This is a genomic window from Sneathiella sp. (assembly GCF_041689005.1).
Lineage (GTDB): Bacteria > Pseudomonadota > Alphaproteobacteria > Sneathiellales > Sneathiellaceae > Sneathiella.
In genome coordinates, this window is sequence record NZ_JBDNHC010000047.1 from 1 (window position 1) to 52409 (window position 52409).

Genomic DNA, 52409 nt, shown 5'->3' on the forward strand with positions numbered 1-52409 from the left:
AAGATACCCGCTGCAACAAAAAGTCGTCATTCAACAACCTCCGCCGCCCAGGCATCCCTTCTCATCATATCCACAATGTTAATTAAAAACCTTCGCCCAGAATTTCGGGACAAAAAAACGCCGCCGAATTCGTCCTGACCTCTTTCAGGCACGTCCGACTGCGTCGTTGCCCATCTTATATAGATATGCGGGCAACGCAGTCAACAGGTAATTTTACTAAAAAGGCGAAGGAATATTATACACTTTAACGTCACCTTAATACAACTCTTTTCTAATGAAGCTCTGCGATCCGGAGCCGGGCTCAGGGGCTGATACGCTCCCTCTGGCAAAAGACACATTATTCACAAATAAAGACGCCGCGCGCCTTTACAGCCGATAGGGAGTTATAGCTATATACCTTCTGGGACAAAAGCAGATTAAACAGGATAAGGCACGGGGTGAAGCAGTTATGTCGCGACCAAAAATAGGTCTTGCACTTGGCAGCGGGATCGCCCGCGGCTGGGCACATATCGGCGTTATTCGTCGACTGGAAAAGGAAGGCATCAAGCCCGATTACGTCACGGGCACTTCCATAGGCGCCCTGATCGGCGGCATGTACCTTGCGGGTAAGCTCGATGACCTCGAGGACTGGGCGCGCGATATCGGCAAGTCAGGACTATTTCGGCTTCTGGACATCCGCTTGTCTGGCGGCGGGTTGATTTCCGGAAACAAAATGCTCAAGCTTTTGGAAAGCACCATCGGCGATATCAATATTGAAGATCTACCGGTGCCGTATGCGGCCATAACGACGGAACTCGGTACCGGTCATGAGATCTGGATCCGCGAGGGAAACCTGGCGCAGGCAATTTCTGCATCTTACGCACTTCCCGGCTTGTTTTCGCCGCAGAAAATTGACGACAGGTGGTTGATAGATGGCGCCCTTACCAACCCGGTGCCGGTGTCGGTCTGCCGGGCGCTCGGTGCCAGGTTGGTCATCGCCGTGAATTTGAATGCGGATGTTTTCGGCATGGCAACTATTGACGACGCGAACAGCGAGTTGATGATAGATGAAAATGGTAAAAAGAAAAATATCTTTCATGCCCGCTCCCCGGTTAACCTTATGAAGCATCGCTTTTTCGACAAAACGGGCACCGAGCCGAGCATTTTCGGCGTGATGATGTCCTCGCTGAATATCGTTCAGGATCGCCTAAGCAGATCGCGCCTAGCCGGGGATCCACCCGACATCACGATCGCCCCGGTCCTCGCCCGGCACGGGCCGCTCGATTTCAGCAAGGCCGATGAAATGATTGCCGAGGGGGACGCCGCTGCCGAACGCTCTCTCCCCTTCCTTATCCGGGCAATAGAGGTTCTGTCGTGAGCGAAACGACTCAACCCGTCGCGATATAATCCCTAAGCGCCGCCGCTTCGTGCTCAACTTCATCCATTCGGCTCTTGACCACGTCGCCGATAGAGATAAATCCGGCAAGTTTACCGTTTTCCATCACCGGGAGATGACGGATACGCTTTGCCGTCATCAACGCCATGACATTATCGATTGTTTCGGAGGGCGAAATTGTAATGACCGAGGAGGTCATCCAGTCCGACGCTGTCTGCTCTAGGCATTTGCTGCCACATTCGGCGAGACCGCGGACAATATCCCGCTCCGACAGGATCCCGCGCAAGTCCCCGGCCTTGTCAACAACCAGGACAGCGCCGATCCGCCGGGAGCCGAGAATACTGCACACCTCAGAGATGCTGTCCGACGGCGCCGCCGTAATGACATTGAACCCTTTCGTCTTCAGAATACCTGCAACATTCATCGCAATCCTCCTTCTCAACCTGTCGACCGAAAAATCGACGAATGATTCATAATTTTTGTTTTTCTAATTTACCAGATCACATCCCAAAACTCAAACATATCCACAGCCTCGGAGTTGCCCGCCGCATAAAGTCAGGGCAGCTTACCATAGGGACCCGGCTCTTCCTCAACCGGATCATCTTTTCGGTCCGGCGGGCCAATGACAATCGTCACCTCCCCCTTAATTTTCCTGTCAGCAAACTTTTCCGCCAACTCTTCCAGCCGGTCGCGATGGATATTTTCAAATTTTTTGGTGAGTTCGATACAGACGGCCCCCTGCCGATTACCGAGACACTCAAGGGCAATTTTCAGGATTTTGCCGACCCGGAAAGGCGATTCGAAGAAAACAAGCGCCGACGGCGTTTCCGCGAACGCCTTGAATACCTTTCTCTGCCGTCCCGGACGGCGCGGCAAAAAACCGAGAAACGAAAAGGCCGGCGCCGGCAAGCCGGAGACCGTCAGCGCGGTGATCACTGCACTTGGGCCGGGCAGCGCCTCGACGCGATAGCCGTTTTCAATGGCTGCCGCCGCCGCTCGTTGCCCGGGATCGCTGATACCGGGAGCCCCCGCATCCGACGTCAACCCGACAGATTTCCCATCCCGCAGCAGGGACAGGATCCGGCCGACCGCATGATCTTCGTTATGAGCATGACAGGCGAAAATAATGGGTGGGCTGGTGAGTTCGTGCCGCTCAAATATTTTCCGGGTATGCCGGGTATCTTCGCAGGCCAGCGCGTCAACCGCTTGCAGGATACGAATTGCCCGGAGGGAAATATCCTCAAGGTTGCCGATAGGCGTCGGGATCAAGTAAAGGGTTGGCTCATTCTGGTCATCGGTTTCAGTCATGACGCAGGACTAACCATATTACACCACCAAACGCAACGCCGACCACCCGGTCACGGAGGCAAGGGCGCCGATCATGCTGGTCGCTTGCGAACAAGATAGCGCTGCTCGCCTTCCATAACCAATTGCCGCCGCTGGTTATGAACGGTGGAACGCACCGTCACAACGCCGGTTGATTTTTGTGCCTTCAAGTCCGTGATCACCAGCTCCGGATAAACGGTATCGCCATAATAGACGGGTCCCAGAAACTTTGAGGATTGATCAATAAAAGCGATCAGGGATTCGCCGATGACATGAGGAAAAACCCCCGCCCCGGCCGCGGTCTGGATCAGGACCTGAAATCCATGGGCCAGAAGTTCAGGATGTCCCTGTGACTTGCAATATTCGAGGTCATAATGGATTGGATGATTGTCACCAGATGCCGCCTGGAAAGCCGAAAAATTTGCATCCCGCAGGGTTCGGGAGGGAATATAGAAGCTTTGTCCAACAGACAAATCCTCAAAAAAACTTGCTTCGGCAAATTTGTGGGTATTGGGGTTAAAATCCGTATCGTTCATGCTTCATCTCGCTTGTTTTCAAGTCTTTTCATTCAGAAGGCGAAGTATAGATGAAACCGGGCCGGGAACAATGCTTTCTCCGGGTGTTTCCGTGATTTACCAACTTAGGCCTTTTTTTAAGCCTGGGACGCGCTACAATTGATCCTCGATAGCCAGTCACAATGAAGGGAATAGCCTCATGAAAGGCAACGCTGAAATTATCAAGCATCTTAATGTCGTCCTGAAAAATGAATTGACGGCAATCAATCAGTATTTTCTCCATGCCCGCATCCTTGAGGACTGGGGACTAAAAGAACTCGGTGAAAAGGTCTACCACGAATCTGTCGATGAGATGAAACATGCCGATAAACTGATTAAACGCATTTTATTTCTCGAAGGCCTCCCCAACCTGCAGGACCTTGGCAAGCTGTTAATCGGGGAAGACACCAAGGAGATTCTCGAATGTGACCTGAAAATCGAGAAATCCGCCCATGGCGATCTCAAGGCGGCGATAAAGGAGTGTGAAACCACGCAGGATTATGTCTCTCGCGATCTTTTTGCCGAGATTCTGGAAGGCGAGGAAGAGCATATCGACTGGCTGGAAACCCAGCTTGGGCTCATCGAGAAAATGGGAATACAGAACTATACCCAGACGCAAAGCTCCTGAATCGGGTTAGAGAATCGATTTGAGGCATTTTTTGAATTTATTTTCTAAACAATATTGACATTCATTCGCAACAACCCTAGTTATTAGGAATGATTTGCAATATTAGCAGTGGAAATTCTCATAATGTATATTTGCTTATGTAACGGGTTTACCGATCGCGATGTGAAAACGGCTGTTGCCGCTGGTGCCAAGCGGATTGCCAATGTCTATGAATCGCTGGGCGCTGCGCCACAATGCGCCAAATGCTCCGTCCATATTCGCGATATAATCCGCGAGTCAGTTGCTGTGCGGGAACACGGTTGAGCTGAGTATAAAATTTATCAGTTTTGGGAAAAGAAATTTCCCTCACCTTTTAAGGGGTGAGGGATTTTCAGTTTATAAGGCCTTATTATTGATTTCCGCCTTGGCCTGGGCATACTGTTCTTTTAATTGATCGACATAGACTTTGACGGGCTGGACATTGCGAACACTGCCTATTCCCTGTCCTGACCCCCAGATATCTTTCCATGCCTTGGACTTGCTTATTCCACCGCTCCCGAAATTCATGCGGCTCTTGTCGGCCCCAGGTAAATTATCAGGATCCAGCCCGGCTTTGGTTACACTTGGCCGCAGGTAATTGCCATGAATACCGGTGAATGTATTTGTATAAACAATGTCTTCGCCAACACCCTCAACAATCATATTCTTGTAATCATCGACGGCATTTGCCTCGCTAGTGGCGATGAACGCGCTTCCAATATAGGCAAGGTCAGCCCCCATCGCCTGGGCGGCAAGAACGGACCGTCCATTGGCAATAGCGCCCGAAAGGACAATCGGGCCGTCAAAAAACTGCCTGACCTCGGATACCAGCGCGAACGGGCTTAGCCGGCCGGCATGACCGCCCGCGCCCGCGCAGACGAGAATCAATCCGTCAACCCCCGCTTCCAGTGCCTTTTCTGCATGCCGTATCGTTGTCACATCATGCAGGATGATTCCACCATATGAATGAACTGCCGAAACAACTTCATCCGGCGCCCTGAGGCTGGTTATGATGATCGGCACCTCATGCTTCACGCAGAGGGCGACATCCTCACGCAACCGGCTGTTCGAGGCATGAACGATCTGGTTGACGGCAAACGGCGCCACCTTCTTGTCGGGATTGGCCGCCGCATAGTCGGCAAGTTCGGATTTGATGCGATAGAGCCATTCGTCTAGCTGTGACAGCGGGCGTGCATTGAGAGCCGGGAATGATCCGACAATACCTTCCTTGCATTGTGCGATAACAAGCTCCGGGCCGGAAACGATAAACATCGGGGAGGCAATGACGGGAAGTGAAAGGCGTCCCTCCAGGACGGATGGCATCGTCATTCGCGACAGACTCCAGAGAGATTTGAGGATTTGGCCAGGCCTGGATCTTGGCGTCCAGTTACCCGGCTTGCGACGATTATTAGCAGCATTTTTTAAAGATGACAAATTGTCATTTTTGACAAAATTTCATTTTTAACGTTCGCACCTGCAGCAATATTTCCAAAAACCATTGAAAAACAGAATATTATTACTTTCGAGGGGGATAAAAATAATTTTTCTATTGTGCAGTGCACCCTCGATTTTAGACGCATGATTCCTCTTTTACGATCTTTTTACAGACTGTTTTGATTCTCTGCCTCTTTGAAATATGCCGATTCATGGGGAAAAAAGCAGACATGGTCATTATCTTCCCTCCCCGGGTATATTTTTGCCTCCCGGCACAATACTGTCCCCAGGAAGTCGTTCAACAATTTACGCAATTCCTATAGATTTCAAGGTGTTCGACCTTTCGCCAAAGCTGGCACGAAGGCTGCATAGACTGTCAATAATCATTCGAGTCTGTTTTCAGGAGATATACGTGCTGCAAATTGATATGCCTTCCCGGTCCATTGCGAACCGGTTTGAAAAGCGGGATGCGTTTCGCATTTCTAAACCGATTCTCTCAGTGGAAATCGCCGGTCGAAAGTTTTCAACAGAAAACTGGTCCCTGAACGGGATGCTATTAAACGGCCTTCCGGAGGAAACTGATCTTGATGAGCCAGTGGAGGGTATTTTCGGCCCCATGGGATCGACAGAATTATGTCGTTTCAAGGGGCGTATTGTCCGGCTTGATCCCGACAGTATGAAAACGGCCATTGAACTCGACGAGAAAAGCGCGGAGGTAGCGGCCCTACTGCCAATCTGGGTTTTGAAATATTGTGCCCTGTAGGCTTTTCCGGCGCCGGAACCCCATGTTTATTTGAACGCCCACATAACGAAGGGTTGACACGGGAACAGGTCAATTCCTATGGTTGATTGCAATTGTCGGCAGAATGTCGGCATACCTTTGTTTACCCGACGGGAGAGACCGGCATGTCCGGCGCCGAAGGAGCAACCGCCCCGGAAACTCTCAGGCCCCAGTACCGTCGGGGAAAAAGGCTCTGGAGAGCATGTGCGGGTTTATCCTGACATATCACCGAAGGGGAAAGCCGGAGATTTCGGCGCAATCTTTCAGGTACCCGGACAGAGGGGGCATCGTTTAACGCATTGGTGAATTTTTCGCCAGAGTGAGGAAGGATGCCTGATGACGAATATTCCTAAAACCGGACTTGGCAGCGTAACACCTGTCATTCCGTCAAAGCCCACGGACAGAACTGACCCGACCTCCCAGATGGATGTCAATATCAGTGTGACGGACCTTTACACCATCGGTATCGGCCCCTCAAGTTCGCATACCGTCGGCCCGATGCGCGCCGCAAAGCGCTTCGTCGATCACTTGGCAACAGAGGGATTGCTGATAAAAGTGAACCGGGTGCTAGTTGAGCTTTACGGCTCCCTCGCCCTGACCGGCCACGGCCATGCGACGGATATTGCAATCCTCCTCGGTCTGAGCGGCGCCCGTCCGTCTGAGATTGATCCCGAGGAAGTCGAACCCGGAATTGCAAAAATCCGCGATATGAGAAAAATCATGCTCGGCGGAACCCATGAAATTCCTTTCTACGAGGACGACAACCTCCTGTTCCTAAAAGATCAGATCCTGCCAGAGCATTCCAACGGCATGCGGTTCAGCGCCTATGACAAAGCCGGGGAGCAACTTCTCACCAAAGACTATTTTTCCGTCGGCGGTGGCTATGTCGTTTCCTATCATGAAGGGGACCGCGCTGAAACCCGCGGCCATAATGTCGAACTCCCCTACCCTTTCACCTCCGCCGATGAACTGCTGGCAATTGGACAGGAGACGGGTCTCTCCATTGCCGAGATCATGCTCGCCAACGAAACCTGCTGGCGCGAGGAGAGCGAAACATTCGCCTTTCTCGATGCGGTAAATGACGCCATGATCGCCTGTATCCGCCGAGGCTGCGAGGCGGAGGGGATTTTACCGGGCGGTCTCAAGGTCAAGCGCCGTGCCCACAAGCTTTATCAGGGCCTGATGGAAAACCCGGAACGAGCCTCACGTGATCCGCTCACGGTGCTCGACTGGGTTAATCTCTATGCGCTTGCGGTGAATGAGGAAAACGCCGCCGGCGGGCGGGTCGTGACCGCACCGACCAACGGCGCCGCTGGAGTCATCCCGGCCGTGCTCAAATATTATCAGCGCTTCTGCGCCGGCACTAACCAGAAGGGAACCCGCGATTTCCTTCTGACCGCCGCGGCGATTGGGGCGATCTACAAGAAGCGCGCCTCGATCTCGGCTGCCGAAATGGGGTGTCAGGGCGAAGTTGGCGTTGCCTGCTCAATGGCGGCGGGCGCGCTCACGGCAGTTCTTGGCGGCACTAATGAACAAGTGGAAAATGCCGCCGAGATCGGCATGGAGCATAATCTCGGCCTGACCTGCGATCCCATCGGCGGACTCGTGCAGATCCCCTGCATCGAGCGCAATACTATGGGCGCGATGAAGGCGATCAACGCAACCCGTCTCGCGCTGTCCGGCGACGGCACCCACGTTGTCTCGCTGGATGAGGTGATTGAAACCATGCGCCAGACCGGCGTCGATATGCTCAGCAAATACAAGGAAACATCGCAAGGCGGGCTTGCTGTAAATGTCGTCGAATGCTGACCCGCCCGAGGGCCCGGCATCAGTCTTTCCGGGTCAGCATCTTCTGGATATGCAGCGGCAGGGCGAAGGCTGCCTGATGAACTTCCGGGGTATAATAGTCGGTCGGGATTCCGGCCGCCATATATCGCTCGGCCAGGATAGCCAGGCTGACCTTGCGATGGGCCGCCCTATCACAGGCCCAGCCATAAGCCATGACGCCGCCAACATAGCTCGGGATCGCGGCAAGATAGAAAGTCACATCCGAAAATAACGAGCCGAGACGGTCATAGCTTGTTTTAAGCTCGCTTTCCTGAACGAACGGCACACCATTCTGGGTAATGATAATCCCGCCATCGGCAAGGCAGGACTTGCAGTCGCGATAAAAGTCGAGCGTGTAGAGAACTTCCCCGGGGCCATGCGGGTCGGTACTGTCGATGATGATGACATCCCAGCGCTCATCGGTTTCCGCCACGAACTTGCAGCCATCAGCGATCACCAGATCAAGCCTCGGGTCATCAAAGGCACCGCCGGAGACGGTGGGCATGTATTTTCTGCTCAGCTCAATGACCGAGCGGTCGATATCGACCAGCGTCACGGCAATGTCCCGATGCTTCATGAGCTGGCGCGCCGCACCGCCGTCCCCGCCGCCGATCACCAGAACGCGGCTGACATTGCCATGGGCGAGCAGCGGGACATGGACGAACATTTCGTGATAGATAAACTCGTCCTTTTCCGTCGTCTGGACAGCACCATCGAGCGACATGACAAGGCCGAACTGGCTGTTCCTGAAAATCATCAGGTCCTGCAGGTCGGTCTTTTCGCGATAGATAACCTCTTCCACGTCGAGGGCGAGATTCACCCCCGAATGCAGGGTCTCGTCGAACAGTTCCATCAACCGACAATTCCCCGCTTGATTTCGTTAAGCTGGAGCGTTGCCGGTCGAAATGCCGCTTTTAGGACGGGAATGGCCTTATAGGGGTCGGCTTTGCCGCACATGAAGATATCAAGCGCCATATAGCCGCGCTCCGGCCAGCTGTGAAAGCTGATATGGCTCTCGGCGAGGACCGCAACGCCGGACAGGCCATCGGGCTCGAACGCATGAATATGAAAATGCAGCAAGGTTGCGCCGGAAACATCAATGCATTCGCGGAGCGTCGCCTCAATCAGGGCCGGATCGTTGAACCCCACCCCGTCCCAGAGATCAACGATCAGATGTGTTCCCGCGAATGTCAGGCCGTCCTTATGCACGAAATAGTCAAGCCGCCCCTCCGCCGCCTCTTCAACACCGTCAATTTTCCTGATATTTTCCAGCATTTCCGTTCGCGAATTCGCCCTTCCTAACCATTATGTCAAGGTGGCGCGTTATCGCTGAGAAGCTAGCCTAGTGCAAGGGAAAATTGGCAGCACCCTTGTGTTTTCCCTGCAACCTGCCCCATGATGACATCAACGGATCATACTGCTACCAACCGGAAATGCCCATGAGCCTTGAACTCTTCAATTATCCCTACAGTGTCTATGGACGGATCGTGCGGATTGTCCTTGCGGAAAAAGGTATCCGTTACGAGACGCGGGAGATCAATCCCTTTGCACCGGAGGTATCGAAGGAGTATCTCGATATCCACCCGTTTTCCCGCGTTCCCGCCATCCGCCACGATGGCTTTATCCTGTATGAGACGGCGGCAATTACCGACTATCTCGACACCCGGTTCGGCGGCCCGTCCCTGCAACCGGCGGAACCAGCCCCGCGCGCCCGGATGCGACAAATTATTTCACTGGTCGATAATTATGCCTATCTGCCGCTCGTGCGTCAGGTCTTCTCACACAGGGTCTTCCGCCGCGCTTTTGGGGAGGTAGCGGATGAAAATGTCATTGCAGAGGGGCTCGCCGCCGCGCCGCGCATCCTCGCCGCCCTCGAACTACTGCTCAAAGAGGATGGCTATGCCACTGGCGCGGACCTTTCCCTCGCCGATACCCATCTCGCCCCCATGATCGATTATTTTACCATGGCGGAGGAAGGGGCTGACATGCTCCGTAACTATCCGAAGCTCAACGGCTGGTGGAACCGGATAAAGAACCGCTCCAGCATATTGGAAACCCGACCGTACTTGAAATAAATCAAGGGTCCATTTAGACCGGATGACACCAATTACAGGCAGGAGACCGCAATGCGCTTAATCAAGCCCGCCGATTTTATCGGGAAAAAAGCATGGGATGCGCTTGATATCGAGAAAATATCGGGGGCGACCGTTCGCCTTCACTGGACCGACCAGCCCTATATCTGGCATATGAATGACGGGCCGGAGGTGTTTGTCCTGCTGGACGGGAGCGTCGAGATGCATGTGCGCGAGGACGGGCAGGAAAAGATTTTACGGCTCTCGCCCGGCGATATTTTCCATGCGCAAACGGGCGACGAGCATAAGGCTGTCCCGCTTGAACCCTCCCGCATTCTGGTGATCGAGACCGAGGGCAGCATCTGACCCCCGGCCGCGGAGATCACTTACTGCAAATTCACATATTCATAATCGATCGGCAGGCTGTTGATGCCGCGATCCGGGGCGGCGATCCAGCCGGCCATCTTGCCGGGTTCGGTGACCTGTTGCATCAGGCTGTGGACATAGGCACGATCGAGGTCCGTGGGCAGGAACTCGGCCGCGCGCCGGCTAAACTCGGCTTCGGAAATAAACTCGCCCGCCGGTGTTGTGACGGCACCGGCCCAGGCACCAATGGAGCGGCGGAAGCGGCTTGACGGCAGTTCAAGGGCAAAATCAAATCCCGCCTTCTTGATAAGACGGTTCCAGCGCGTCACGCCAACCTGACAATCCTTGATATAGGCGTTGCGTACCTGGTCATTGACGGCACTGCGCACCGCAATCTCCTCCATCCGGACACCGCCCGCACCGTCGGGAACAGCAATTTCCAGACTGGTATCGCGGGCAATATGGTCCTCATACTGGCGCTCATCCGGACGGCCCTTAATCCCGTTGGCAAAGGAAATCGCCGCATTCGAGGAAATCTCGGCCCCGAACAGGTCCATGCAGGAAGAAAACCAGAAATTCACATAGCGCTGCAATAGCGGCAGATCAATAACCCCCGCCTTTCGCAAATTCGCGGGATCATCGGTTTTGAGCTCAACCATCTTTGCCAATGTGCGCTTGACGATGCGGCTAATCCCGGTCTCGCCGACATACATGTGGTGGGCCTCCTCTGTCAGCATGAACTGGCAAGTACGGGCGAGCGGATCGAAGGAGGATTCGGCCAGGCATTTAAGCTGGTACTTGCCGTCGCGGTCGGTGAAATAGGTGAACATGAAAAATGACAGCCAGTCGCTGATCGGCTCGTTAAACGTTCCGAGAATGCGCGGGTTATCCTCACTGCCGGAATGGCGCATCAGCAGATCCTCCGCCTCCTCCCGGCCATCGCGGCCAAAATAGGCATGCAGCAGATAGACCATCGCCCAGAGATGACGACCTTCCTCGACATTGACCTGAAACAGGTTGCGCAGATCAAACAGCGACGGACAGGTCTGGCCCAACAGCCGTTGCTGCTCGACCGAAGCCGGTTCGGTGTCGCCCTGGGTGACGATCAGGCGGCGCAGGATCGAGCGGTATTCCCCCGGCACCTGCTGCCAGACGGCCTTGCCGTAATCATCACCAAAGCCGATGGTGCGATCCTGCTCCTGTGGATTAAGGAAAATGCCCCAGCGATAGTCCGGCATCTTGACGGCACCAAAACTCGCCCAGCCCTTGGCATCGACGGAGGTTGCGGTCCGGAGGTAAACGTCTTTTCCCTGGAACCCTTCCGGGCCCATATCCTTCCACCAGTCAAGGAAGCGCGGCTGCCAATGCTCCAGCGCCCGTTGCAGACGGCGGTCATTGCCAAGGTCAACATTATTCGGAATACGTTCCTGATAATTTATCGCCATCTCACACTCTCCTTTTATCAAATTCTGCTTTTGTGCCGCTGCCGAACAGCTTGAGCGCGCCGGTGTCCCCAACCGCGTTCGGGCGATTGAATATCCAGTTCTGCCAGGCGGACAGCCGCCCGAAAATCTTGGTCGAGACGGTCTCGACGCCGCCAAAACGCAAATTCGCTTCAAGGCCAGTCAGCGCATCCGGCGACAGGCTCGCCCGTTCCTCAATCAGCAGGCGGATTTCCTCTTCCCAGTCGATATCGTCGGGGATAAAGGTGACAAGGCCCTTTTCTTCTGCCGCAGCAGCATCCATCCCAATCCCGACTTGCTGGCGCAGCACTTGAAGAACCGCCGCCTCCTCATGGAAGCGGCTTGCCAGCCGGGTCAGCCCGTTGACCATCTCAAGCAATCCGAAATTCATGTCGCTGAGAGTGATATGAGGCGGGTTTCCATCGCCCTCCGCAATATCGAGCATGTAAATCCGGTCGGCGGCGAGCGCCAGTTCAAACAGGCTGCCCGCAAAACAGGATCCCTCGTCGATCAGCGCAAACAGGCTGCGGGAGGAGACCTCCAGTCGGCCAAAGGTCCGGCGCATCATGCCAATCACTTCGCGCACGAACCAGTCATTGGCGTTGGCGTTAAGGGCGGCATCCGCCTTGAGGACATTACCAGCGTCCCCCTCTGTCTTCAGCAGGAAGGTCCCGACCTCATCATTATTGGTGCGCAGCATCAGGATTGCATCGTCCAGTTCCCGCGCCATGACGAGCGGCCACCAGTCCGCGCCCGCCTGATGAATTTCCGCCGCCGTCGCGGCGATGTCACCGCTCGGCGCTTTTACCGTAATTGTCGCGCTGCCGTCGTCCGCATTCAACCCGGCATCCACATGGCTATAATGATAGCCTGTGTCATCTATACGCCGGTCCAGCGGTTTAAGCATAACGCCGTCAGCCTTTTCGGGCCTTGTGCTCTCCGACGCCAACGCCCGTGCCCGGGCCGCGACCTTGTCATCGAAGGAATTGCGGGGCACAACCTCATCAACCAGTTTCCAGTCTTTCGCCCGCTGGCCCCGAACCCCGTCCGGGTTGGTGCAGAAGACATCAGCGAGGTCATGACGGACCTTTCGCTTGTCCGTCAGGCGCGTGAGACCGCCAGTGCCGGGAAGCACGCCGAGTAGGGGGACTTCCGGCAGGCTGACCGCGCTGGACCGGTCATCGATCAGGAATATCTCGTCGCAAGCAAGCGCCAGTTCATAGCCGCCGCCTGCCGTCGTCCCGTTACAGGCCGCGAGGAACTTGAGGCCGGAATTGCTGCTGCTGTCCTCGATGCTGTTGCGGGTCTCATTGGTGAATTTACAGAAATTGACCTTCCAGCCATGCGACGAGGTGCCGAGCATGTAGATATTGGCGCCCGCACAGAACATTTTCTCCAGTCCGCTGGTGATAACGACGGCGCGAACAGTCGGGTGCTCGAACCGGATGCGCTGCAAGGCATCGTTCAACTCGATGTCGACACCAAGATCATAGGAATTGAGTTTGAGCTGATACCCCGGCACCAGCCCCGCATCCTCATCAACCGTCAACACAAGCGTCGCAACGGCCCCGTCCAGCTTCAATTGCCAGTGACGGTATTTTTCAGGATGCGTATCAAAGGTAATCATGAGTTGTTGCTTCCAGTTTATGAATTATAGTACTTAAAGATAAAATGCACTTTAGTTCATGTCAAGCAGATTGGGCGCCGCCGCCGTCTAAAAGGGAAAGGGTGATCTGCTCAAGCTTCTGCAGGCTTTGCTCTATCTGCTGGCCTGCCGTGCTGAAACGGGCATCGGCGCGCCGGTAGAGCGGCTCCCGGGCCACCAGAATCTGCTTTAGATCCTCCATCGCCTCGCTACTGCCCGCCATGGGCCGCATGTCTCCCTGCGCCATGACCCGCGCCATATGTTCCTCCGGCGAGGCCTGTAGCCAGATAACATGCGTTCGGCGTAACAACAGGGAGAATGTCTTTTCATCAGCGACAATACTGCCGCCAGTGGCAATGACAACTTCGTCCTGACGGTCGATAATATTCGTGAGGCAGCGCCGTTCCAGCCGCCGAAACGACGGCTGCCCGGCCAGCGAGAAAATCTCCGCGAGGCTGGCACCGAATTCCTTCTCGACCTTCTTGTTAAGCTCAATGAAGCCAAAACCAAGCCGCCCGGCCAATAGCGGGCCAAGTGTTGACTTCCCTGCCCCGCGCAGGCCAATGAGGGAAATTCTCTTCCCCTTCGCATCATTAGGGCTTTCGCCAATCTGAGCACGAATCAATTTAAGCGCCTCGGCAAGCTTATCCTCGGGCAAACGTCGGGCCAGCTGATAGAGCATTTGCCTCTCCGGTGTCATCTGCTCGGCACCCACGATCAGGTCTGACATTTTCATGTCCATGGCATCGGCAATCTGCCGCAAGACGAGAACCGAAACATTCCCCTGCCCGCTTTCCAGCTTTGCCAGGTATCGCTCCGATACCCCGGAATCATTGGCGAGAATCTTGCGCGTCATTCCGTGGCGGGCGCGCGCCGCCCGGACGCGAGCACCAAGCTCAACGAGATATTCACTCGCGGCGTTATCCTCGCGTCTGAAATTATCTGTCGCCGACTTGTTCATTCGCACTTCTCTTCGTCGCGGGTCATTATCTTCTGGACAAAGTGTATTATATTTCCTATTTCCTCATTTGAGTAGTTATTTCTGGAGAAAAATGATTTTGGTTGATCAAATCAAAATTCTTGTCAGCACCATGACCGGGACAGCGGAACTGGTGGCGGAGGAAATCGCCGATGCCGTTTCGGCCAAGGGCATTGAGGCCGAAATCCTGCTGATGGACGATCTCGGGGCGGAGGTTCTCGCGGACGATGCGGTCTATGTGATCTGCACCTCCACTTACGGGCAGGGAGACGTCCCGGACAACGGGCAGGCCTTCATGGATAATCTGGAGGCCGCCGCGCCGGACCTCAAAGGCATTAAATATGGCGTCTTCGCCCTCGGGGACATCACCTATAACCAGACATTCTGCAATGCCGGCAATCTGTTTGATGCCGCGTTCAGGAAATTCGGCGCCACCCGCATCGGCGAGATTATGAGGCATGATGCCTCCTCCGGCGAGCTCCCGGAAGACCAGGCGGGCGAATGGGCCGGTGAGTGGCTGGAGCAATTAACTGGCAGCTAGCCTGCCGCAATGGCCAGCCATAATCGATTGGCTTGCCGTTAAAACACGGATAGAGATAAACTGGGCATCGACGGCCCCAAAGTCTGAAAATCCGGGCATAAATGACAGGTCTTTGAAACTCTGGGGAGGGGAATATGGCAACCAGCGATACGGACAGAGCACAATTCTACAATGCGGCTGTCGAGCTGATCGATCACAACCTGGCGGCGGGGCGGGGCAACAAGACCGCTGTCATCGATTCTGGCGGCACCCACAGCTATCAGGCGCTGAACGATGCAATCAACCGCTTTGCCAATGCTCTTGGTGAGCTTGGGATCCTGCCTGAGCAACGCATTGTCCTCTGTCTCAATGATTCCATCGATTTTCCTGTCTGCTTTCTCGGCGCCATCAAGGCCGGAGTGATCCCGGTTCCGATCAATACTCGCCTGACCGAGGCCGATTGCGCCTATATCCTTGAGGACAGCCGGGCGACGGGTCTGTTTGTCTCAAGCGACCTGATGCCCCTGTTTCAATCGCACCTCGATAGCCATCCCGCGTTGAAATCCGTCATTATTTCGGATGGCGACGCCAGCGATGACATGAGCCTTGAAACATTGCTGGCCCGCCAAAGCGACGCCTTCACCGCCGTGCAAACCAAAGCCGATGACATGTGTTTCTGGCTTTATACCTCGGGGACCACGGGACGCCCGAAGGGAACGGTTCATCTTCATAGCAATCTGGCCGCAACCGCGGATTTATACGCACGGCAAACCCTTGGCATTCAGGAAGACGATATTATGTTTTCCGCGGCCAAGCTCTTCTTTGCCTATGGGCTTGGAAACGGCCTGACATTTCCCTTTTCCGTTGGCGCGACGGTGGTCCTGCTGAAAGGCCCGCCCACACCGGAGGCGGTCTGCAAAATTCTTCGCACTGAGGCACCAACGATTTTTTACGGCGTTCCAACCCTGTTCGGCATGTTGCTGGCGAGCGGCCTTCTCCCCAAAGCGGGAGAGCATAGCCTGCGTTTCTGCACCTCGGCGGGCGAGGCCCTGCCTGCGGATCTTCTTAGCCGCTGGCAGAAACAGGTGGGCGCCGATATTCTCGACGGGATTGGCAGCACGGAAATGCTTCATATCTTCATCTCGAACCGGCCCGGCGATGTGCGGCCGGGCTCCACCGGCAAGCCGGTCACCGGATACACCATACGGCTTACCGGCGATGACGGCCGCGCCGTTGCCCAAGGGGAAATGGGCGCGCTTGAAATTTCTGGCCCGTCCAGCGGGTTGATGTACTGGAACCAGCGCGACAAAAGCTGCGAGACATTTCACGGCCCCTGGACGCGGGCGGGTGATAAATACCGGCAGGATGAGGACGGATATTTCATTTACTGCGGGCGCACGGATGACATGCTGAAGGTGGGCGGCATCTATGTTTCCCCGTTCGAGGTGGAGGCAGCCCTGATCGAGCATGAGGCAGTCCTTGAAGTCGCCGTCGTTGGTAAAGCGGACGCCGATGAACTGATCAAGCCGAAGGCGGTGATCGTTCCGCGCGACCCGACCGCCGACCGCGAGGCGTTGGCGGAAGAGCTGAAAATCTATGCCAAGTCCAAACTCGCGGCATTTAAATATCCGCGCTGGATCGAGTTTGTCGATGAATTGCCTAAGACCGCAACGGGTAAAATCCAGCGCTACAAGCTCCGCGATTAGCGCCGCTTGAATTCACACCCGAAATGGCCAAATATGGTTCGGGAGCGCATAACGGGAACAGGAGCGTAACATGATCAAGGGACTTCACCACAACGCCTATCGATGCCGCAACTCGGAAGAAACCCGCAAATTCTACGAGGATTTTCTGGGTCTGCCGCTTGCCGATGCCTTCCCCATCGGCGAAACGAAATCAGGCCGCAAGACGGAGGTCCTCCACTCGTTCTATCGCATGGACGATGGCTCATTCCTCGCCTTTTTTGAGGCCCCGTACCAGTCCTTCGAGTTCAAGGACCAGCATGACTTTGATCTTCATATTGCCCTTGAGGTTGAGATGGATAGCCTTCACGAAATGTTCGCCAAGGGTAAGGAAATGGGGTTTAACCCGCGTGGCATCTCCGACCATGGCTTTATTCATTCCATTTATTTCCGTGACCCGAACGGGTATGTCATAGAATTGACCGCAAAAGTTCCCGGAAAAACGAAGGACGCCAAAACCGCCGAAGCTGATGCCCAAAGTATCCTGTCCGACTGGACAGCCGCGCATCCTGCCTGATCCCTTTGCTCCAACAAAGCATTTTCCAACTGGCCATACGGGGCTTTTGCAAATAAGCTATGCGCCGACTGAATAGCTTTGGGGGATCGCGGTTGATGGTGTCGGCACGGAATGGTTGGGGTGTGTTTTTTGCGCTTGTGGCGCTTATGGCGGTGATTTCGGGTCCGGCGGAGGCGGCGGAGGACCGGTATATCGGCTATTACTATCCGGCCCCGGATTCAACGGAAATCTATTGCGCACGGATTCCCCCGCTGGAAAACATGGACAAGCGCCGACGGATCGGCTTTGTCATCGGCATCAAGGAAGGCATGGCAACCCGCCCCTATGAAGCGGCCTACTCCGTTTTTGCCAAAGGCGAGGAATCACAGAAGCTGATCATCGTCGCCAAGATCGACGGGTATCTTAAAACCATATATCGGGCGCGGGCATTGCTTGCTGATCTCACCAACAGCGCCCGGACGACCCCGATATTCGAGGAGACAGGAGCACCCGAAGACCTGACATTTCTGGATTTGCTGGCCTTGCTGAGTGTCGAATCTGTTACGCTCAGCGATGGAGATAACTTCACTCACCAAATCAAGATATACCCGGTCAGCAACAAAAAATGCAGCTAGTCACCCAGGCTTAATCGCTGTCTCCCTGCCACACCGCCCCGGCCTGTTCCAAGGCAGCAATCTCATTAACCTCATATCCGGCCGCCTGCAGGACTTCATGGGTATGGGCGCCATAGACTGGCGCCCCGCGCTTTAGCTCGGCCGGGGTTCTGGAAAATTGCGCGGGCTGGCGCGCCTGCCGCAACCGTCCCGCCTCCGGATGATCGCTCTCGATAATAATATCATTTGCAAGCACCTGCGGATGAGTGCGCATTTCAGTTCGGGTGAGAACCGGCGCGCAAGGAACATCATGGCCTTCGAAACTGCTAATCAGTTCAGCCGTCGTAAAGGACTGCATCAGGTCCTGCATCAGGCGGGTGCGAATATCCTTGTTGACCTCCCGCCCCTCCGGTGTCCGGAACCGGTCATCCTCAACCAATTCAGGCTTTTTCACGGCCATGGCGAACCCCTTCCAGTGTTTATCCAGCATGACCGCAACACTGATATAGCCGTCCTTCGTCTCATAAATCAGGTCGATGAAAGATTGGGCAACCTCCGTCGCCGTCTCCTCGCCGACAAAGGTATGACCGCCCATATCGGAGCTCCAAAGGAACGAGACGAGTGTATCCAGCATTGATAGCTCAACATGCTGCCCCTCACCTGTCCGTTCGCGCGCAAAAAGAGCCGCGGCAATTGCCTGCGATGCCTGTATGGCGGTCAGTTTATCGGGGAGAATTGTCCTGACCAGTTTTGGCCGGAGGTCATCCGATCCGGCCTGTACGCTAGTCAGGCCGGAAACGGCCTGGATAAGCGGGTCAAATACCGGCTTCTGGGCGTAAGGACCGGTAAACCCGAACCCGCAGATTGAAACATAGATAATCTTTTGGTTGATCGCGCGGGTGCGGGCCTCGCCAATGCCCATGCGCTCGGCAACGCCGGGCCTGAAATTCTGGACAACCACGTCGGCGGTCGCAACCAGCTTTTCAAATACCGCAATCCCGTCCGGATTTTTCAGGTCAAGAACAATGGATCGCTTGTTTCTGTTGTTATTGACAAACGAGGCAGAGAACCCGTTGCGGCGTGTCGCCACATGGCGCCCGTAGTCACCGCCGCCCGGCGCTTCCACCTTGATGACATCCGCGCCCTGATCCGCCAGGATCATTGTTGCCAACGGCCCCGAAATCATGGTTGTCAGGTCAATGATCTTGATTCCGGCGAATGGTCCCGGCATGGCAATACTCCTTATTCATCTTGCGGCGCATGTATGATTTTACTTCTATTTCACCTTCGACGGGAAGATGCGCCACCGCCATCAGAAAATAAAAAAATACCATGGTTTATCATGGCCATACCTCTAGGGTATGCTGTAGAATTCGACTGAAAGCAATAATCATAAAGAAGGAAGCAAAAATGTCCTCTGTCAATATCATCGCAATGATCACCGCAAAACCCGGTAAACTGGAGGAAGTCCTCGCCGCGTTCAAAGCCAACGTTCCTGCTGTTCAGGCCGAACAGGGCTGTATCGAGTATAATGCCGTTATTGACATGGAAGGTGTAGGCGGGTTCCAGACCAAAATCGGGGAAAACTCTTTTGCCGTTATTGAAAAATGGGAAAACATTGATGCCCTGATGGCCCATGCCACTTCTGCTCATATGAAGGCCTATGGCGCCAAAACCAAGGATATGCTTGAAAGCCGGGTAATTCATGTTCTCTCTCCCGCCTAACCGAACGGCGCGTGCGCGCGCCCTTCAAATCTTTGTCTGTCTGGCTGTCATCAGCCTGACGCCCGTCCGGGCGATGTCTGAAGAACAGAAATCGCCCGGTCCGGAGGGTACCGCTTTCAATGTCTTCGACATGCCGGCGATGTCGGAAAAGCTGGTCTTTGCCTTCGCCGCCATCAAGAAAGGCGAGTTTGAAGATGCTGAGCAATCTCTTCGCAAAATAATTTCGGAATATCCGGGCCGGGACCAGAATTACTATCTGCTGGCAACCTTGCTCGCGGCTCGCAACAAGCCGGACGAGGCTCTGGATACGCTGTCGGTTGCCATCGACAAGGGCTTTCGCAATTCTAAGCTCCTGCAAACAGATCCGAATCTGAAATCTTTGAGGGACTCTCCGCGATTTCAGGAACTGGCCGAAAAAATCATTAAAAACAATGCGGAAAAAACTGGCGACCCTGGCATCAAGTTTGGCCCTTATCCAATTCAGAACTCTCAAGCTCTTGTCAGCCCCGCGAACACCATCTGGAACCCGCGTATCGGGACCCTGATCAGCGAATTCAAGTTCAATGCGACGAGTACGCCCAGTACCGTGCAAACCGGAACGGACCCCGTTGCCAACCTGTTGACCCAATGGTATCAGCGCGGATCGGCCGCCGGAAATCATGGTGACCTCTATGACAATCGCGATCGCGGGCATTCTGCTATCAAGATATCCAGATATCCGCAGTTTAGCTTTATTGAGTATAGCCGGGAAGCGAAGGACGCCGGGATCGACTACGGGGTAAATACAAAAATCCTGTTCAATTCCATCACCATCGGAAATTCGTCGACGGCGGTAACGAAGGGCAAGTTCTGGCGTAGCCAGGGACGGCTTGCGACAACCCTGCCGTTCGGCGCAAATAAATTATTTTTGCAATATGTCTCAAATCATTTGTATGTGTATCCGGCGGTCGCGGACTATGGGATAAAGCACGGCGATATCCTGAGTGCCAACACCCCGTACATGATTATCTCCAAGGGGAAATCAGGCTCCGATAGGCCATTTCTCAATGCGGTTGCCAGCATCCTCGCCGCCTTTAAGCCTGAGGTGAAGGAATATCTGAAGAAAAACCGGATGATCATGCCGACCGTGCAGATGATATTTCGCGAGGGACAGGTTTCCGTTAAAAATCCGGAGGATTACCTGACCTACAAGGCGCAACCGCCGGTTTTTGACAGCCTCAATATTGATCTTGGCAAAATGGTGCAAATGGCACAGAAGCTTGAGATAAAGGACGTGCCGCCGATCGTGCAACTTTCGATTGTCTCCGAGAGCGAACCTGAAAAAGGTATAGACGATTTCAGCACCTTCCGTCCCGAGGCGTTATTTTCAACGCCTACCGCCATCTCCCGTGCGGTCAGGTCCAGTGCCCTGGAGACGAAGCTTGTCGTCAGCGCGGAAAAGACACAAGGACCGCCCAACCAGAAGCTTGAATATCGGTGGGTCGTGCTCCGGGGGGATAAAAAGCGAATTTCCATAACGCCGAAAAATGAAAGTGGCAGCGTTGTTGAAATCACTGTTCCCTGGCACGCGCCGTTTCCTGCGCCGGAGCAGGCTGACATCACCACAAGCCGGGTTGAGATCGGGGCCTTTGTCAATAACGGCACCTATTATTCCGCACCGTCCTTCATCAATTTCCTTTTTCCCGCCAATCAGGTGAGAAAATATAATGACAAGAAGCAAATCGTGATGATCGACCACCGGAGCCCGGAGACCAAGGGTCGCTATATCGATCCGCAGATATTTGCGGACAGGAACTGGCGCGACGACTATGAGTATGACGCCGCGGGAAAGCTTGTTGGTTGGACCCGAACACGCGGCGCGAAAACGGAGAGATTTACCCGCGATGGCGCAAGGGTCATTGAGACAGACGCCCTTGATCGTCCTATCACCGCCGAAAAGATCGTCTATAAGCTCGAATGGTCAAAATCCGGGCTTCCGGTCGTGACCGAACAGGCGACGGATGCGCAGGCACACTATGTCTATGCCAATGACAATGACAGGATCGGCCAGGTAAAAGCCAACTAGCCGCGACTGCCTCCGCCGCATGACCGACATGCACAACATAGGACGATCCGCCCGTCTCCGTATTATCCATGTGCCGGAGCTTCAATCCCATATAATCCGCCATCGACATTCCGCCGAGGCCAGGAGCGTCGCCGGCACAAAAATAACCGTCGACATCATCCGTGGTCAGGCCCGCATCGTCCAGCGCCCCTTTGGCGACTTCCGCATGGAGTTGGGCGAGGGATTTGTCCACCGCCTTTCGCCTCGGATGCTCATAGGCACCGGCGATATAGGCTTTTCCGTTGATTGTCATGAGGCGGCTCCCTTTTTATTATTTTTAATGCAGGGCAACATGTATGTCCCGTGACCGTAGCAAAGCCTCGGACAGGTTTCAATCGCTATGTCATCGAAGCCGGGAGAGGCGGCGATGAGAAATGTTTCACGTGAAACGTGCGTAGTTCGCACAAAAACCGGCACAGGACACGTGGATATATTTGAAGCGAAAGAGTGAAAGTTCGAAAAACACCTTCTAACCAAGGGGGGTAATGGTGGCTCCTCCCAGACTCGAACTGGGGACACATGGATTATGATTCCACCGCTCTAACCAACTGAGCTAAGGAGCCGCAGGAAATTACCCAAATTGCACAGGCGGGCATTTCGAAGCCCGGTTTTTAGGGTCTTTACGCTGCCCTGTCAAGCCGGGAAATCAGATTTGTCTGCCTCGCCGCGCGATCAGGAGGCCAGCCTGAGCGGGGGTTCCGTTCCCGCAATCCAGCCACCGCCAAGAAGCCGGTCGCCATCATACATCACGCAGGCCTGTCCCGGCGAAACACCGCCCTCCGGATCGGCCAGATGAACCTCGGCCCAGCCGTTTGCCGCCCCGTAGACAGTCGCCGCAAAGGGTTCCTGGGTCGAGCGGACCTTAACTGTCACCTCACGGCCGTCAAGCCCGAGCGCTTCATCACCGATCCAGTTAACATCCCGTAATGTCAGCTTGGCAACGAGCAAGGCCTCTGGCGGACCAACAATCACCCGATTGCGACCCGGATCAATCCGAACGACATAGAGCGGACTTCCCGTAGCGACCCCGAGGCCGCGGCGCTGGCCGATGGTGTAATTAATGATGCCTGTGTGATGGCCGAGAACAGCCCCGTCGAGATCGACAATATCGCCATCCACACCCGCCCCCGGCCGCAACCGTTCAATCACTTGCGCGTAATTGCCGTTGGGCACAAAACAGATATCCTGACTCTCCGGTTTCGCGGCAACGGCCAGATTGTATTTATCGGCGAGCGCCCGCGTCTGCTCTTTCGTCAGATCACCGAGGGGAAAACGTAAATAATCCGCCTGCTGCTGGGTCGTCGCGAACAGGAAATAACTTTGATCCTTGCCGGTATTGCGGCCCCTATATAACTGTGCCTTGCCTGCGACCTGTTCACGGCGCAGGTAATGACCTGTCGCCAGAGCGACGGCGCCGAGGTCCCGAGATGTTTCGAGGAGGTCGCGGAATTTCACGGTCTGATTACAGCGCACGCACGGCACCGGCGTTTCACCGCGGAGATAGCTGTCAGCAAATTCCTCCATCACGCTATCCTGAAAACGACTCTCATAATCAAGGACATAATGGGGAATGCCGATGGCTTCGGCGACCCGGCGGGCATCATGGATATCCTGCCCGGCGCAGCACGCGCCTTTTTTCTGGACGGCAACGCCGTGATCGTAAAGCTGCAACGTGATGCCGACAACGTCATACCCCTCGTCCTTCAGAAGCGCAGCCGTCACCGAACTGTCGACGCCACCAGACATGGCGACAACAATGCGGGTATCCTCCGGCGGAGTATCAAATCCAAGTGAATTCATGGCGCGCAATATAGGCTGCACGGCGCAATATGCAAGCAATTCGGCGCAAACGCCGAGCGGATTACAGGAAATTCAGCAAACTGAGACGGCTTATCTGGCTCAAGACGTTGTAGGACGCCTCAAGCGCGAAATTACGCTGGTTGAGATTGGCGATTGCTTCCGCCGCATCCACATCCTCGATATTGCTGATGAATTCCTTTGCCTGATCGACCTGCAGGGCGAGACCTTCCTGTGCAGCATCCACGGTTTTCTGATTGAGACCATTGTCCCCGCGAAAGCCACTTATCCTGTCGATCAACTGCTCAAGGTTCGGGATTTCCCCGATCAGAAAGTTCTGATCCTCCTGACTGAGCGGCGAGGCCAGATTGCCGGAGGGACCGGCAGGAACCGGCGCTGTCGTCGGAACGATGCCGTTTTTCCACATGGCAAACCGTTGGAAGGCGGTCATAATTTCTAGCCCGAGATCATCGGCCAGGACCCCCACTTCCAATGTCCTGTTTTCATCAATGCGGACAGATGATTTCAAACTGTTATTACGGAAAATATCCGTCGGCGGTTCGGCCGCCGTCAGCAGGTCATCGATGGAGGTAATACTCACCGGCGCTTCATCCTGATTGGAGCCGGCAAACAGATATCCTTCGGTATTCTGGCTGTTGAGAAAATTGAGGACATTATCGAAGGCGCCCTCAACCGTTTCATACAGCCCTTGCGTGGAGGTCGTACCGATTGCCCCCATAACCGCCGACATGACATCATTTCCCGAGGTTTCAATCCCGGCCATTGCCTGATCATAGCTGGAAAGGCGGTTCATGATATGGCTGTTGTTCGCCTGATGTTGGGTCAGACGGGACAGAAGCGATTTGGTCCCCGCGAGGTTTGTGATATCCATGTGAATATCTTTGTAATATTCCGCGACATGGCCAGTCGATACCTGCAGTTGGGCCTGAGAAACTTTTTTCTGGCTCGACAGCATTTCATTCAGAAGCACCTGGCTTTGCTGAAAACTCGAAACTCTCGTCATATTTTTTCTCCTACATGTTCATCAGAATGTCATACATCTCACGGGCCGTCGTAATGATACGGGCAGAGGCGTTATAGGCATTCTGGTAAATAATCAGATTGGCAAGTTCTTCGTCCATATTCACTCCTGCGACTTCCTGAAGCCGATTTTGCAGGGCACCGACAAGGGCCTCGCGGTCGCTTTGCAGGCTGTCGGCACGGGCCGCGCTCAAGCCCGCACTTGCCAGAACCTGCGCGGCATAATCATTCAACGAGACAGTGGAACCGGTCAGTCCGCCGATAGTTTCGAAGGCGTAGGACTGGGAGGCAATATCCTGAAATGCGAGCGCGCCCCGGTTATCGGCCTGCGTGACCGCAGGTGTTCCGCCCGGATCGATTTTGGCCGTCGCCAGACGTTGGGGATTGGCCGCAACATCCGCCACAACTGCAAATTCGAGCCCGGCATCCGCCGGATACCGCTCCCCGACCCCAAACATTTCCGAAAATCCAACGTCGGTACCCGCCCGGTCTGAACTGTCGGAGACAACATTCAAACGATAGCCACCGAGGCCCGGTGCATTGGTAAAGGCGAGTGCGCCATCGGCATCCAGGGAGGCCGTCGTATAAGGCGCGAGATTGGCGTTAAGTTCCGTCACCACATCGGCCATGGTTCCGCCGATAGCCCCAAAGTCCAGAATGAAGGAAACCGGTTTCTGTCCGTTCGGGCCCTGCAATTCAAGTGCCGTAGTCCCGGTAAAGCCGTGACTGTTTGCAGAGGTGAACCCAGTATCGAAAGAGGTGTCGACTTTCGTTGAAATCATATCATTCATGCCGAAGAAATGGGAGAAACCTCGCCCCCCGCGCGCAGACGGGCTGGCCGCTTCCTGAGCGATACCAACACCGGTTGCGCCGCCCTGTGCAGACATGCCGAGGACACCGTTTGCAAGGGTCAGCGTCCCCGCCCCGAGGCCGCCGTTGACCTCCGCCACAACATCGGCCAGCGTCGTGGTCCCCGGATTATCAAAATCAACGGTATAGGATGACTGGATATTATTACTGGCATCGAAGCTGTAAAATGTTGCCTGACCGGTGAAGCCGTGGGGATCGCTGGCGACAAGCCCGGTATTCCGGCCGGTCAAGGTCGCTGGCGGCGGCACCGCGATATTGTCGTTATGGATGGCGTTGAACTGTTCGGCCACACCCGACGCCAGGGCGCCGATCTGCGCCGCGATATTCGGCAGTTCCGTATTGCGCATGTCCAGCCAGCCCCGTAAAGACCCGCTTTGCAATTCAGGATCGAGCGCAAGACCGGTCGCGGCAACAGTCTTTGTCGACGTGTCATAGACATTGAGGCTAATCTGGTCGAATTGGGTCTGGGTCGAAACGACGCTGGCCGGTGAATAAACAAGCTGCCGTGGCTGAAAATCAAGAAGCTGCTGTCCGGCATCTGTCACAACGGCAATCGCGCCATCAGTCATCGGATAGGTTTTGATATCCATGATCTTGGAAATGGCCGTCAATGACTGATCCCGCTGATCCATAAGCTCACCGGTGGGCTGCCCGCTTTGCGTTGCCGACTTGATCTCGATATTAAGATCGTTGATGCGCAGGATTGCATCATTGACGATCTTAACCTCCTCAGAGATATGGGTGTCCGCCTCTTTGCGCAGCGACTGGATTTGAGTGAGTAGACGGTCCGTCTCAATCCCGAAATTCCCGATCTCGGCCAGCGCCGCCGATCGCGAAACCGACATTGTCGGATCGACAGAGAGGGCTGCAAAGGCCGCATTAAGGCTATCGAGCTTTCCGGTCAGGGACTTGTTATCCGCCGGGTCCCCCAAAAGGGATTGCAGCTGGGTATGAATCTCGGACATCGCCTTATATTGTTCAGACCCGGCCGTGGAGAGCCGCAGTTCCTTGGCAATAAATTCATCCGTGATGCGGCGAATTTCTGATACCTCGACCCCTGCGCCCATTCCATTGACCGCAAGAGAACTGTAACTGACGCTCTTGCGTGCATAGCCTTCAGTCTGAACGTTGGCGATGTTATTCGATGTGACATTGAGGGCCGCCTGATGGCTCAACATGCCCGTCACGCCGGTGTTCAAAATTGCATTCAAGCTCATCTAACTGCTCCTCAGGGACTGAAACGTCTCACCGGAATTCGGAAAAAACAACCGGGACAGGGCAAAAGGTACCGGGTGCCCGAACCGTACCGCGCGCTTTACTCTTTCGCGGAAGCCGCATTTAACTTGTTGTTTTTTCATCTGTATTTTCATTTTACCAAAAATTTCAGCTCACATTTAGAATCCCGGTAAGGGATCTTCAGATGTTAATGAGCAATATCAATGCCAACTTTCCAGAGTGGGGTCTCTGGGATCGAATAATAGGTCCGCAATCGCCTCTTTATTAATAGGGGGCTGTGAAGCGACCAGAACCCGGCTCACTCGAAAATGCCTTTCTCCAGCAGCCGGAAAGCCAAAATTCGCTCGGCAAATTCGTCTGTACAGGAGGGAGGTAATTGCCGATTTGTCCGCATTCAAGCCATCACGGAAATAAGCGATATATCTTTAATTCATTGTTTTAATTGAAATATTGTCTGCGTCAGAAACTGGCCCAAAGCTTGCTTCACAGGGAAGGACAAAGCGCCCTATGGGCAAATTTTGAGCAGAATGTGAGATAAAGCTATGGATGTTGGCCAAATCATCGGGATGACCACGGAATCAATCCGTCGGGATCCGCCCTCACGGGCGAAGGATACCGAGGAATTTTCAAAGTTCCTGACAGACCCCGCGCCAACAGACGAGCGGCGCGCGAAGGGCGACGATGACGATGCACGTCATGTCGATGCCCGCGCCGATCTGCCGGGCTATCATGAAAAAACCGACCCCAATTCTATTCCTCCGAGAGATAAAGGTTCCGATACTCCTTCGCTAGCCGAGCGGGCGGACATAGCTCAAGATAGCACAGCCGTATCGCAGAATACATCGACCGCCAATAAAGAAACCGCCGACCCTGTTGCATCGGGCCCGCCTGCTTCCCAACAGGACACAACGGTTGCCGGTCAAAGCGGAAAGGCTGATACTGCGTTCCAATCCGCATCGGGCGCGGCCGCAGCGATTGGGCTGGCAGCGACCGCAAGCCCAGGGGAGACACAGCAGGTTGCCACCGCCGCCAACGAGGCCGCCAAGGTAAAATCTTCCGTATTGACCATGGATGTTGCAACAAAGGAAGCGACAACCGACGCTGCCTCAAAAATTGCACAAGGCGCGGCTCAACAGCCAGAAAAAACCGCCAAGGCTGCCGCCCTGAAATCTGAAACGGGAGCCGCCGCCACTCCGGCAATTGCGGCAGAGAACGCCAACGCAGGCCTAAAAACCGAGGCGGCCGCGAAAACTGACAAGGACATACTTTCCGCCAAGGTTGCTGAAATGCTGCATGAGGGGAAAGGCAAGATTAACCTGGTTTCGACAGCACCGAAGCAGACATTCCAATCCGTCCTTGCCTCCAGTACCAATCTTGTCTCCGCCTCTCTCACCAGCGGAGCCACACCTGCGGCCAACGGGACGTTACTGACAGGCGCCCCCCTGCCGGACGCCCTCGGCGGACAGACCCCGGCGACCCCCGGAACCGCCGCGCAACCCGTTGCCGCGGACGGCCTAACCCACGCGTTATCGGGCGCCCATACCGGCGCCATCCAGGGTGTTGACGCGACAGCGGCAAGCACGGCCGCCCAGGCAACAAACGCCGCGCGGATGGCCGGACAGCTTCCGGTTGCTGATCAGGTTTCGACCCATTTCAGCGCCGCCGCCAAAGAGGGGATAGACCATATCAAGATCAACCTGCACCCATCGGAGCTCGGTCGTGTCGATGTCAAGCTTGAAATCGGTCATGACGGCCGGGTGATTGCAACAGTCTCCGTCGATAAGCAACATACGCTGGATATGCTGCAACGGGATGCGCGAACCCTGGAACGATCCCTTCAGGACGCCGGTTTCCAGACCGGGTCGAACAGTCTGAATTTCGGACTGCGGCAGGAGGGGCATAATCAACATCCCCGTTTTGCCAACGCTGATCTCCAGATACCGGACATGGCGGAACTGGACAGCCCGCAGGTGAGCAATATGCCCGTGCCCAGGAGCAGTTCTGCGAGTAACAGCAACCTCGACATCCAGGTTTAAACAATGACAAGAGTTTTCTATTTTACGACAATAAGGATAAGCAGATGGAAGTAGGACAGACAACCGCGGCCAGCACGTCAAATGCCAATGCAGCGTCCAAAAATCTTGCCAGCAATTTCGATGATTTTCTGACACTGCTGACAACACAGCTGACAAATCAGGACCCCCTCAATCCAACAGATTCGACGGAGTTCACGAACCAGTTGGTGAATTTCACCAATGTCGAACAATCGATTGCCACGAACCAGAACCTTGAGGCCTTGGTACAGTTGCAACAGATCAGCCAGCAGAATAGTCAGGCCGCGACGATGGTCAACTATCTGGGCAAGACCGTCGGCACCAATCTCAACGTTGGCGCCCTCAGCAGCGGGAATGCTTCCTGGAACATAGATCTGGGATCAAGTGCCGCGACGGCGACCTATGACATCTATGACAAGAACGGCATCAAGGTTTATACGGAAACGACCGATGGCGCGCCATCTGGCAAACAGACATTCACTTGGGATGGCACGAAAAGCAACGGGGCCGCGGCAGGTGATGGCGAATATTACCTTACCGTTACGGCAGAATCCGCAGGTGGCAGCGTCGTTAATGTTTCCCATAACTTCAAGGGCGTGGCGACAAGCATTGAAACCGTGAACGGCGAACCCGTCCTCAACGTCGGCGGTGTCAAAGTCAGCCTAGACTATATCACCTCAGTAGAAATCACAGATGAACCGTCCGCTTGAGCGCGGCTAACCCAGCACGCTTCGCCAGAATTTGGTAGGCGGTAGTACAGGAGAAATAAAATGAGTTTAACAGCAGCAATGTTTTCCGGCGTTTCGGGCCTCGCCGCACAATCGACCGCGATGGCCACAATCGCTGACAATATCTCGAATACGAACACAATAGGGTATAAAGGAACCAAGGCGATCTTCTCGACCCTGGTGACAGAAAGCGCTACCGACACGACCTATTCCGCCGGTGGCGTCCTCGTCCATCCACGGGCACAGATTGACAAGCAGGGCCTGATTACAGCCTCAGATGCCTCGACCCACATGGCCGTGGCCGGAGATGGCTTCTTTGTCGTTAATACCAACCCCGATCCCAGCGTGTCCGGCGGGAACTATGTCTATACCCGCGCGGGAACGTTTGAGCCGGATGCCTCTGGACTACTCCGTAACGCCCAGGGCTACTATCTGCAGGGTTGGGAAATTGACCCCAATGGCAACATTCCAGCGAACCAATCCGATCTTGCCGCTCTCACCCCGGTCAATATTACAGGGCTGACAGGTAACGCCGAGGCAACGTCAACGATTAACCTCAAGGCAAACCTTTCTTCTGACCAGACCAGCTTTGGTGCTGGTTATGTCGCCGGGGATATGACGGCGGGAACGGTAGACCCTCATTTCACCAGGTCATTCCAAGTTTATGACAGCATGGGCTCTGCCCATAGTATTACCTTTAACTTCCTGCGGACGGGGTCCGGCGCGACACCGAACGAATGGACGGTTGAGACAACCGCGGATACGAACGGCGACGGTGCTGAAAATATGCTGTCCTCACAGGTCGTGTCCTTTGGCTCCGACGGCACGCTGGATCTGGCGGGAACGACTCTCAGCAATACGATCTCAATCCCCTGGGGACCCGCCCTCGGCATTACGACGCCCCAGTCTGTTACGCTGAACTTCGGGTCCGACGGATCATCCGATGGCTTTACACAGTTTGCCGCCAACTCCGAGCTGGTCTCGTCCGAGGTAAACGGTGCCCTGTTCGGATCCTTCAACTCGGTCTTTATCAATGAAGAAGGCACCGTGATTGCCAAGTTTGACAATGGCACATCGAAGGAAATCTACAAGGTTCCCGTCGCGACCTTTGCCAATCCAAACGGCCTAAGGAACCTGGATGGCAATGCCTATGACGAGACACCTGATTCCGGCACATTCACCCTCAGGGAGGCAACCGCGGGCGGGGCTGGGAAAATTATTTCCTCTGCTACCGAATCCTCCACCGTGGACATCGCTGAAGAGTTCACACGCATGATCGTTACCCAGCGCTCATATTCGGCCGCAGGCAAGATAATCACGACGGCAGATGAAATGCTGGAGGAGCTTCTGCGGTTGAAACGGTAACCTTTTTTCGCCGTAACCTCTTGTCTTCTGGGCAAAAATTGACTTTTTTGTCCAGAAGATAAAATTAACCACAGTCATTAGCGGTTTGTTAAATCGATGCGGCTATTATCTCAACTCGAAACACAGAAGCAGTGCAAGGAAGAGTACAAATGCAGTCGCAAATGGACCGCAAGATTAATCGAATAATCGGCCTCGACGGGCAGCCCATGTCTATTCATGACCTGCCGCCCAAAGATACCAAACGATGGGTTATTCGGCGCAAGGCTGAAGTTGTTGCCGCGGTACGCGGTGGCCTAATCAGCCTCGATGACGCCTGTCGGCGGTATACCCTATCGGTAGAAGAATTCCTGTCCTGGCAAAAGGCGATCGACAAACATGGTTTGCCCGGCCTGAGAACAACCCGGATACAGGAATATCGGCCACAGGAAAATTTTTACGATAACGACTGATTATATAATTTATTCAGCCCCATCAATGCCCGGCCCCAAAGCCGGGCATTTTTATATGCTCTGCATCTATATTCCGCGTCCAGTAATTTTCATCCGATTTTCCTCATATAACAGCTAGGCAAAAAATTCCTGCAACTCGGCAAATTTTGCCTGCCGTTAACCTCTTATTTATCTCCTCCAAGTATTTTCTTTCCAGTGAGATAAGTTTTAGTTGTATTTTATAGTTGTGGGGGCACACGTGAACGGAATAAGCCAACTTCTTCAAAGTTTGGGTTCTGTCAGAATAATCATCCTTGGTGGTGTCGCGGTTGGCCTGATCGCACTGATAATGCTTATGGCGTCCCGGATTAGTTCCCCTGATTATGCATTACTGTATGGCGGACTGGAAGCATCGGACTCCGGCGCAATCGTATCCAAACTTGAAGCCGAGAATATTCTCTACCAGATTTCAAGCGACGGACGGAGTGTCCTTATTCCGCAAGATCAGGTCGCGCGCGTCCGGCTAAGTATGGCCCAGGCCGGGTTACCGAACGGAGGCTCCGTCGGATACGAGATTTTTGACAACTCGGATACCTTTGGCACCACCAGTTTCGTTCAAAACGTCAATTATACCCGTGCCCTGGAAGGGGAGCTTGGCAGAACCATCCGCGCCCTGAATAATGTGTCGGCGGCACGGGTTCATCTGGTGCTGCCAAAACGCGAAGTGTTCAGCCGCGATAAGCGTGAAGCCAGTGCCTCTATCGTTCTGAAACTCAATGGCCGCGGCCATCTCACGGAGGATCAGGTCGCTGCCATTCAACATTTGACCGCCGCTGCTGTCCCCTCCTTGACGCCCAGTCATATTTCCATTGTCGATGAGAATGGCAATCTCCTCGCCCGCGGAGATGGCAAGGATGCCGTCGGCACAGGCGGGGGTTCTCAGGCTGACGTCAAGCGCCTTGCCTATGAAAGCCGGGTAAAAACCCAAATCGAACAGCTACTGGAAAAATCGCTGGGGATCGGCAATGTCCGGGCAGAAGTAAGTGCGATAATGGATTTCGACCAAAAGACCGTACATTCAGAAACCTATGATCCCGACAGCCAGGTTGTCCGCTCCTCGCAAACGGTCGAGGAAGCGAATTCCTCAAATGAGGGCAAACAGTCCGACGGTGCCGTATCGGTCGCAAATAATTTGCCCGAAGCGGACAACGCCACGGACAATGGTCCCAATTCAGAGAATGCCTCTTCACGGACGGAGGAGACGGTCAATTACGAAATCTCCAAAACGGTGACGACGGAAGTGCATGAGACTGGCCTTATCCAACGCCAGACAGTTGCCGTACTTGTCAATGGGAGCTCTGAAGTTGCGGCCGATGGCACACGGACCTATCAGCCGCTCGCAGAAGACGCGTTGCTACAGGTCAGCCGTCTCGTAAAATCCGCCATCGGATTTAATGAAAAACGCGGCGATGTTGTCGAGGTCGTCAATATGCCCTTTGTAAAGGTCGTTGAGGATTTCTCAGCGGATGCGCCGGTTTCTGATGACATCTTCATGGGCCTTACCAAGGCCGATCTCTTCAAAATGGGGGAAATGGGCGTCATGGTCATTGTCGCTCTGTTGTCCCTATTGTTGGTTGTACGCCCGTTGTTGAACAGGGCGCTCACCATTGGCGGAGGGACACCGGCCCTCGCGGGGCCCGGCGGAGCCGCGGGCGGCGCGTTCCCGGGCGGCAATTCCGGCGCACTGATGGCCATCGGCAATTCGTCCGGCAGTGGTCAGGCGGAAACCCTCAACGAGGTTGACAGCAAGATCGATCTCGATCGGGTCGACGGTCAGGTCAAAACATCCACATTGAATAAGGTAAGTGAAATTGTTGACAAGCATCCGGATGAAGCGATCTCCATTCTTCGCACCTGGCTCTATCACGACGCGTAAGAGGACAGCATTGTAATGGCTATTAATGAATTAAAAAATCTCGCTGGACCCGACAAGGCCGCGGTGATGATGCTGGCACTCGGAGACGAGCATACCAAGGAATTATGGACACGCCTCGACGAGGAAGAGGTCAAGGAGATCTCCCAGGCTATGTCCAACCTAGGGTCCGTGTCATCTGAAGTCATGGAATCCCTATTTGTCGAGTTCGCCAGCAAGATATCCTCCACGGGGAATATCGTTGGTACCTATGAGGCAACCGAGCGGTTATTGATGAAAGCGCTTTCCGGCGAAAAAGTCGAAGGCATCATGGAGGAAATCCGGGGTCCGGCGGGACGCACGATGTGGGACAAGCTTGCCAATGTCAATGAGCAGGTCCTCGCGAACTACCTGAAAAATGAATATCCGCAGACCGTGGCCGTGGTCATGAGTAAAATCAATGTCGGCCACGCCGCAAAGGTCCTCTCGACCCTGCCGGAAGATTTCTCCCTTGAGGTCGTCAACCGTATGTTGCAGATGGAATCGGTGCAAAAGGAAGTGCTCGACAAGATTGAGGACACGCTCCGGAGCGAATTCATGAGCAACCTTGCGAAATCCAACAAGCGCGACAGCCATGAGATGATGGCGGAAATATTCAATAATTTCGATCGCAATACCGAAGGTCGTTTCATTTTGGCGCTGGAGGAACGCAACCGCGACTCCGCCGAAAAGATCAAGGCGCTGATGTTTACGTTCGAAGACCTGCTGAAACTTGATCCCGCCGGCGTTCAGACGCTCTTGCGCAATGTTGATAAGGAACGGCTCGGCATTTGCCTGAAAGGCGCCTCGGAAAGCCTGAGGGACCTGTTTTTCACGAATATGTCCGAGCGAGCGGCAAAAATCCTGCGCGAAGACATGGAAGCCATGGGGCCTGTCCGCCTGAAGGATGTCGATGAGGCACAAATGGAAATTGTCAATATCGCCAAGGAACTGGCGGACAAGGGCGATATCCTGCTGGCCGATGGCGGCGGCGATGACGAGTTGGTCTACTAGGAAATGACCATGACCAATAAATTTATGTTTGACACCGAGTTCTGCCCCGACGGCACGTCGGCGCACGATGGAGCCCGTCAGGCCAAAGCTGAAGTCGCTATATATACCGAAAGCAACATGGCCGAGCTGAAAATCCAGGCTTTTGACGACGGCGTCCGCATGGGGGAAAGCCAGACACAGGAAACTATAGAAAATGGCGTTTCGCTTACTCTGGCCGCAATAAGCACACAACTTCAGGAGTTGATGGGAACACATGACGCAAAGATGCTGGCCGTCAAACGCGACGCAGCCCAGCTTGCCTTGACAATTGCCAAGAAATTGGCATCGAGCCTGATCCAGCAGCACCCGGAAGAGGAAGTCCTCAAACTATTTGAGGAATGTCTCTCTGACCTTCGGGATGAACCCAGAATTGTAGTTCGGGCGAGTGACGATATCTGTGAAAAGCTGGCGGGCAAGGTCGACGAGATATCCATTGCGTCCGGATTTCAGGGAAATGTCATTCTGCTTCCTGATCAAACGAAAAAGACGGGAGATTGCCGCGTCGAATGGGCGGATGGAGGCGTTGAAAGAAACCTTGAAGACCTTCAGCAAAAAATGAGCGGCATTGTCAGCCGATTTGCCCAGTCTATCCGTAGTCCAGGCAATGAACCCGGGAACCAGAATGACAGTGTCCCTCACACACATGAAAGCAAGGAGTAAAAACGTGGCGGAAGATAAAGAATTAAATCTTGAGGATCTTGGCAACAGCCCGGAGAGCCAACAGGATTCAGCCGCTCCCGAGCAGGCGAAGTCGATGGCTATTTCCTCAAATTCGGACATGGAAGAGGATACGGAGCTGGCGCGGACTGCGGCGGACCTTGAAGCCGTTTTCGATATTCCGGTGCATGTCACGGCGGTGCTCGGAAAGTCCCGCATGCGCGTCAGCCAGTTGTTGAAGCTTGGGCGCGGCACCGTCATTGAACTCGACCGCAAGGTAGGGGAGGCAATTGACATCTACGTCAATAACCGCCTCGTCGCTCGCGGGGAAGTCGTCGTCGTCGAAGACCGTCTTGGTGTGACCATGACGGAAATCATCAAGTCTGACAGACGCTAGTAACGACGGGGATGGTTGTGAATAAACTGGACATTGCAACAGTACTGGGCCTTTTCGGCAGCTTTACGCTGGTGACCGGTGCTGTTCTAATGGGTGGTGCCGTCGCCTCGTTCTTTAACCTGCCGTCTGTGCTGTTGGTGTTGGGAGGAACCTTCCTGGTGACAACCATCAGCTTTTCGATGCAGGAAGTCGTCCGGGCACAGAAACTGATTGCAAGTACGATTTTCACCCGCCGTATCACGCCAGACTACGCCGCCTATTCAATGCTGGACCTTGCCGAAAAATGCCGCGGAAAAGGCGTTCTGCAACTTCAAAGCCACTTGTTGTCGCTGGCCGATGACAGTTTCCAGCGAAAATCCCTGCAGCTCGTCGTCGACGGCCTGCCGGTCGAGGAAGTCAGCCGCATCCTGCAAAATGATTTGAACGGCATGATTGCCCGCCATAACTCCGGCTCTGGTGTTCTGAGGAAGGCGGCGGAAGTTGCGCCCGCCATGGGCCTTATCGGCACACTGGTCGGCCTCGTACAAATGCTGGGTAACCTGAATGATCCGACAAGCATTGGCCCCGCCATGGCCGTCGCGCTGCTAACAACCTTTTATGGGGCTGTGCTTGCAAATATGTTTTTTAGTCCGCTCGCCTCAAAGCTGGAGCGCAACTCCGCTGAGGAAGTCCTGCTGAACCGGGTGTTCATGCTGGGCGCGACGTCAATTGGCCGGCAGGAAAATCCGCGCCGTCTTGAAATGTTATTGAATACGCTACTGCCGCCGGCAAGCCGCGTGCAGTATTTTAGTTAGTTTGTGAGGAGAGTAAGCAGATGAGGTTGTTGATAATTGGGTCCCTGAACGGCCAAATCGGCGCGGCGAGTCAAATTGCCATGTCCCGTGGTGCCAAGGTGAGCCAGGTAGACGATATCGACATGGCCCTTGCATCCTTGCGCTCGGGAAAAGGCGCGGACATGGCGATGATGGATGTCAACCTGCCCATCAAGTCGCTGGTCGACAGTCTCGCAAGCGAACGGATCAATCTTCCCATCATTGCCTGTGGGGTCAATACGGATGCCACCGCGGCGGCAAACGCCATTCGCGCCGGCGCCAAGGAATTCCTGCCCCTTCCCCCCGATCCAGAATTGATCGCGGCGGTCCTGGAGGCGGTTGCCCAAGAGAATAACAAGCTCGTATTTGCCGATCCGGCAATGAAAAATGTGGTTTCGCTGGCCGAGCAGATCGCTCCCTCCTCTGCCTCCGTCCTGATTAACGGGGAAACCGGGACCGGCAAGGAAGTCATGGCAAGCTACCTGCATTCCCACAGCCGACGCGCCGACAAGCCTTATGTCTGCGTAAACTGCGCGGCAATCCCGGAAAACCTGCTTGAATCTGAATTATTCGGGCATGAAAAAGGCTCCTTCACCGGCGCCATCGCCCGGCGTATCGGTAAATTTGAAGAAGCGAATGGCGGCACATTGCTGCTCGATGAAATAAGCGAAATGGATATCCAGCTGCAAGCCAAACTGCTGCGCGCCATTCAGGAAAAAGTGATCGACCGCGTTGGCGGTACCAAGCCCGTTCCTGTGGATATTCGCATCATTGCGACATCGAACCGGGATCTGGCGGAAGCCGTGGCGGAGAGAACCTTTCGGGAGGATTTGCTGTTCCGGCTTAACGTGGTTACACTGAAAATCCCGCCCCTCCGCGATCGCCCTGTCGATATTGAGGCCCTATCCCACCATTTCGTGAAAAAATACTCCGAAGCGAACGGGATGAGCCTTAAAAGCATCGATGAAACCGCGATGGCCAAACTGCAGATAAATCCCTGGAGAGGCAATGTGCGGGAGCTCGAAAATACCATTCACCGTGCCGTCTTACTGTGTCAGGGCGACGTAATCAGCGGTGAGGCTATCTTGATGCCTGACGGCAGTGCAACGCCTGTCGGTGGTCAGGCAACCTCCAGCGCAAATAACGGTGTGCAATCGACGGACACGACCGAAGTCAATTCTGCCCTTGTGGGTCGAAAAGTGGCGGATGTAGAGAAGGATCTGATCCTGAATACTCTCGATCACTGCTTTGGCAATCGGACCCACGCCGCCAACATTCTCGGTATTTCAATTAGAACCCTGCGCAACAAGCTCAAGATTTACACGGATGAAGGTATCTCTGTACCGATGACTGGTGCCGACCAGCGCTATGGCCTTCGCGCCTAATTAAACTTACCAGAAAGCATCCTGTAAATGAGTAATCTTCGGACAACAGACGTTGCGGCCCAACCCGAGGGGGGAGCTGACTTTCTGCAACGGATGGTCAGCATCGTCGGCCGCAGCGATATCGGGCTTGCGCTGGGTGTCGTCTGCATCCTGATTGTCTTGATCCTGCCACTGCCAAGCTGGCTGCTGGATTTCAGTCTCGCGATCTCGATCACCTTTTCCGTCGTGATCCTGATGACATGTTTGTTTATCTCGAAACCTCTTGATTTCAGCTCATTTCCGACTGTCCTGCTGATCGCGACAATGCTGCGTCTGTCCCTCAACCTTGCCTCAACCCGCCTGATCCTGTCAGAAGGCCATACCGGCCCGCAGGCCGCAGGCCATGTGATCGAGGCGTTCGGCAGTTTTGTCATGGGCGGCAATTTCATTATCGGTATCATTGTCTTTTCCATCCTTGTCCTGGTGAATTTTGTCGTCATCACCAAGGGTTCGGGCCGGATCGCCGAAGTCGCGGCGCGGTTTTCCCTGGATGCCATGCCCGGCAAGCAAATGGCCATTGATGCGGATTTATCTGCGGGCATGATCAACGAAGATACCGCCAGAAAGCGCCGTAAGGAGCTTGAGGACGAAAGCGGTTTCTTCGGGGCCATGGACGGTGCGTCAAAGTTCGTGCGCGGTGACGCCATTGCCGGACTTCTAATTACTTTCATAAACATCATCGGCGGCATCATCATCGGCGTCGCGCAGGAAGGTCTGACGTTTGGCGAAGCCGCCAACAGCTACACCCTGCTCACGGTCGGCGATGGGCTTGTCAGCCAGGTGCCCGCGCTGATCGTCTCTATTGCTGCCGGTCTTCTGGTTTCCCGTGGCGGCGTTCTTGGATCCACAGACAAGGCCCTCTTTAGCCAGCTCGGCGGATATCCCCGCGCCCTCGGTGTCAGCGCTTTCTTGCTTGTCGGTTTATCGCTGCTTCCCGGCGTACCGATGTTCCCTTTCCTGATCCTCGCTGGTGGCATCGGCTATGCGTCCTTTATTCTCAACCAGAGAAAAGCTAATCAGGCCTTTGAGGAAGAACAGCTCCTGCTTGACGACAAGAAATCGGCGGTCCCGATGGAAGAGCCGATTTCCACGGCCCTCGCCATTGACGATCTCCGTCTCGAACTCGGCTATGGATTGCTGTCGCTTATCAATGATACTGAAGGCTACAAGCTGACCGACCAGATCAAGGCATTACGTCGCCAGATCGCCAGCGAAATGGGCTTTGTCATGCCGAGTGTCCGCATTCTCGATAACATGCAGCTCCCGGCGAACAACTATCTGGTCCGGGTCAAGGAAGTGGAAGCCGGAACCGGTGACATCCGCCCCAATAATCTGCTGGTAATGGATCCACAGGGCCTTCCCATAGATCTTCCGGGAGAAGAAACTTCAGAGCCGACATTTGGCCTGCCTGCTGTCTGGGTAGATGCCGGACAGCGCGAGGAAGCCTCTTTCCGCGGCTACACGGTCGTCGATCCGGCAACCGTCATTACGACACATCTGACGGAAATTCTGAAAGACCACATGCCGGATCTGCTGTCCTATGCGGAAACACAGAAACTGCTGGATGATCTGCCAAGCGTTCATCAGAAACTGGTCGCCGACCTGATCCCAAGCCTGATATCCGTCAGCGGCATTCAGCGGATCCTGCAAAGCCTGCTGTCGGAACGGATCTCCATTCGCGACCTGCCAACCATTCTGGAAGGGATTTCCGAAGCCACGGGATATTCGCAAAATATCAACACGATCACCGAGCATGTGCGGGCTCGCCTCGCCCGCCAGATCTCGGCCGCTAATACAAGCGACAACGGATATATCCCGCTGCTTACGCTGTCCCCGCAATGGGAGCAGAATTTCGCCACCGCCATCGTGGGACAAGGTGAGGAACGCCAGCTTTCCATGGCACCGAGCCAGTTGCAGGAATTCATCGCCAAGGTCCGGGAAACCTTCGATACTTTGGCGGGCCAGGGTCATAATCCCGTGCTACTGACCAGCCCAGCAATCCGGCCGTATGTGCGGTCCATAATCGAGCGATTCCGGCCAACGACGGTTGTAATGTCGCAAAACGAAATTCACCCCAAGGCCAAGCTTAAAACGCTTGCGCAGGTTTGAGGGTCCAGTAAATGCGGATCAAAACCTACACAGCTGCCACGATGGAAAAGGCAATGAGCCGGGTCCGCCTTGAAATGGGCGACGAGGCCATTATTCTGTCCACCCAAAACATGACAACAGGCGAGGTGCAATTAACCGCCGCGGTCGAGCAGAACGACACGCCGCCCGCCCCGCCGATAGCTGATAATTGGGCAATGGACTGGGACAAGGACTGGAAAACCGACCCCCAAAGTCCGCCCCCGCCCCGGCGCGCCGGGAAGACTGCGTTGAACCGCGAAATCGCCACTTTACGGGATAATGGCAACGAGGCCTCCGCTCCGACCCTTGGCGTTACACCCAAGATGGAGCTGCTGGTGCAATCCATGGCCTATCACGGCCTCCCTACCCTGCTCGCGGAAAAGCTCTGCCGGATGGCCCTCGCCGTCAAGTCGGGGGACACAACGATTGCCCTCGCGGCGGCTCTCGACAGCCATTACAAATATTCCTCGCGTATTCAGGCAAGGAAAACACCGTTAATGCTGGTTGGTCCCCCCGGCGTCGGAAAAACGGTCACCATCGCCAAATTTGCGGCCGCTGCCAAAATGGAGGGCCGAAAGGTTCATCTTATCACGACCGATACAAGCCGGCCGGGTGCCATCGACCAACTTCAATCCTATGCTGACATTCTGGAATTTAAACTACATGTCATCGCAACCGATCGGGAACTCGAAAATATCGCTAAAAGCCCCGAGCTTTCTGACGGGTCGGATATCCTGATCGATACCGGTGGCATCAATATCTATGATGCAGACGAGGTCTCTGGCCTTACCCGGAAAATTATTGCGGCGAAAGCAGAGCCCGTCGCGGTTCTTGCGGCTGGCACGGACACCGCGGAAATGAGTGACACAGCAGAGATTTTCGCTGCCCTCGGGGCCCGCCGGATGATTGTCACGCGGCTCGATACGACCCGTCGCTACGGCGGTATTTTTACCGCTGCCCATACGGCCAATCTGAGTTTTTCCTACGCCAGCGTTTCTCCGTCCGTGGCAACCGGACTTCACGTCATTACCCCCGTAAACCTCGCCCGATTACTCCTCAGGGATCCCACGGAAACAGGTGTCGGCAAAGAATTTGATAAGGTAAAATCATGATACAGACAGAAAGTCCACGCCGTAACCGCCCAGTCTCGCATCCCGCCACGCAAATAGCCGGGAGCAACCTGATCACGATTGCCTCGGGCAAGGGCGGAGTCGGGAAAACGGTTCTTGCCGTAAGCCTGAGCCAGTCGCTGGCAAAAGCCGGACAAAAAGTCCTGCTGTTTGATGGCGATGTCGGCCTTGCCAATGTCGATATCCAACTCGGAATCATGCCGGAGCGGGACCTTGGCTCTGTCATCGCAGGCGACATGACGCTTTCTGACATCATTATCCCGTTTGCGCCGGGCAGGTTCGACCTGATTGCAGGCCGCTCAGGATCAGGCGCACTTTCCTCATTACGAGGCGAAGTTTTACGAAAAATCCGCCAGGATCTTGCTGTCCTCGCCTCGTCCTATGATCATGTCATCCTTGATCTTGGCGCCGGGATTGATGAAGAGGTTCGCTCCCTCACCGATGGCGCCGGTCCCAAAATCGTCGTGACCACCGGCGACCCGACATCGCTGACGGACGCCTACGCTTATATCAAGGTAACCCTGCAGCAAAATCCGGATGCCGATCTTCGCATTCTGGTGAATATGGCCAAGTCGCAGGGGGAAGGGCGGAAAATTTACGATAAACTGCTGAATGCCTGCCGCAATTTCCTTAAAATTGAGCCGCCACTGATGGGTATCATTGAGCAGGATGAGAAAATTGCGAGCGCAATCCGCGCGCAATCCGGATTGCTGACACGATACCCGACGAGCACTGCCGCCGGGAATATTGACGACGTTGCCCAGAAAATCATGAAAGGGACTGCGTAATATGCAGTAGGTATCCATGAGCGGCATTCGATCCACATCCGGTGTTCCGTCCCCCGTGTCTGGGACGGCCCATACCCCTGCCACAGGGAGCGGAGAAGTTGCGCCCGCAAATTCAGCCACCGTGACGACCGGCCAGTCGGAACTGCCTGCGGCCGACAAGCCCGCCGTCCGGTCCGCACTCCCTGAAAATACAAAGATAAATGCCGTGGTCACCGCGAAAGCGGGCGGCGATAATGTCATCCTTCACACTGAATACGGTAATTTTCGACTGACAACTCAAAACCAGCTCACGCTCGGTAGTCACATCACATTTGAAATTACCGAGGTTGAAGACGTTATTCACGCCCGCCTCCTCGCCATGAACGGCAAGGAATTTTCGCCGCCGATGGATGTCAAGCTCGTCCCGACAGTCGACAAAGCTGTTTTAATAGCGGAGGGGTATATTAAAGCCGGGCAGCTTCATCCGGCTGACCTTAAATACGAAACGCGGGATCTGGCCGCGCGGCTCGGACAGGCAACTGTTTCAGGTAAAAGCCCCGAAATATTGGCTGCCCGTGCCCTCGCACAGCCCCCGCGTTTCAGTGGCGAACAATTGGCACGGCTCTCAATAGAGTTGGGAGCAGATGGTCTCGCGACTCCCACTCGCTCTAACCCGCAGGCTGTGGCAAACTATCAACGTCAGGGCCCGGCAGCATTACAATCTTCGCCGGAAATACGCCCATTGGCCGCTAACGCGGCCCTCCTCTCGAAATATAATATCGTCACAGCAGAGGTTACGAGTCCCAATCCAAATAGCGCCATGCCCTCGTCGCGGGGGCCGGTCACGCTTGCGGCAGGGGATAAAATCAACCTGATTGTCCGGCCGCAAGGGGCCGGCGGCGGTCCTCTTCCCCCTGACAACATGATTTTTCATGGCGCCATTATTGCCGTCGGTGGACGGTCCGCAACGACAGGAATGACACAGGTCCATCTCCAGACACCCTTCGGCAATGTTTCATATCTAACGATGAAACCGCCGATAGTCGGGACAACCGCGCAGGTTGCCGTTGCCGATGTGATTTCGGTATTCCCGCTTTCGTCGGCGGACGTGCAGCAACCCGGATTGCGGCTTCCTCAGCTCAGTCCGATGGGGGACTGGCAGAATTTACGAGACGCCATGAACGCTGTCGCAGCGCATGACCCACTCCTAGCACAGACCGTTATCAGCACTGTAGTTCCCCAGGCTGACAGCAAGCTTTCGGGCAGTCTGTTGTTTTTTATGTCAGCGCTGCATCTGGGAACCGTCGAAAATTGGCTCGGGCATGATTTCAGTCGCAGCCTGAAGGAGGCCGGGCACGCCCGCCTTTTACACGCCCTAGAAGATGATTTCGCGACATTTTCGCGATTGCATACGGACAATGGTGGACAGGACTGGAAAAGTCTCAATTTCCCGTTCTTTGACGGCAATAATCTTCGCCAGATCCGGATGTTTCATCGACACCATAAAAATCCGGAAGCGGGGGAAGATCACAATGATACCACCCGCTTCGTCATTGAGCTCAATTTGTCAAAATCAGGCCCGATGCAACTGGATGGCCTGTTCAAGCGCCGCTTTTTTGATTTGACGATCCGGAGCCAGAGCGAAATGCCTGCCGATATGAAGAATCACATCCTGACGCTTTTCTCCGAACATATCGAAATTTCCGGGTTGCAGGGATACCTGAACTTCAAAACCATCTCGCCCTTTCCGGTTAATCCGCTGAAAGAGTGGGAGGAAGGCCTCTAAATACCAAGATCGGCACGAGCCACCTTGGTAAGCTTGCCTTTCACTATCGAATAGGCTTTCTGTATATAGAGCCTGACATCCCTGTCCGTCATCGCCGTTGGCGATTGTAACTGGACCCATTTGGCCCGCGCGAGGTAGGGCGCGGGAATGATACTTTCCTGCTCTGTCAACACGGCATAACTCAAGTCGGTACATTTAAAACTGATTTTGTCCGCCGTGCCGGGTCCCCAATGGGAGCAAACCGCAAATATTTTGCCGCCAATTTTCCAGACTGACGCGTTCCCCCACTGTATAGTATTTGTCGCCGCGGGGAATGACCCGCAAAAACTATCAAACTCGTCCCTCATCATCTTTCGGCTTTCTTTCGTTCCTTTTTTAACTTCCGGCTTGATACCAACAGCCCGCTAAGCCATATTCCCGGCGATACCAATAGCATGCGGAAACTGGATTATGGTCATCGTTGCGGCATTATACAAATTTGTCGCCCTTCCGGATTACGAGGAATTGCACCCGAAGCTGTTAAACCTCTGTAAGTCCCTAGGGATTCAGGGCACTTTGCTGCTGGCCGAAGAAGGTATTAATGGTACGGTTTCCGGCTCACGGGAGGCGATTGATGGCTTGCTCGCGTTCTTGAGCTCTGATCCACGATTCGATGACCTTCAATACAAAGAATCAATCAATGAAACTCGCCCCTTTTATCGGATGAAGGTTCGTCTCAAAAAGGAAATTGTAACCCTTGGCGCCCCGGGGCTCGACCCGCGCCAGACTGTCGGCACTTATGTGAAGCCAGAAGACTGGGATACCCTGATCAGTGACCCGGACGTGTTGCTGGTCGATACCCGCAACGACTATGAGGTTGAGGTGGGAACCTTTAAGGGGGCGATTAATCCGCAGACCAAGTCGTTCCGGGATTTCAAGGCTTTTGTTGAGGAAAAGCTGGATGCCTCCCAACATAAAAAGGTGGCAATGTTCTGCACCGGCGGCATACGCTGTGAGAAATCCACCTCCTACCTGCTCGCGAAAGGCTTTGAAAATGTTTATCATTTGCAGGGCGGCATTTTAAAATATCTGGAGGATGTTCCCGCTGAAGACAGCAGTTGGGAAGGAGAATGTTTTGTTTTCGACCAGCGCGTCACGGTTAATGGCAAACTAGAAAAAGGATCTTATGATCAGTGTTATGCCTGCCGCTATCCAATAACCGAGGAGGACAAGGCCTCCCCACTTTATAGCAAGGGGATCTCCTGTCCCAGGTGCCATGACAGCCTTACCGAAGAGCAAAAAAGCCGTTTCGCAGATCGCCAGAAGCAAATCGACCTGGCGACACAACGCAACGAAAGCCACATCGGCTCTAAGATCTAGCCTGACTTGATCCTATATATGGTGACTTTTTCGCCGGTGCATATCGATTGCAATATCATCAAGCTCGATTTGCTCAGTTCTCTGGCGTTCATATTTCTGCCGGGTGCCCCGAATATCCACCGCAATTTCGTATTTCTTTAATTCCTGAAAACAGACCGCTACTTCGTCGGTCAGAACCTCAATTTTGCCATCCAGTTCCTCGATGCTGGCAACAAGATTATCCTGCTGCTCCCGCGTTGCCCGGGCATAACTTACAAAGGAGAAACTGACATCTGCATGTTGTGTCGCGATTTCCTGTTCACGATGCAAATCCATTTTCAAATCATTGAGCTGGTTAAGAAAGCCACCACGCAGCTTTTCAAAATCGCCAAGTTCACGGCGCTTTTCATCGAGTTTCCATTTATGAACCCGGATAAGGCTTTCTAATCCCTTCATATCATCATTTTCCTGATTTCAGCTCTCTCATCCATTACACCAGTTCTTCATGCGGTTGGGTGTTGAGGATTTTTTCGAGTTCAATATAACAATCTTCCAGGCTCGTCTGCTCCCGCTTTTGCTGCGACATGAATTTCTCAAGCAAAGGAAAATAATGGATTGCTTCATCGACATCGGGATCGGCACCTTGGCGATAGGCACCAAGCCGTATCATTTCCGCCATATCCTCATAGGTAGCCAGATAACGCCTGGCCCTTGATATGATCGCGTTTTCCGCTTCCGTATTGCAGGCTGGCATTGTCCGCGAGATTGATCTCAGAACATTTACGGCGGGATAGCGGCCCCGTTCTGCAATTTGCCGCTCCATCACGATATGACCATCGAGAATGCCGCGCACCGCATCGGCAATCGGCTCGTTATGATCGTCCCCTTCGACAAGGACGGTAAACAGTCCAGTGATGCTGCCCTTTCCTGTCCCCGGCCCGGCTCGCTCCAGCAGTTTTGGCAATTCGCTGAAAACGGTCGGTGTGTAGCCTTTACTCGCGGGCGGCTCTCCGCCGGACAGGCCGATGTCACGCTGGGCCATGGCAAAACGTGTGACGCTGTCCATCAGGCACAGGACATCCTTTTCCTGATCCCGGAAATACTCCGCAAGCGACAATGTCAAATAAGCCGCCTGACGGCGCATCAGCGCTGATTCATCCGAAGTTGCGATGACGACAACACTTCGTTTCAGCCCTTCCTCACCCAGGTCATCCTCAATAAATTCCTGTACTTCCCGGCCACGCTCGCCGATAAGGCCAATAACATTGACATCCGCAACGGTATTGCGGGAGAGCATTGACAGCAGGACAGATTTGCCGACGCCGGAGCCCGAAAAAATACCCATTCGCTGCCCCCGGCAACATGTCACGAAGGAATTAAGAACCCGAACGCCCAGATCTATTTTCTCCCCGACACGCATACGCTCATGAGCCGGAGGGGGTGTGTTCCGAAAGGGAACGCTGGTATTTCCAGATATCAACGGCGGTCCGCCGTCAATCGGCTCGCCCATGGCATTTACGACACGGCCAAGCCAGCTTTCGTCGGGACAGATGACGGGATCCCGCTCCGCCACCTCAGCCTTACATCCAATGCCGATGCCCTCAAGTGTTCCGAACGGCATCAACAACGCGCGATCATTGCGAAAACCCACAACCTCACAGGTCACATGCCCGCCCTCACGCGCCAGCAGATTGACACGACTGCCGATACTTAAATGTCTCTGGATACCCCCAATTTCGACCAGCAGCCCCTGAATTGCAGCAACGCGCCCATAATATTGCATAGATGTCATTTTGCTGATTTCGGAAATTATGCGTTGCACTACCACGGCTCCGATACTGAAATTAGAACTAAAAAAATCCGCTGTGAAAGCCCATTGTGGAGGAGATCATTTAACGTTTCGTAAATGCCGCAAAAACAGGTTAATAAAGATAGTTAATTTTTGTCTTGGGCTTTAACCATTTATTAAGTTAAATTGTTAATACTAGCCGGGTACAGGAGGTACTGTTAATGCGGGTATTATTAATTGAAGACGACAGCTCGATGGCCCGAGGCATTGAATTGATGCTGAGTGCTGAGGGATTAAACGTTTACACGACCGACCTTGGAGAAGAAGTCGTCGATCTTGGTAAACTTTATGATTACGACATCATTATACTGGATTTGGGCTTGCCCGATATGTCTGGATATGAAGTCCTGAAAAAGCTTCGTACGGCCAAGGTAACAACGCCTATCCTAATTCTGTCCGGCATGTCCGAACCAGATGACAAGGTTAAGGGGTTGGGCTTCGGAGCGGACGATTATCTTACCAAACCTTTTAATAAAGATGAACTTGTTGCACGTATTCATGCCATCGTTCGTCGATCAAAGGGTCATGCCCAGTCAACGATACAGACGGGTAAATTGACAGTTAATCTGGATTCCAAGTCTGTTGAGGTAAGCGGCCAGCGGTTGCACCTGACCGGCAAGGAATACGGAATGCTTGAGCTGTTGAGCCTGCGAAAGGGCACGACACTCACAAAGGAAATGTTCCTCAACCATCTTTATGGTGGCATGGATGAACCAGAGTTGAAAATTATCGATGTTTTCGTCTGCAAGCTTCGCAAGAAATTGGCGGCGGCGACAGACGGAGACAATTATATCGAAACAGTATGGGGCCGCGGATATGTCTTGCGGGACCCTGAAGAAGGCTTGCAAGCAAAGGCAAGTTAGCCCTTTCCGCTAAATCAATCCCAAAAAAAGCGTTCGCGAATTCTGAAATATTCGCGGGCGTTTTTTTGTGTCCTAGGCTTAAATTGGAAATGTCAGCTGCAAGCCCGATGGAATATCAGCCAGTTGCTGCCATCAATCCGCCCGTCACAGAGGTATAGACCCCTCTTTGTCCATCTACCGGCTTAAAATCATCACAAATTCCAAGAACGGTTTCAGCGCCGCCAAGGAACAGGGCACCATCCTCCACCAGTATATTATGCAATGAGCCAAGTACCTTTATCTTCGTCTTTTGATCAAAATATATCAGAACATTTCGGCAGAAGATCACGTCAAACTGGCCAAGTGCGGATGAGTCATCCAGCAAATTCTTGTTCTGGAACTTCACCATTGCCCGGATTGAACTGTCGATCTGCCACATCTCGCCTATTTGCTGGAAATATTTAACCAGTAGTTGGATGGACAGGCCACGCTGTACTTCGAATTGCGAATACAATCCGGCTTTGGCCTTTTCCAGGACGTCATTAGAAATATCGGTCGCCATGATCTCGACCCGCCATCCCGCCATTTTCGCAGCTTCCTCCTTGAGGAGCATGGCAAGCGAATAGGGCTCCTGCCCAGTTGAACAGGCGGCATTCAAAATACGGAGTGATTTTTTTGCCGCCCGGGACTGCAAAAGCTGGGGAAGCACAACATTTTTGAAGGCTTCAAACGGCTTGTTATCCCTGAAAAAAAACGTTTCGTTGGTCGTCATTGCTTCGGTAATTTCAGTCATGAGGCGCTCATCCTTATGGCGCCGCACTTCGTTGCCCAAGTCCTCAAGGCTGTCGAGACCGCGACGCCGTGCGAGGGGCACTAGTCGACTTTCAAGCAGATACACTTTCTCTTCGGTCAAAACGAGTCCGGATCTCGCATGAACTATTTCGCTGAAAAGCTGGAAATCCATAGTATTCATAAGGGTCTCGCCATCGTCAAATTTTCAATCGCCAAAGGTATATCCTGTAACGGCAGCACAAAATTGCAAAGACCGGCATTGGCCACTTTTCCCGGCATTCCCCAAACCACACTTGTCTTTTCATCCTGGGCAATGACCGGCGCATCTGAAGCTACGAGCTTCTGACAACCAAGAAGCCCGTCCTGACCCATTCCGGTCAACATAATCGTCAGTACCTGTCCTCCATAGACTGTTTGCAAGCTCCGGAGCATAGGGTCGACCGACGGGCGGCAATAATTTTCTGGCGGTGCCTGGTTCAGCCGGATTTTGGCCTGCTTTTCATCGCCGATGACAGTCATATGCCAGTTTCCCGGCGCGACATACACCCGATTGTCGGTGATCGTCTCCCCGTCTTTTGCTTCGGCGCATTCTTTTTGATATATCTTACCCAGATGCTCTGCCAGAATTGCCGTAAATGTTGCGGGCATATGCTGGGTGATAAAAATGGGCAGGGTTATTTTACCCTTCAGCCCCGCAAAAAGTTCAAACAACGCCTGCGGCCCACCCGTGGACGCACCGATGGCAATAGCTTTAGGCCGGGGCGTTTTCACCATCGTGCGTAAATTAATTGCGGGTCGAACAGGCGTGTTTTTTTCTGCCATTTCTTTAATATTCAGGGACTGCGGCGGGAATTGAACAGGACCTCGACCTTTCGAATGTACCGCCCGTCGGCGTACGCCCAGCGCGCGGACCTTATCGATCAGATTGCGTTGAAACAATTCCCTTTCTTCGGGCGACCGTGTAGATTCCGGTTTTGCAATATAATCCGCGGCCCCATTCGAAAGTGCCTTCAGGCTGATGGTCGCGTTGCGACGTGTCAGAGTCGATGCCATAATGATCTGCACGTCCGGATCCAGTTCCACAAGTTTCGGCAAGGCGGTAAGTCCGTCCATTTCCGGCATTTCAATGTCAAGAATAATAACCTCGGGACGTATCCGTTCAAATTCCCGCAGGGCGACTACGCCGGTAGCGGCAAACGCAACAACTTCTATATCGGATTCCGCATCCAGCCATCTGGATAAAAAGCCACGAATTATCGCGGAGTCATCGACAATCATGACCCGGTAAGGATCGCCTAAATCGGATGCCTGGCATATATTTAAAACACCGGATTGCACGATTCAGATTACTCCTACTTGTGTAAATTTTGCTTCGATAATCGCTCTGTCGAATGGTTTCATGATATATTCGTTTGCCCCGGCAGAGATCGCCTCGCGGATATGAGCGACATCATTTTGAGTCGTGCAGAAAATTACGATAGGCTGGGCACCTTCGGATGACCCGCGCAGGTTCCGTAAAAAATCGATGCCATTCATGACCGGCATATTCCAGTCGAGTAAAATTACGTCGGGCATTTTCTCAAGACAGGTATCCAGCGCTCCTTTGCCGTTATCAGCCTCAAGGATTGCGAATTTCAGGTCCTCAAGAATTCTCCTGGCAACCATCCGGACGACTTTGGAATCATCAACAATTAAACATGATGTCATAGATATTCTCCGGTTCCTTATGCGGCAATCGTCGAGTAATCTGCAAAATCCAACAGATGCTCGATGTTCAAGACAACAAGAAGCTTCCCGTCGAGACGATAAACCCCGTCTGAAACTTTCCGCCATCGCGCATTCAAGGTCGCCGGCGTCGGCTGTAAATCATTCGAATTAAGGCTCAGCACTTCGCCGACGCTATCGATCATCAGGCTGTAGGGCTCTCCCCATTGTTCAACAACAACACTCATTCCAGTATGGCCCGATTCCCGCGCTGGCATCCCGAGATGCTTGCGGACATCAATGGCCGTTACGATACGACCGCGAAGATTGAGGACACCGGCAATTTCCGGAGGTGCCAACGGAATTCTGGTCAAGCTCAGACCATTCAGTACATCATAAACTTCAAGCACCGGAATCCCAAACATCTGGCCGGCAATCGAAATCGTCACATATTCCTGTATATTCCCCATTCCTATTTTCCATATCCAGCGGTTGCAAGGGTTCGCGAGAGGCTGTTCATTAATGAATCCCGGTCAAATTTGGCGACATAATCTGAAAAGCCGACATCTCTGCCACGATCAAAATCATTCTGTGTCGTATGGGATGACAGAGCGACAACCGGGGTATTCTTCCATCGTTCATCACCGAGTACCGCTTCGGCAAACTGAAACCCGTCCATGACCGGCATTTCGATATCGCTGATAATAATGTCGAAGGATTTGCCATGTTCGCGCAGTTCCAGTGCATCTGATCCGTTTTCCGCTGTACTCACGTCATATCCTGCTGTTGTCAGCAGCGGAACCAGCATATTGCGAAAGAAGGGACTGTCATCCACAAGCAGCACCTTCTGCTTTACCGGGGTCCGCCCCAAGGGACGTGTGTCCTGACGGTTAAACCAGTCACCAAAGCATTGTTTCAGGAAATAGCCTATATCAAGGATGTCCGTCGCCTTTTCCCTGACAATCGCGCTGCCTATATATCCATCCTGATTGGATGATATTTCAATATTAAGCCGGTCTTCGACGATATCAACGATCTCATCGACGATCAGTCCCATTATCCGGTTCTGGTCATTGAAAACGAGGATCGGTTGACGTCCCTTCTCTGGAATCCGGGTATTATCCTCGGCCTTTACAAGTGGCATCAATTGCTCGCGATACTGCACCACCATTCTGCCGTTCGCTGTTTCGATGGATTGCACATCAATTTCCTCAAGCCGGGCGACAAGGGACAGCGGAACCGCCTTCAACTCAACCCCGCCCGCGCGAAACACCAATAAGGCAGTGGTGTCGTCGGCCGTAATAATTTGGCCGACATCTTCCTTAACCGCATGATTTTCCCCGATCATCGCATCACCACATAATGTCGCAATACCATTCGGATCGAGGATCATGATCACGCTACCATCACCGAGAATTGTGTTTCCGGAAAAAATTGCAAGATTTTTCAGGATTGGGGCGATTGGTTTTACGACGATTTCCTCAGTGTCGAAAACCTGATCGACGACGATACCGAAAGTGGAATTTCCAAGCTGTGTGACAATAATAAATTCCTCGGTTCCCTTCGCGCTGCTTTGTCCGGCGATTTCATCGGCGGCGGTCTCAAGACGGAGCACTTCATTCAGGTAGATCAAGGGCAACAGATGATCGCGCAATCTGAAAACGGGGGTATCATTGATCATCTCGATAATGTTGCCACTACCGGCGGTGTTTGATGTCCGGACAAGTTCGATTACGCTCGTCTGCGGTATCGCGAACCGTTCACCGCAGCATTCGACGATCAGAGCGGAAACAATCGCGAGAGTCAGGGGGATTTTGATTGTAAAGGTTGATCCGACCCCTTCTTCCGACGTCAACGCTATCGTGCCGCCGATTTTTTCAATATTCGAGCGGACCACATCCATTCCAACGCCACGACCAGAGACATTTGTAACTTTATCAGCGGTTGAAAAACCGGGGCGCATAATGAAGTTATGAATATGCTGGGTGCTCATTCCCGCGATTTCATTTTCCGTTGCCAAGCCGGTTTCAAGGAGTTTCTTCGTGATCTTATCGCAATTTAGGCCGCGGCCGTCGTCTACAATCGTAACAATGATATGCCCGCCCTCGTGAAAGGCATTGAGGATGATTCTCCCCCTCTCGGCTTTGCCGTTGGCAGCCCGTTCTTCTGGCGGTTCCAGCCCATGATCTGCGGAATTTCGAACCATGTGCGTGAGCGGGTCCTTGATCAGTTCCAGAACCTGGCGATCCAGTTCCGTTTCCGCCCCCTGCATGACCAGATCAATTTTTTTACCCAGTTCATGGCTTAAATCCCGAACAATACGCGGGAGTTTCGACCAGGCATTACCAATCGGCTGCATACGGGTTTTCATCAACCCTTCCTGCAGTTCAGTGGTCACATGGTTCAACCGCTGAAGCGGCACCGTGAATTCATTGTCGCCCATCCCCCGAACCATTTGCATTAACTGGTTACGGGTCAGCACCAGTTCGCTTACCATGGTCATGAGCCGTTCCAGCATCTGTACATTTACGCGAATGCTCTGGTTGGCAATACTGGCGCCCTTTGGCGACTTCTCTACTGCGAGCTCTACCT

At 53.9% G+C, this 52409-nt stretch carries 50 protein-coding genes, 1 tRNA gene, 1 pseudogene and 2 riboswitches; of the genes and pseudogenes, 29 read left to right on the forward strand and 23 right to left on the reverse strand.

Translation table 11 applies throughout. The features are described from left to right. Positions 1-448 precede the first annotated feature (448 nt). Positions 449-1357, forward strand: a complete 909-nt coding sequence (locus ACESNI_RS05515) for a patatin-like phospholipase family protein (RefSeq protein WP_373085508.1) — start codon at positions 449-451, stop codon at positions 1355-1357. Positions 1358-1367: 10 nt separating this feature from the next. Here the strand turns inward: ACESNI_RS05515 and ACESNI_RS05520 are convergent, their stop codons facing one another. The 3 genes from ACESNI_RS05520 to ACESNI_RS05530 form a co-directional block, all read right to left on the reverse strand. Further along, complete coding sequence (locus tag ACESNI_RS05520; protein WP_373085509.1) at positions 1368-1799, reverse strand: CBS domain-containing protein; 432 nt, start codon at positions 1797-1799, stop codon at positions 1368-1370. Positions 1800-1930: 131 nt separating this feature from the next. After that, positions 1931-2683, reverse strand: a complete 753-nt coding sequence (gene rsmI / locus ACESNI_RS05525; RefSeq protein ID WP_373085510.1) for a 16S rRNA (cytidine(1402)-2'-O)-methyltransferase — start codon at positions 2681-2683, stop codon at positions 1931-1933. 71 nt (positions 2684-2754) lie between these two features. After that, positions 2755-3237 (reverse strand): MaoC family dehydratase, encoded by a 483-nt coding sequence (locus ACESNI_RS05530; protein ID WP_373085511.1) that lies wholly within the window; start codon positions 3235-3237, stop codon positions 2755-2757. 178 nt (positions 3238-3415) lie between these two features. Here ACESNI_RS05530 and bfr point away from each other — a divergent pair, with 178 nt between their 5' ends. Continuing rightward, on the forward strand, positions 3416-3883 hold the full coding sequence (bfr, locus tag ACESNI_RS05535) for a bacterioferritin (protein WP_373085512.1): 468 nt from the start codon (positions 3416-3418) through the stop codon (positions 3881-3883). Between the two features lie 123 nt (positions 3884-4006). Continuing rightward, positions 4007-4186, forward strand: coding sequence for a bacterioferritin-associated ferredoxin (locus tag ACESNI_RS05540; protein WP_373085513.1), 180 nt, complete (start codon positions 4007-4009; stop codon positions 4184-4186). A 72-nt stretch (positions 4187-4258) separates the two neighbouring features. On the opposite strand, the gene ACESNI_RS05545 is transcribed toward ACESNI_RS05540, so the two are convergent. Next, positions 4259-5230 carry an NAD(P)H-dependent flavin oxidoreductase gene (locus ACESNI_RS05545; RefSeq protein WP_373085514.1) on the reverse strand — a complete coding sequence of 324 codons (972 nt, stop codon included), beginning with the start codon at positions 5228-5230 and terminating at the stop codon, positions 4259-4261. Between the two features lie 517 nt (positions 5231-5747). Between ACESNI_RS05545 and ACESNI_RS05550 the strand changes: the two genes are divergently transcribed. Both ACESNI_RS05550 and ACESNI_RS05555 read left to right on the forward strand, forming a co-directional pair. Continuing rightward, complete coding sequence (locus tag ACESNI_RS05550) at positions 5748-6098, forward strand: PilZ domain-containing protein (protein WP_373085515.1); 351 nt, start codon at positions 5748-5750, stop codon at positions 6096-6098. Between the two features lie 119 nt (positions 6099-6217). Beyond that, a riboswitch (glycine riboswitch) is annotated at positions 6218-6304 on the forward strand. A 3-nt stretch (positions 6305-6307) separates the two neighbouring features. Beyond that, positions 6308-6397, forward strand: a riboswitch (glycine riboswitch). A gap of 142 nt (positions 6398-6539) precedes the next feature. Continuing rightward, positions 6540-7925, forward strand: coding sequence for an L-serine ammonia-lyase (locus ACESNI_RS05555; RefSeq protein WP_373085559.1), 1386 nt, complete (start codon positions 6540-6542; stop codon positions 7923-7925). A gap of 19 nt (positions 7926-7944) precedes the next feature. On the opposite strand, the gene speE is transcribed toward ACESNI_RS05555, so the two are convergent. Both speE and speD read right to left on the reverse strand, forming a co-directional pair. After that, entirely contained in the window at positions 7945-8796 is an 852-nt protein-coding gene (gene speE / locus ACESNI_RS05560; protein ID WP_373085516.1) for a polyamine aminopropyltransferase, read from the reverse strand. After that, positions 8796-9218 (reverse strand): adenosylmethionine decarboxylase, encoded by a 423-nt coding sequence (speD, locus tag ACESNI_RS05565; RefSeq protein WP_373085517.1) that lies wholly within the window; start codon positions 9216-9218, stop codon positions 8796-8798. Before speD ends, speE begins: the two co-directional genes overlap by 1 nt. 164 nt (positions 9219-9382) lie before the next feature. On the opposite strand from speD, the gene ACESNI_RS05570 reads away from it, so the two are divergent. Next, positions 9383-10018, forward strand: coding sequence for a glutathione S-transferase family protein (locus ACESNI_RS05570; RefSeq protein WP_373085518.1), 636 nt, complete (start codon positions 9383-9385; stop codon positions 10016-10018). Between the two features lie 51 nt (positions 10019-10069). Next, positions 10070-10381, forward strand: coding sequence for a cyclic nucleotide-binding domain-containing protein (locus tag ACESNI_RS05575; protein ID WP_373085519.1), 312 nt, complete (start codon positions 10070-10072; stop codon positions 10379-10381). A gap of 20 nt (positions 10382-10401) precedes the next feature. Here ACESNI_RS05575 and boxB read toward each other — a convergent pair whose 3' ends face one another. The 3 genes from boxB to ACESNI_RS05590 all read right to left on the reverse strand — a co-directional run bounded on the left by boxB (position 10402) and on the right by ACESNI_RS05590 (position 14450). Further along, positions 10402-11826 carry a benzoyl-CoA 2,3-epoxidase subunit BoxB gene (gene boxB / locus ACESNI_RS05580; protein WP_373085520.1) on the reverse strand — a complete coding sequence of 475 codons (1425 nt, stop codon included), beginning with the start codon at positions 11824-11826 and terminating at the stop codon, positions 10402-10404. A gap of 1 nt (position 11827) precedes the next feature. After that, positions 11828-13471 carry a 2,3-epoxybenzoyl-CoA dihydrolase gene (gene boxC / locus ACESNI_RS05585; RefSeq protein WP_373085521.1) on the reverse strand — a complete coding sequence of 548 codons (1644 nt, stop codon included), beginning with the start codon at positions 13469-13471 and terminating at the stop codon, positions 11828-11830. 61 nt (positions 13472-13532) lie between these two features. Continuing rightward, positions 13533-14450, reverse strand: coding sequence for a helix-turn-helix transcriptional regulator (locus ACESNI_RS05590; RefSeq protein WP_373085522.1), 918 nt, complete (start codon positions 14448-14450; stop codon positions 13533-13535). 97 nt (positions 14451-14547) lie between these two features. On the opposite strand from ACESNI_RS05590, the gene ACESNI_RS05595 reads away from it, so the two are divergent. From ACESNI_RS05595 to ACESNI_RS05610, 4 genes are all read left to right on the forward strand, one after another. After that, the gene (locus ACESNI_RS05595) at positions 14548-15009 is read left to right on the forward strand and encodes a flavodoxin domain-containing protein (RefSeq protein WP_373085524.1); all 462 of its coding nucleotides are present in this window, start codon (positions 14548-14550) and stop codon (positions 15007-15009) included. Positions 15010-15143: 134 nt separating this feature from the next. Further along, positions 15144-16694, forward strand: a complete 1551-nt coding sequence (locus ACESNI_RS05600) for a benzoate-CoA ligase family protein (RefSeq protein WP_373085525.1) — start codon at positions 15144-15146, stop codon at positions 16692-16694. A gap of 70 nt (positions 16695-16764) precedes the next feature. After that, positions 16765-17247: a VOC family protein gene (locus ACESNI_RS05605; protein WP_373085527.1), complete on the forward strand. Its 483-nt coding sequence runs from the start codon at positions 16765-16767 to the stop codon at positions 17245-17247. A gap of 59 nt (positions 17248-17306) precedes the next feature. Next, complete coding sequence (locus tag ACESNI_RS05610; RefSeq protein WP_373085529.1) at positions 17307-17861, forward strand: molybdopterin-guanine dinucleotide biosynthesis protein A; 555 nt, start codon at positions 17307-17309, stop codon at positions 17859-17861. Positions 17862-17871: 10 nt separating this feature from the next. On the opposite strand, the gene ACESNI_RS05615 is transcribed toward ACESNI_RS05610, so the two are convergent. After that, positions 17872-19071, reverse strand: coding sequence for a CaiB/BaiF CoA transferase family protein (locus ACESNI_RS05615; RefSeq protein WP_373085530.1), 1200 nt, complete (start codon positions 19069-19071; stop codon positions 17872-17874). A gap of 179 nt (positions 19072-19250) precedes the next feature. Between ACESNI_RS05615 and ACESNI_RS05620 the strand changes: the two genes are divergently transcribed. Both ACESNI_RS05620 and ACESNI_RS05625 read left to right on the forward strand, forming a co-directional pair. Then, the gene (locus tag ACESNI_RS05620) at positions 19251-19565 is read left to right on the forward strand and encodes a putative quinol monooxygenase (RefSeq protein WP_373085531.1); all 315 of its coding nucleotides are present in this window, start codon (positions 19251-19253) and stop codon (positions 19563-19565) included. A gap of 139 nt (positions 19566-19704) precedes the next feature. After that, positions 19705-21630, forward strand: coding sequence for a tetratricopeptide repeat protein (locus ACESNI_RS05625; RefSeq protein WP_373085560.1), 1926 nt, complete (start codon positions 19705-19707; stop codon positions 21628-21630). On the opposite strand, the pseudogene ACESNI_RS05630 reads toward ACESNI_RS05625, so the two are convergent. From ACESNI_RS05630 to flgK, 5 genes and pseudogenes are all read right to left on the reverse strand, one after another. Further along, positions 21629-21922, reverse strand: a pseudogene (locus ACESNI_RS05630) (thiolase domain-containing protein); the annotation flags it as partial. The gene ACESNI_RS05625 and the pseudogene ACESNI_RS05630 sit on opposite strands and share 2 nt — an antisense overlap. 233 nt (positions 21923-22155) lie before the next feature. Beyond that, positions 22156-22232: transfer RNA gene (locus ACESNI_RS05635), tRNA-Met, on the reverse strand. 109 nt (positions 22233-22341) lie between these two features. Next, entirely contained in the window at positions 22342-23469 is a 1128-nt protein-coding gene (gene mnmA / locus ACESNI_RS05640; protein WP_373085532.1) for a tRNA 2-thiouridine(34) synthase MnmA, read from the reverse strand. A 61-nt stretch (positions 23470-23530) separates the two neighbouring features. Continuing rightward, positions 23531-24490 carry a flagellin gene (locus ACESNI_RS05645; protein ID WP_373085533.1) on the reverse strand — a complete coding sequence of 320 codons (960 nt, stop codon included), beginning with the start codon at positions 24488-24490 and terminating at the stop codon, positions 23531-23533. A 10-nt stretch (positions 24491-24500) separates the two neighbouring features. Further along, positions 24501-26594 carry a flagellar hook-associated protein FlgK gene (gene flgK / locus ACESNI_RS05650; protein ID WP_373085534.1) on the reverse strand — a complete coding sequence of 698 codons (2094 nt, stop codon included), beginning with the start codon at positions 26592-26594 and terminating at the stop codon, positions 24501-24503. Between the two features lie 561 nt (positions 26595-27155). Between flgK and ACESNI_RS05655 the strand changes: the two genes are divergently transcribed. The 14 genes from ACESNI_RS05655 to ACESNI_RS05720 all read left to right on the forward strand — a co-directional run bounded on the left by ACESNI_RS05655 (position 27156) and on the right by ACESNI_RS05720 (position 43292). After that, complete coding sequence (locus ACESNI_RS05655) at positions 27156-28649, forward strand: flagellar hook-length control protein FliK (protein WP_373085535.1); 1494 nt, start codon at positions 27156-27158, stop codon at positions 28647-28649. Positions 28650-28693: 44 nt separating this feature from the next. Next, positions 28694-29377, forward strand: a complete 684-nt coding sequence (locus tag ACESNI_RS05660) for a flagellar hook assembly protein FlgD (RefSeq protein WP_373085536.1) — start codon at positions 28694-28696, stop codon at positions 29375-29377. A 60-nt stretch (positions 29378-29437) separates the two neighbouring features. Beyond that, positions 29438-30760 carry a flagellar hook protein FlgE gene (flgE, locus tag ACESNI_RS05665; protein WP_373085537.1) on the forward strand — a complete coding sequence of 441 codons (1323 nt, stop codon included), beginning with the start codon at positions 29438-29440 and terminating at the stop codon, positions 30758-30760. A gap of 149 nt (positions 30761-30909) precedes the next feature. Next, on the forward strand, positions 30910-31209 hold the full coding sequence (locus tag ACESNI_RS05670) for a DUF1153 domain-containing protein (protein ID WP_373085539.1): 300 nt from the start codon (positions 30910-30912) through the stop codon (positions 31207-31209). A gap of 238 nt (positions 31210-31447) precedes the next feature. Continuing rightward, positions 31448-33124 carry a flagellar basal-body MS-ring/collar protein FliF gene (fliF, locus tag ACESNI_RS05675; RefSeq protein ID WP_373085540.1) on the forward strand — a complete coding sequence of 559 codons (1677 nt, stop codon included), beginning with the start codon at positions 31448-31450 and terminating at the stop codon, positions 33122-33124. A gap of 15 nt (positions 33125-33139) precedes the next feature. After that, positions 33140-34153, forward strand: coding sequence for a flagellar motor switch protein FliG (fliG, locus tag ACESNI_RS05680; protein ID WP_373085541.1), 1014 nt, complete (start codon positions 33140-33142; stop codon positions 34151-34153). Between the two features lie 9 nt (positions 34154-34162). Continuing rightward, positions 34163-34852 carry a hypothetical protein gene (locus ACESNI_RS05685; protein WP_373085542.1) on the forward strand — a complete coding sequence of 230 codons (690 nt, stop codon included), beginning with the start codon at positions 34163-34165 and terminating at the stop codon, positions 34850-34852. A gap of 94 nt (positions 34853-34946) precedes the next feature. Continuing rightward, entirely contained in the window at positions 34947-35246 is a 300-nt protein-coding gene (gene fliN / locus ACESNI_RS05690; RefSeq protein ID WP_373085561.1) for a flagellar motor switch protein FliN, read from the forward strand. 11 nt (positions 35247-35257) lie between these two features. Beyond that, complete coding sequence (locus tag ACESNI_RS05695; protein WP_373085543.1) at positions 35258-36040, forward strand: motility protein A; 783 nt, start codon at positions 35258-35260, stop codon at positions 36038-36040. A gap of 20 nt (positions 36041-36060) precedes the next feature. Further along, a complete protein-coding gene (locus ACESNI_RS05700; RefSeq protein WP_373085544.1) occupies positions 36061-37443 on the forward strand; it encodes a sigma-54 interaction domain-containing protein in 1383 nt (460 codons plus the stop codon). A 93-nt stretch (positions 37444-37536) separates the two neighbouring features. Next, entirely contained in the window at positions 37537-39591 is a 2055-nt protein-coding gene (flhA, locus tag ACESNI_RS05705) for a flagellar biosynthesis protein FlhA (RefSeq protein ID WP_373085562.1), read from the forward strand. An 11-nt stretch (positions 39592-39602) separates the two neighbouring features. Beyond that, positions 39603-40721 (forward strand): hypothetical protein, encoded by a 1119-nt coding sequence (locus ACESNI_RS05710; protein WP_373085545.1) that lies wholly within the window; start codon positions 39603-39605, stop codon positions 40719-40721. After that, positions 40718-41527 (forward strand): MinD/ParA family protein, encoded by an 810-nt coding sequence (locus ACESNI_RS05715; RefSeq protein WP_373085546.1) that lies wholly within the window; start codon positions 40718-40720, stop codon positions 41525-41527. Before ACESNI_RS05710 ends, ACESNI_RS05715 begins: the two co-directional genes overlap by 4 nt. Positions 41528-41543: 16 nt before the next feature. Further along, positions 41544-43292, forward strand: a complete 1749-nt coding sequence (locus ACESNI_RS05720) for a hypothetical protein (RefSeq protein WP_373085547.1) — start codon at positions 41544-41546, stop codon at positions 43290-43292. Here ACESNI_RS05720 and ACESNI_RS05725 read toward each other — a convergent pair. After that, positions 43289-43642, reverse strand: coding sequence for an MmcQ/YjbR family DNA-binding protein (locus tag ACESNI_RS05725; RefSeq protein ID WP_373085548.1), 354 nt, complete (start codon positions 43640-43642; stop codon positions 43289-43291). The genes ACESNI_RS05720 and ACESNI_RS05725 overlap by 4 nt on opposite strands. A 100-nt stretch (positions 43643-43742) precedes the next feature. Between ACESNI_RS05725 and ACESNI_RS05730 the strand changes: the two genes are divergently transcribed. Next, a complete protein-coding gene (locus ACESNI_RS05730; RefSeq protein ID WP_373085549.1) occupies positions 43743-44651 on the forward strand; it encodes a rhodanese-related sulfurtransferase in 909 nt (302 codons plus the stop codon). A gap of 12 nt (positions 44652-44663) precedes the next feature. On the opposite strand, the gene ACESNI_RS05735 is transcribed toward ACESNI_RS05730, so the two are convergent. Together ACESNI_RS05735 and fliI are read right to left on the reverse strand one after the other, a co-directional pair. Continuing rightward, positions 44664-45086: a hypothetical protein gene (locus tag ACESNI_RS05735; RefSeq protein ID WP_373085550.1), complete on the reverse strand. Its 423-nt coding sequence runs from the start codon at positions 45084-45086 to the stop codon at positions 44664-44666. Positions 45087-45120: 34 nt separating this feature from the next. Beyond that, positions 45121-46452, reverse strand: coding sequence for a flagellar protein export ATPase FliI (fliI, locus tag ACESNI_RS05740; RefSeq protein WP_373085552.1), 1332 nt, complete (start codon positions 46450-46452; stop codon positions 45121-45123). A 188-nt stretch (positions 46453-46640) separates the two neighbouring features. On the opposite strand from fliI, the gene ctrA reads away from it, so the two are divergent. Beyond that, positions 46641-47342 carry a response regulator transcription factor CtrA gene (gene ctrA, locus ACESNI_RS05745; protein ID WP_373085553.1) on the forward strand — a complete coding sequence of 234 codons (702 nt, stop codon included), beginning with the start codon at positions 46641-46643 and terminating at the stop codon, positions 47340-47342. Between the two features lie 115 nt (positions 47343-47457). Here ctrA and ACESNI_RS05750 read toward each other — a convergent pair whose 3' ends face one another. From ACESNI_RS05750 to ACESNI_RS05770, 5 genes are all read right to left on the reverse strand, one after another. Next, positions 47458-48294 carry a protein-glutamate O-methyltransferase CheR gene (locus tag ACESNI_RS05750; protein ID WP_373085554.1) on the reverse strand — a complete coding sequence of 279 codons (837 nt, stop codon included), beginning with the start codon at positions 48292-48294 and terminating at the stop codon, positions 47458-47460. After that, entirely contained in the window at positions 48291-49391 is a 1101-nt protein-coding gene (locus ACESNI_RS05755; protein WP_373085555.1) for a chemotaxis response regulator protein-glutamate methylesterase, read from the reverse strand. Before ACESNI_RS05755 ends, ACESNI_RS05750 begins: the two co-directional genes overlap by 4 nt. A 63-nt stretch (positions 49392-49454) precedes the next feature. Next, a complete protein-coding gene (locus tag ACESNI_RS05760; protein ID WP_373085556.1) occupies positions 49455-49820 on the reverse strand; it encodes a PleD family two-component system response regulator in 366 nt (121 codons plus the stop codon). Between the two features lie 17 nt (positions 49821-49837). Beyond that, positions 49838-50287: a chemotaxis protein CheW gene (locus tag ACESNI_RS05765; protein ID WP_373085557.1), complete on the reverse strand. Its 450-nt coding sequence runs from the start codon at positions 50285-50287 to the stop codon at positions 49838-49840. Between the two features lie 2 nt (positions 50288-50289). Beyond that, the coding region (locus ACESNI_RS05770) for a chemotaxis protein CheW (RefSeq protein ID WP_373085558.1) at positions 50290-52409 on the reverse strand (2120 nt) is incomplete at its 5' end.

Coding starts and splice junctions, on each gene's coding strand:
- ACESNI_RS05575 (WP_373085519.1), top strand. CDS start 10,070: ATGCGCTTAATCAAGCCCGCCGATTTTATCGGGAAAAAAGCATGGGAT.
- ACESNI_RS05600 (WP_373085525.1), top strand. CDS start 15,144: ATGGCAACCAGCGATACGGACAGAGCACAATTCTACAATGCGGCTGTC.
- ACESNI_RS05720 (WP_373085547.1), top strand. CDS start 41,544: ATGAGCGGCATTCGATCCACATCCGGTGTTCCGTCCCCCGTGTCTGGG.
- ACESNI_RS05660 (WP_373085536.1), top strand. CDS start 28,694: ATGGAAGTAGGACAGACAACCGCGGCCAGCACGTCAAATGCCAATGCA.
- ACESNI_RS05735 (WP_373085550.1), bottom strand. CDS start 45,086: ATGAAGGGATTAGAAAGCCTTATCCGGGTTCATAAATGGAAACTCGAT.
- ACESNI_RS05670 (WP_373085539.1), top strand. CDS start 30,910: ATGCAGTCGCAAATGGACCGCAAGATTAATCGAATAATCGGCCTCGAC.
- ACESNI_RS05620 (WP_373085531.1), top strand. CDS start 19,251: ATGTCCTCTGTCAATATCATCGCAATGATCACCGCAAAACCCGGTAAA.
- fliG (WP_373085541.1), top strand. CDS start 33,140: ATGGCTATTAATGAATTAAAAAATCTCGCTGGACCCGACAAGGCCGCG.
- ACESNI_RS05540 (WP_373085513.1), top strand. CDS start 4,007: ATGTATATTTGCTTATGTAACGGGTTTACCGATCGCGATGTGAAAACG.
- ACESNI_RS05755 (WP_373085555.1), bottom strand. CDS start 49,391: ATGATTGTCGATGACTCCGCGATAATTCGTGGCTTTTTATCCAGATGG.
- ACESNI_RS05625 (WP_373085560.1), top strand. CDS start 19,705: ATGTCGGAAAAGCTGGTCTTTGCCTTCGCCGCCATCAAGAAAGGCGAG.
- mnmA (WP_373085532.1), bottom strand. CDS start 23,469: ATGAATTCACTTGGATTTGATACTCCGCCGGAGGATACCCGCATTGTT.
- ACESNI_RS05555 (WP_373085559.1), top strand. CDS start 6,540: ATGGATGTCAATATCAGTGTGACGGACCTTTACACCATCGGTATCGGC.
- ACESNI_RS05520 (WP_373085509.1), bottom strand. CDS start 1,799: ATGAATGTTGCAGGTATTCTGAAGACGAAAGGGTTCAATGTCATTACG.
- ACESNI_RS05725 (WP_373085548.1), bottom strand. CDS start 43,642: ATGATGAGGGACGAGTTTGATAGTTTTTGCGGGTCATTCCCCGCGGCG.
- flgE (WP_373085537.1), top strand. CDS start 29,438: ATGAGTTTAACAGCAGCAATGTTTTCCGGCGTTTCGGGCCTCGCCGCA.
- bfr (WP_373085512.1), top strand. CDS start 3,416: ATGAAAGGCAACGCTGAAATTATCAAGCATCTTAATGTCGTCCTGAAA.
- ACESNI_RS05545 (WP_373085514.1), bottom strand. CDS start 5,230: ATGACGATGCCATCCGTCCTGGAGGGACGCCTTTCACTTCCCGTCATT.
- boxB (WP_373085520.1), bottom strand. CDS start 11,826: ATGGCGATAAATTATCAGGAACGTATTCCGAATAATGTTGACCTTGGC.
- flgK (WP_373085534.1), bottom strand. CDS start 26,594: ATGAGCTTGAATGCAATTTTGAACACCGGCGTGACGGGCATGTTGAGC.
- ACESNI_RS05730 (WP_373085549.1), top strand. CDS start 43,743: ATGGTCATCGTTGCGGCATTATACAAATTTGTCGCCCTTCCGGATTAC.
- ACESNI_RS05710 (WP_373085545.1), top strand. CDS start 39,603: ATGCGGATCAAAACCTACACAGCTGCCACGATGGAAAAGGCAATGAGC.
- ACESNI_RS05655 (WP_373085535.1), top strand. CDS start 27,156: ATGGATGTTGGCCAAATCATCGGGATGACCACGGAATCAATCCGTCGG.
- speD (WP_373085517.1), bottom strand. CDS start 9,218: ATGCTGGAAAATATCAGGAAAATTGACGGTGTTGAAGAGGCGGCGGAG.
- ACESNI_RS05685 (WP_373085542.1), top strand. CDS start 34,163: ATGACCAATAAATTTATGTTTGACACCGAGTTCTGCCCCGACGGCACG.
- ACESNI_RS05695 (WP_373085543.1), top strand. CDS start 35,258: ATGGTTGTGAATAAACTGGACATTGCAACAGTACTGGGCCTTTTCGGC.
- ACESNI_RS05605 (WP_373085527.1), top strand. CDS start 16,765: ATGATCAAGGGACTTCACCACAACGCCTATCGATGCCGCAACTCGGAA.
- boxC (WP_373085521.1), bottom strand. CDS start 13,471: ATGATTACCTTTGATACGCATCCTGAAAAATACCGTCACTGGCAATTG.
- ACESNI_RS05610 (WP_373085529.1), top strand. CDS start 17,307: ATGCGCCGACTGAATAGCTTTGGGGGATCGCGGTTGATGGTGTCGGCA.
- ACESNI_RS05645 (WP_373085533.1), bottom strand. CDS start 24,490: ATGACGAGAGTTTCGAGTTTTCAGCAAAGCCAGGTGCTTCTGAATGAA.
- fliN (WP_373085561.1), top strand. CDS start 34,947: ATGGCTATTTCCTCAAATTCGGACATGGAAGAGGATACGGAGCTGGCG.
- ACESNI_RS05570 (WP_373085518.1), top strand. CDS start 9,383: ATGAGCCTTGAACTCTTCAATTATCCCTACAGTGTCTATGGACGGATC.
- ACESNI_RS05760 (WP_373085556.1), bottom strand. CDS start 49,820: ATGACATCATGTTTAATTGTTGATGATTCCAAAGTCGTCCGGATGGTT.
- ACESNI_RS05750 (WP_373085554.1), bottom strand. CDS start 48,294: ATGAATACTATGGATTTCCAGCTTTTCAGCGAAATAGTTCATGCGAGA.
- flhA (WP_373085562.1), top strand. CDS start 37,537: ATGGTCAGCATCGTCGGCCGCAGCGATATCGGGCTTGCGCTGGGTGTC.
- ACESNI_RS05765 (WP_373085557.1), bottom strand. CDS start 50,287: ATGGGGAATATACAGGAATATGTGACGATTTCGATTGCCGGCCAGATG.
- ACESNI_RS05715 (WP_373085546.1), top strand. CDS start 40,718: ATGATACAGACAGAAAGTCCACGCCGTAACCGCCCAGTCTCGCATCCC.
- ACESNI_RS05615 (WP_373085530.1), bottom strand. CDS start 19,071: ATGCCGGGACCATTCGCCGGAATCAAGATCATTGACCTGACAACCATG.
- ctrA (WP_373085553.1), top strand. CDS start 46,641: ATGCGGGTATTATTAATTGAAGACGACAGCTCGATGGCCCGAGGCATT.
- ACESNI_RS05590 (WP_373085522.1), bottom strand. CDS start 14,450: ATGAACAAGTCGGCGACAGATAATTTCAGACGCGAGGATAACGCCGCG.
- ACESNI_RS05515 (WP_373085508.1), top strand. CDS start 449: ATGTCGCGACCAAAAATAGGTCTTGCACTTGGCAGCGGGATCGCCCGC.
- speE (WP_373085516.1), bottom strand. CDS start 8,796: ATGGAACTGTTCGACGAGACCCTGCATTCGGGGGTGAATCTCGCCCTC.
- ACESNI_RS05700 (WP_373085544.1), top strand. CDS start 36,061: ATGAGGTTGTTGATAATTGGGTCCCTGAACGGCCAAATCGGCGCGGCG.
- rsmI (WP_373085510.1), bottom strand. CDS start 2,683: ATGACTGAAACCGATGACCAGAATGAGCCAACCCTTTACTTGATCCCG.
- ACESNI_RS05530 (WP_373085511.1), bottom strand. CDS start 3,237: ATGAACGATACGGATTTTAACCCCAATACCCACAAATTTGCCGAAGCA.